The 57,671-nt window shown below is 58.0% G+C and carries 46 protein-coding genes, 6 tRNA genes and 1 pseudogene (2 of these 53 cut by a window edge); 35 read left to right on the forward strand and 18 right to left on the reverse strand.

The window, feature by feature from the left end:
* Window positions 1–863: the 3' portion of an alkaline phosphatase family protein gene (locus ACEE09_RS05325; protein WP_449082747.1), read on the forward strand. It extends 370 nt beyond the left edge of the window; the window shows 863 of its 1,233 coding nt (coding positions 371–1,233); the start codon falls outside the window, past its left edge; it ends in the stop codon at window positions 861–863.
* Between the two features lie 192 nt (window positions 864–1,055).
* Here ACEE09_RS05325 and sepH read toward each other — a convergent pair whose 3' ends face one another.
* A complete protein-coding gene (gene sepH / locus ACEE09_RS05330; RefSeq protein ID WP_449082749.1) occupies window positions 1,056–2,345 on the reverse strand; it encodes a septation protein SepH in 1,290 nt (429 codons plus the stop codon).
* A gap of 424 nt (window positions 2,346–2,769) precedes the next feature.
* On the opposite strand from sepH, the gene ACEE09_RS05335 reads away from it, so the two are divergent.
* Complete coding sequence (locus ACEE09_RS05335; protein ID WP_449082751.1) at window positions 2,770–3,069, forward strand: DUF4193 domain-containing protein; 300 nt, start codon at window positions 2,770–2,772, stop codon at window positions 3,067–3,069.
* A gap of 94 nt (window positions 3,070–3,163) precedes the next feature.
* Here the strand turns inward: ACEE09_RS05335 and ACEE09_RS05340 are convergent, their stop codons facing one another.
* A complete protein-coding gene (locus ACEE09_RS05340; protein ID WP_449082753.1) occupies window positions 3,164–3,631 on the reverse strand; it encodes a DUF3093 domain-containing protein in 468 nt (155 codons plus the stop codon).
* 134 nt (window positions 3,632–3,765) lie between these two features.
* On the opposite strand from ACEE09_RS05340, the gene dut reads away from it, so the two are divergent.
* The 3 genes from dut to ACEE09_RS05355 are packed head-to-tail and all read left to right on the forward strand — an operon-like array spanning window position 3,766 to window position 5,623.
* Entirely contained in the window at window positions 3,766–4,209 is a 444-nt protein-coding gene (gene dut, locus ACEE09_RS05345) for a dUTP diphosphatase (RefSeq protein WP_449082755.1), read from the forward strand.
* A 35-nt stretch (window positions 4,210–4,244) separates the two neighbouring features.
* Window positions 4,245–5,081 (forward strand): DUF3710 domain-containing protein, encoded by an 837-nt coding sequence (locus ACEE09_RS05350; RefSeq protein WP_449082757.1) that lies wholly within the window; start codon window positions 4,245–4,247, stop codon window positions 5,079–5,081.
* A 5-nt stretch (window positions 5,082–5,086) separates the two neighbouring features.
* Window positions 5,087–5,623 carry an asparaginase gene (locus ACEE09_RS05355; protein WP_449082759.1) on the forward strand — a complete coding sequence of 179 codons (537 nt, stop codon included), beginning with the start codon at window positions 5,087–5,089 and terminating at the stop codon, window positions 5,621–5,623.
* Between the two features lie 84 nt (window positions 5,624–5,707).
* Here ACEE09_RS05355 and ACEE09_RS05360 read toward each other — a convergent pair whose 3' ends face one another.
* Window positions 5,708–6,370 carry a potassium channel family protein gene (locus tag ACEE09_RS05360; RefSeq protein ID WP_449082761.1) on the reverse strand — a complete coding sequence of 221 codons (663 nt, stop codon included), beginning with the start codon at window positions 6,368–6,370 and terminating at the stop codon, window positions 5,708–5,710.
* Window positions 6,361–7,053 carry a potassium channel family protein gene (locus ACEE09_RS05365; protein WP_449082763.1) on the reverse strand — a complete coding sequence of 231 codons (693 nt, stop codon included), beginning with the start codon at window positions 7,051–7,053 and terminating at the stop codon, window positions 6,361–6,363. Before ACEE09_RS05365 ends, ACEE09_RS05360 begins: the two co-directional genes overlap by 10 nt.
* Before the next feature lie 197 nt (window positions 7,054–7,250).
* On the opposite strand from ACEE09_RS05365, the gene ACEE09_RS05370 reads away from it, so the two are divergent.
* The 3 genes from ACEE09_RS05370 to ACEE09_RS05380 all read left to right on the forward strand — a co-directional run bounded on the left by ACEE09_RS05370 (window position 7,251) and on the right by ACEE09_RS05380 (window position 11,823).
* Window positions 7,251–9,194, forward strand: a complete 1,944-nt coding sequence (locus ACEE09_RS05370; RefSeq protein WP_449082765.1) for an APC family permease — start codon at window positions 7,251–7,253, stop codon at window positions 9,192–9,194.
* Window positions 9,195–9,234: 40 nt separating this feature from the next.
* Entirely contained in the window at window positions 9,235–10,749 is a 1,515-nt protein-coding gene (locus ACEE09_RS05375) for a class I SAM-dependent RNA methyltransferase (RefSeq protein WP_449082767.1), read from the forward strand.
* Between the two features lie 555 nt (window positions 10,750–11,304).
* Window positions 11,305–11,823, forward strand: coding sequence for a ClbS/DfsB family four-helix bundle protein (locus ACEE09_RS05380; protein ID WP_449082769.1), 519 nt, complete (start codon window positions 11,305–11,307; stop codon window positions 11,821–11,823).
* 843 nt (window positions 11,824–12,666) lie between these two features.
* Here the strand turns inward: ACEE09_RS05380 and ACEE09_RS05385 are convergent.
* The gene (locus tag ACEE09_RS05385) at window positions 12,667–12,864 is read right to left on the reverse strand and encodes a DUF7455 domain-containing protein (RefSeq protein WP_449082771.1); all 198 of its coding nucleotides are present in this window, start codon (window positions 12,862–12,864) and stop codon (window positions 12,667–12,669) included.
* A 200-nt stretch (window positions 12,865–13,064) separates the two neighbouring features.
* Between ACEE09_RS05385 and ACEE09_RS05390 the strand changes: the two genes are divergently transcribed.
* The 4 genes from ACEE09_RS05390 to cydC all read left to right on the forward strand — a co-directional run bounded on the left by ACEE09_RS05390 (window position 13,065) and on the right by cydC (window position 22,184).
* The gene (locus tag ACEE09_RS05390; protein ID WP_449082773.1) at window positions 13,065–15,158 is read left to right on the forward strand and encodes a DNA gyrase/topoisomerase IV subunit B; all 2,094 of its coding nucleotides are present in this window, start codon (window positions 13,065–13,067) and stop codon (window positions 15,156–15,158) included.
* A 467-nt stretch (window positions 15,159–15,625) separates the two neighbouring features.
* A complete protein-coding gene (locus ACEE09_RS05395; RefSeq protein WP_449082775.1) occupies window positions 15,626–17,197 on the forward strand; it encodes a cytochrome ubiquinol oxidase subunit I in 1,572 nt (523 codons plus the stop codon).
* 17 nt (window positions 17,198–17,214) lie between these two features.
* On the forward strand, window positions 17,215–18,294 hold the full coding sequence (cydB, locus tag ACEE09_RS05400) for a cytochrome d ubiquinol oxidase subunit II (protein ID WP_449082777.1): 1,080 nt from the start codon (window positions 17,215–17,217) through the stop codon (window positions 18,292–18,294).
* Between the two features lie 185 nt (window positions 18,295–18,479).
* Complete coding sequence (gene cydC / locus ACEE09_RS05405) at window positions 18,480–22,184, forward strand: thiol reductant ABC exporter subunit CydC (RefSeq protein ID WP_449082779.1); 3,705 nt, start codon at window positions 18,480–18,482, stop codon at window positions 22,182–22,184.
* A gap of 77 nt (window positions 22,185–22,261) precedes the next feature.
* On the opposite strand, the gene ACEE09_RS05410 is transcribed toward cydC, so the two are convergent.
* A complete protein-coding gene (locus ACEE09_RS05410; protein WP_449082781.1) occupies window positions 22,262–24,925 on the reverse strand; it encodes a DNA gyrase/topoisomerase IV subunit A in 2,664 nt (887 codons plus the stop codon).
* A gap of 81 nt (window positions 24,926–25,006) precedes the next feature.
* Window positions 25,007–25,771 carry a hypothetical protein gene (locus ACEE09_RS05415; protein ID WP_449082783.1) on the reverse strand — a complete coding sequence of 255 codons (765 nt, stop codon included), beginning with the start codon at window positions 25,769–25,771 and terminating at the stop codon, window positions 25,007–25,009.
* 299 nt (window positions 25,772–26,070) lie between these two features.
* Here ACEE09_RS05415 and acnA point away from each other — a divergent pair, with 299 nt between their 5' ends.
* Window positions 26,071–28,755 (forward strand): aconitate hydratase AcnA, encoded by a 2,685-nt coding sequence (gene acnA / locus ACEE09_RS05420; protein ID WP_449082785.1) that lies wholly within the window; start codon window positions 26,071–26,073, stop codon window positions 28,753–28,755.
* Between the two features lie 193 nt (window positions 28,756–28,948).
* Here acnA and ACEE09_RS05425 read toward each other — a convergent pair whose 3' ends face one another.
* From ACEE09_RS05425 to ACEE09_RS05435, 3 genes and pseudogenes are all read right to left on the reverse strand, one after another.
* Complete coding sequence (locus ACEE09_RS05425; RefSeq protein ID WP_449082787.1) at window positions 28,949–29,572, reverse strand: mismatch-specific DNA-glycosylase; 624 nt, start codon at window positions 29,570–29,572, stop codon at window positions 28,949–28,951.
* A gap of 81 nt (window positions 29,573–29,653) precedes the next feature.
* Window positions 29,654–31,186 carry an alanine/glycine:cation symporter family protein gene (locus ACEE09_RS05430; RefSeq protein ID WP_449082789.1) on the reverse strand — a complete coding sequence of 511 codons (1,533 nt, stop codon included), beginning with the start codon at window positions 31,184–31,186 and terminating at the stop codon, window positions 29,654–29,656.
* A gap of 232 nt (window positions 31,187–31,418) precedes the next feature.
* Window positions 31,419–31,565: pseudogene (locus ACEE09_RS05435) on the reverse strand (zinc ribbon domain-containing protein); the annotation flags it as partial.
* Window positions 31,566–31,583: 18 nt separating this feature from the next.
* Between ACEE09_RS05435 and ACEE09_RS05440 the strand changes: the two are divergent.
* On the forward strand, window positions 31,584–31,742 hold the full coding sequence (locus ACEE09_RS05440) for a transposase (protein WP_449082852.1): 159 nt from the start codon (window positions 31,584–31,586) through the stop codon (window positions 31,740–31,742).
* Between the two features lie 249 nt (window positions 31,743–31,991).
* Window positions 31,992–33,968: a 1-deoxy-D-xylulose-5-phosphate synthase gene (gene dxs, locus ACEE09_RS05445; RefSeq protein ID WP_449082791.1), complete on the forward strand. Its 1,977-nt coding sequence runs from the start codon at window positions 31,992–31,994 to the stop codon at window positions 33,966–33,968.
* An 89-nt stretch (window positions 33,969–34,057) separates the two neighbouring features.
* Here the strand turns inward: dxs and ACEE09_RS05450 are convergent, their stop codons facing one another.
* From ACEE09_RS05450 to msrB, 3 genes are all read right to left on the reverse strand, one after another.
* Window positions 34,058–34,555: a Rieske (2Fe-2S) protein gene (locus ACEE09_RS05450; protein ID WP_449082793.1), complete on the reverse strand. Its 498-nt coding sequence runs from the start codon at window positions 34,553–34,555 to the stop codon at window positions 34,058–34,060.
* A gap of 9 nt (window positions 34,556–34,564) precedes the next feature.
* The gene (locus ACEE09_RS05455; protein ID WP_449082795.1) at window positions 34,565–35,836 is read right to left on the reverse strand and encodes an HRDC domain-containing protein; all 1,272 of its coding nucleotides are present in this window, start codon (window positions 35,834–35,836) and stop codon (window positions 34,565–34,567) included.
* A gap of 114 nt (window positions 35,837–35,950) precedes the next feature.
* Entirely contained in the window at window positions 35,951–36,373 is a 423-nt protein-coding gene (gene msrB / locus ACEE09_RS05460; protein ID WP_449082797.1) for a peptide-methionine (R)-S-oxide reductase MsrB, read from the reverse strand.
* Window positions 36,374–36,456: 83 nt separating this feature from the next.
* Between msrB and ACEE09_RS05465 the strand changes: the two genes are divergently transcribed.
* Window positions 36,457–37,785, forward strand: coding sequence for an alpha/beta hydrolase family protein (locus ACEE09_RS05465; protein ID WP_449082799.1), 1,329 nt, complete (start codon window positions 36,457–36,459; stop codon window positions 37,783–37,785).
* Here ACEE09_RS05465 and ybaK read toward each other — a convergent pair.
* Window positions 37,723–38,217 carry a Cys-tRNA(Pro) deacylase gene (gene ybaK, locus ACEE09_RS05470; RefSeq protein WP_449082801.1) on the reverse strand — a complete coding sequence of 165 codons (495 nt, stop codon included), beginning with the start codon at window positions 38,215–38,217 and terminating at the stop codon, window positions 37,723–37,725. The two genes, ACEE09_RS05465 and ybaK, sit on opposite strands and share 63 nt — an antisense overlap.
* Before the next feature lie 232 nt (window positions 38,218–38,449).
* Here ybaK and zapE point away from each other — a divergent pair, with 232 nt between their 5' ends.
* The gene (gene zapE, locus ACEE09_RS05475) at window positions 38,450–39,508 is read left to right on the forward strand and encodes a cell division protein ZapE (RefSeq protein WP_449082802.1); all 1,059 of its coding nucleotides are present in this window, start codon (window positions 38,450–38,452) and stop codon (window positions 39,506–39,508) included.
* Here zapE and ACEE09_RS05480 read toward each other — a convergent pair.
* A complete protein-coding gene (locus ACEE09_RS05480; protein WP_449082803.1) occupies window positions 39,505–40,074 on the reverse strand; it encodes a GNAT family N-acetyltransferase in 570 nt (189 codons plus the stop codon). The genes zapE and ACEE09_RS05480 overlap by 4 nt on opposite strands.
* A gap of 233 nt (window positions 40,075–40,307) precedes the next feature.
* On the opposite strand from ACEE09_RS05480, the gene ACEE09_RS05485 reads away from it, so the two are divergent.
* From ACEE09_RS05485 to ACEE09_RS05540, 12 genes are all read left to right on the forward strand, one after another.
* Window positions 40,308–40,380: transfer RNA gene (locus ACEE09_RS05485), tRNA-Gly, on the forward strand.
* Between the two features lie 23 nt (window positions 40,381–40,403).
* Window positions 40,404–40,475, forward strand: a tRNA-Val gene (locus ACEE09_RS05490).
* 33 nt (window positions 40,476–40,508) lie between these two features.
* A tRNA-Gly gene (locus ACEE09_RS05495) sits at window positions 40,509–40,584 on the forward strand.
* 192 nt (window positions 40,585–40,776) lie between these two features.
* The gene (locus ACEE09_RS05500) at window positions 40,777–41,802 is read left to right on the forward strand and encodes a DUF559 domain-containing protein (protein ID WP_321104046.1); all 1,026 of its coding nucleotides are present in this window, start codon (window positions 40,777–40,779) and stop codon (window positions 41,800–41,802) included.
* Between the two features lie 237 nt (window positions 41,803–42,039).
* Window positions 42,040–42,112: transfer RNA gene (locus ACEE09_RS05505), tRNA-Gly, on the forward strand.
* Between the two features lie 49 nt (window positions 42,113–42,161).
* Window positions 42,162–42,235: transfer RNA gene (locus ACEE09_RS05510), tRNA-Cys, on the forward strand.
* 1 nt (window position 42,236) lies between these two features.
* A tRNA-Val gene (locus tag ACEE09_RS05515) sits at window positions 42,237–42,308 on the forward strand.
* Window positions 42,309–42,616: 308 nt separating this feature from the next.
* On the forward strand, window positions 42,617–43,852 hold the full coding sequence (locus ACEE09_RS05520) for a CapA family protein (protein WP_449082804.1): 1,236 nt from the start codon (window positions 42,617–42,619) through the stop codon (window positions 43,850–43,852).
* 125 nt (window positions 43,853–43,977) lie between these two features.
* Window positions 43,978–44,859, forward strand: coding sequence for a cytochrome (locus ACEE09_RS05525; RefSeq protein WP_449082854.1), 882 nt, complete (start codon window positions 43,978–43,980; stop codon window positions 44,857–44,859).
* A gap of 23 nt (window positions 44,860–44,882) precedes the next feature.
* Window positions 44,883–45,533 carry a peptide deformylase gene (def, locus tag ACEE09_RS05530; RefSeq protein ID WP_449082805.1) on the forward strand — a complete coding sequence of 217 codons (651 nt, stop codon included), beginning with the start codon at window positions 44,883–44,885 and terminating at the stop codon, window positions 45,531–45,533.
* A 38-nt stretch (window positions 45,534–45,571) separates the two neighbouring features.
* Window positions 45,572–46,498 carry a methionyl-tRNA formyltransferase gene (locus tag ACEE09_RS05535; protein WP_449082807.1) on the forward strand — a complete coding sequence of 309 codons (927 nt, stop codon included), beginning with the start codon at window positions 45,572–45,574 and terminating at the stop codon, window positions 46,496–46,498.
* Window positions 46,495–48,288 carry a transcription antitermination factor NusB gene (locus tag ACEE09_RS05540; RefSeq protein ID WP_449082809.1) on the forward strand — a complete coding sequence of 598 codons (1,794 nt, stop codon included), beginning with the start codon at window positions 46,495–46,497 and terminating at the stop codon, window positions 48,286–48,288. The genes ACEE09_RS05535 and ACEE09_RS05540 overlap by 4 nt, the downstream gene beginning before the upstream one ends.
* Window positions 48,289–48,445: 157 nt before the next feature.
* Here ACEE09_RS05540 and ACEE09_RS05545 read toward each other — a convergent pair whose 3' ends face one another.
* Window positions 48,446–49,798: a Na+/H+ antiporter family protein gene (locus ACEE09_RS05545; RefSeq protein WP_449082810.1), complete on the reverse strand. Its 1,353-nt coding sequence runs from the start codon at window positions 49,796–49,798 to the stop codon at window positions 48,446–48,448.
* 166 nt (window positions 49,799–49,964) lie between these two features.
* Between ACEE09_RS05545 and rpe the strand changes: the two genes are divergently transcribed.
* Together rpe and ACEE09_RS05555 are read left to right on the forward strand one after the other, a co-directional pair.
* Window positions 49,965–50,630, forward strand: a complete 666-nt coding sequence (rpe, locus tag ACEE09_RS05550) for a ribulose-phosphate 3-epimerase (RefSeq protein WP_449082855.1) — start codon at window positions 49,965–49,967, stop codon at window positions 50,628–50,630.
* Window positions 50,631–50,636: 6 nt separating this feature from the next.
* Complete coding sequence (locus tag ACEE09_RS05555) at window positions 50,637–51,434, forward strand: hypothetical protein (RefSeq protein ID WP_449082812.1); 798 nt, start codon at window positions 50,637–50,639, stop codon at window positions 51,432–51,434.
* Window positions 51,435–51,452: 18 nt separating this feature from the next.
* On the opposite strand, the gene ACEE09_RS05560 is transcribed toward ACEE09_RS05555, so the two are convergent.
* A complete protein-coding gene (locus ACEE09_RS05560) occupies window positions 51,453–51,761 on the reverse strand; it encodes a hypothetical protein (RefSeq protein ID WP_449082814.1) in 309 nt (102 codons plus the stop codon).
* A gap of 124 nt (window positions 51,762–51,885) precedes the next feature.
* Complete coding sequence (locus ACEE09_RS05565) at window positions 51,886–53,256, reverse strand: MFS transporter (RefSeq protein ID WP_449082816.1); 1,371 nt, start codon at window positions 53,254–53,256, stop codon at window positions 51,886–51,888.
* Between the two features lie 221 nt (window positions 53,257–53,477).
* Here ACEE09_RS05565 and bioA point away from each other — a divergent pair, with 221 nt between their 5' ends.
* The 4 genes in view from bioA to bioD are tightly spaced (at most 12 nt apart) and all read left to right on the forward strand, a layout consistent with a single transcriptional unit that may run on beyond the window.
* A complete protein-coding gene (gene bioA / locus ACEE09_RS05570; protein WP_449082818.1) occupies window positions 53,478–54,839 on the forward strand; it encodes an adenosylmethionine--8-amino-7-oxononanoate transaminase in 1,362 nt (453 codons plus the stop codon).
* The gene (locus tag ACEE09_RS05575) at window positions 54,836–55,975 is read left to right on the forward strand and encodes an aminotransferase class I/II-fold pyridoxal phosphate-dependent enzyme (RefSeq protein WP_449082819.1); all 1,140 of its coding nucleotides are present in this window, start codon (window positions 54,836–54,838) and stop codon (window positions 55,973–55,975) included. The genes bioA and ACEE09_RS05575 overlap by 4 nt, the downstream gene beginning before the upstream one ends.
* A 12-nt stretch (window positions 55,976–55,987) precedes the next feature.
* Window positions 55,988–57,154 (forward strand): cytochrome P450, encoded by a 1,167-nt coding sequence (locus tag ACEE09_RS05580; protein ID WP_449082821.1) that lies wholly within the window; start codon window positions 55,988–55,990, stop codon window positions 57,152–57,154.
* A gap of 2 nt (window positions 57,155–57,156) precedes the next feature.
* On the forward strand, window positions 57,157–57,671 hold the 5' portion of the coding sequence (gene bioD, locus ACEE09_RS05585) for a dethiobiotin synthase (protein WP_449082823.1). Its footprint extends 250 nt past the window's final position; only the first 515 of its 765 coding nucleotides appear in the window; its start codon is at window positions 57,157–57,159; its stop codon lies off the right edge, out of view.

Below are 57,671 nucleotides of genomic sequence, written 5' to 3' on the forward strand. Positions count from 1 at the left end.
CAACCGCCCCGGGGTACCACGGCATGGCTGGTTATGAGGTCAAAAACCCAGCAACTGGAACCGTCATGAACCAGCTTTCAGGCTGGGATAAGACGGTAGACCCCCACATCTGGCAGCCCCACCCCACCGTTTTTGAGCGATACCAAAACCACCTAGACGTTGCAACAGTCTCGCTTAGCAAGTACGCGGGTACTGGCTTGAGTGAGGCCGGGCTACGAGGTGGGCGTTTTGTGCACGCAGGCGGGTATGGTGCCCGCACCACCTTGGCTGCTAGCCTGCTGAACTCCCGCAAGCCGTCCTTGGTTTACCTTTATTGGGGAGAAATTGACCAGACCGGCCATAAGTTCGGCACCAGCTCAGACCAATGGCTTGAGCAGCTAGAAGAGCTCAATCTTGCCCTTAAATCGCTAGCGCGTAGACTGCCGTCGCATGTGCTGCTGCTGGTGACTGCCGATCACGGCATGGTAGATGTTGACCCCCAGAACCGTATCGACTACTCAGGTGATGCTGCCCTGCTTGAGAATGTTGAGCTAACAGCCGGTGAACCCCGCATGGTGCAGCTTTACCTGAAGGACTCCAGCCCCGCGGCCCGCCAAGATACTTTGGGACGCTGGGCAGAAGCCTGGGGGGAGCAGGCCTGGATTTTTGATACTGAAAACCTCTGTGAGGCCGGCTATTTTGGCCCGCAGGTTACGGACGAGGCCCGCCGCCGCATTGGAGATATTATCGTAGCTGCCCGCGAACCTATCGCCCTGTACGATATGCGCCATTACAAACCCCATGCCTTGCAGATGGTGGGGCAGCACGGGTCGCTAACGCTTGAGGAAACACAGGTTCCGCTGCTGATGCTACCGACTGGCTAGGGCTAGGCCCACCCTAAGGACGGCCGGAGTGGCCACTTGCTGGGGTAGGTCAAGAAGGAGAGTTTCTTCTGCCTGAGGTGTCTCTGCTCCAAAGGTCGGCTCCAGGTGGGGCGCCGTCTGGCCAAGAGCAAAGGCCCTGTACCTAACCTCAGGGTAGGTACAGGGCTTTAATAGATGATAAACACCCGAAGTCTAACGGCGCTGGTTACCGAAGATAATGTCATCCCAACTGGGCACACTGGTGCGCTTAGTTCGGCTGGACTTAGGGGCAGGGGCCTCATCGTCATGGCCTAGAGGCTCCTCATCAGAAGCTACTGGTTCTTTAGCGCCAGCAACCTCTTCACCAAGATCAGTTTCAAGTGCGTCGGGTTCCTTGATGCTCTCACGGTTTGATTCACGGTCGTTTGATGTAGCCTCGCTGACTTCCTCACCGCCTACTTCAACAGCGTTCGCATCAACAGCATTCGCATCAACAGGGCCCGAGTCCAGGGCAGGCTGTGGCGCTACAGCACCTTCGGCAGAGGTTTCCTCCTGCTCAACAGTCGTTTCAACTACCGGGCTAAAATCTTCACCAGCCTCAGAAACAGACTCAGCCTGCACCCCAGCAGCAGGGCGGGAGCTGCGGCGGGCACGCTCCAACAGATCAGCTAGCTTGCGCTCGCTAGCAGGGTCAAAGGAGCGCACACCGCGGCGGGCTGTCAGCTCATCAAGCAGCTCATTCTGCTCTTTCTGCTCAGGCACACTCACCCGAGTAATGCGAGGCTCAGCAACCTGAACACCGGCGGAGGACGATACCGACTGCGCAGAGGCATCGCTCACCTGCTCGCCCTGTGAGGTCACAGACTGCTTGGAAAGCCCCGGAATCGGTGCATCGTGGGAATGGTCGCGCCCCATCAAGAAGTAGGCAGCCTCATTGGAGGCATAAATGCTCTGGTTGGCAGGGTTGAAGTTCCACCGGGCAGGGAACATGACGCTGCGCGGTAAGTTGGCCTGGGCGTCCGCACCCAAATCTATATCAACCGATACGGTCCACTGGCCAGACTCCTGCTGCCAAGTGCTCCAATCCATCGGGGCCTGGGTAAAGTCATAACGCTCAGATACTGACTCAATATGCTGGTCAAGACTCTGAGCTGCCTCGCCCTGACCGGGGGCAGCAGAGATAACGGCGGTACGGGCCGTTTGAATGATGTTGGCACGCTCAGCGACAATAGGCCACTCATAGCGGCGCACCCGCTCTGGCTCCCAGCCTGATTCTGCAGCAATTTCTTCAACCGTGGCACCCTGACGGAATCGGGTCTGAATATCACGGGGGCCAAAGGCGCCACCAGCGCTACCGCCGCGTAAGGGGCTGATACGGCGGGCACGAGCAATGCTCTGCCGCAGGTTCTGGTCGATGGGCAAGAGGTAGGTTGCGCCGTCAGATGATTCGAGGACGAGGTTCTCACCATCGTCATGAATGCCAGCTAGTCGCAGTTCACGCACTGCTCGGTCTCCTTAGATGGGGCCGGGCACCACCTCCAAGACAAGGCGGTGCTCACTTCAATCTTTACACTTACTTGAAAGACTACCGGCTCAAGCTCTGCCTGAAAGCTAAAGGAGCTGGGGGAGGGGGTGAAGTTTTGAAAATACCCGATTTTTCAAGGAAAATTATCTCAAGCTCAGGAAGAACTTGAAATAAATGTCTTACCCTGCACCAACCCTCACTCAACCTATATGACTCGCTCAGAGAGAACATGAACTCTCCGCTTGCATTCTCGCAAGCAATAGTGAACAATTCTACCCGTCACCTCAACACAATCGGAGGCCCCGGCCAATACAGGGGCAACCGATATCAAGCCGGGGTGCAGGTGCCCCAGACCAGACAGAGGGGGTATCTACCCTTCGCACACCTAATACGGAGAAAACCATGGCAACCGATTACGATGCACCTCGCAAGCAAGATGAAGAGAGCAAAGACCAATCCTTTGAGGAGCTGCGTTCACGCCCCTCAGAAATGCAATCAGGTGCAGTGGACGAGGACGAAAACGCAGCAGCCGAAAGTTTTGAACTACCCGGTGCTGACCTCTCCAACGAAGAACTAAACGTTGTGGTTCTCCCCGCACAGGACGACGAATTCACCTGTGCCTCATGCTTCCTGGTGCGCCACCGCTCCCAGATCGCCCGTGAAGAGGGCGACCTCAAGTACTGCATTGAGTGCGAGAGCTAAAAGATAGAAACTCAACAGACAAGGGCGGGCCCGCGTTGTCATAACGCGGGCCCGCCCTTGGTTCTACTGAAACTTTGAAGAGAACCTACAAGCCCTAGCCTTCTTCAGATAAACCCTCATTAAGGATCGCTGCAATCTTCTCAGGGTGACGGGAGGAAGCAATCCAATAGGGGGTTGGGTCTGCCGGGTCGGTAATGTCTACCCGAATTACTGAGGTAATCCACCCCCGGAAACACATATACGCCCGCCCATCCAGTGCCGGGCCAGTAGCCAGGCGGGCATTCTCCCCACGAAAAGCGTAGGCACGGCCCACATAGTCCCGTTCGATACGGGCCCGACCAAAGCGCACCGTGCTATCAGTAATCTCTAGAGTGGGAGAGCTCCCATAGAGAATCACACCCAGCAGAAGAAAGACCACAACACCGGCAATGACCCCTGCGGTAATGCTGATAGGTGCACCCACCAGATAAGAAGCGAGACCAGCACCTACACAACCGACCCATAAGCCAAGACCCGGGGCTAGTCGTTCACGGTAGAGCACAGTGGGGGCAGTAACAGGCATAGCTTCCTTCGATACAACAAAATTCTGGGCACAGTGCCGGGGGGGCACCCAGCAACACTGCTTCTAGTCTAAGGGGTTTTAGCCCCCGACGTGAGCGGCAGACCGGTGCATAACCCGGTACAGTAAAGAGAGTGATGAACCAGCTTAAGATTGATATCAAGATGCTCGATGAGGGGCTTGAACCCCCCGCTTACGCCCAGCCCGGGGATGCCGGAGCCGACTTGCGCTCGCGCCTGACCTTGACCCTTGCCCCGGGTGAGCGTGCCCTGGTGCCCACTGGTGTGGCAATTGCTCTGCCTGAGGGGTATGTGGGTCTGGTGCACCCGCGTTCGGGTCTGGCCGCTAAGCACGGTATTACTATTGTCAACGCCCCGGGCACCGTTGATTCGGGGTATCGCGGTGAGCTTATGGTTAGCCTGCTCAACACCGACCGTAGCCAGCCCTTTACTATCGAGCGCGGTGACCGTATCGCCCAGCTAGTGATTCAGCGGTTTGAGTCCGCTATTTTTAATGTGGTGGAGAGCTTGAGCGAAACTGAACGTGGGTCTGCCGGGTTTGGTTCCACAGGCGTACAGTAAGAGCAGTAGAGAGGCTAGGCCACTAAGGAGGCACTATGTTTGGTTTTGGTAAGAAAAAGAAGAATGCGGATACCGCCGCTACGCAGCGTGAACAGGGCACTGCAGATGCCCCTGCAGCGGGTGAGAAGAAGGGGCAGGGCAAAAGCGCCACCGAAAAAACAGCCCTAGTAGCTGGTCGTAGCAAAGCTCAGAAGCCTGCCGTAGATGCAGCTCTGCCTGTCTCCTTTGTAGAATTTACCCGTGAGAACGGCCCCTTTGACGTCACCGAGCAACGTACCGGTTCTAGCTATATTGACCTGGGTGGCTTGCTGATTAAGAGTAATCCGGGGCTGAGCCTGCGTCTTGAGGCTGACCAGAAAACTCAGCAAGTTATTGCTGTTACCCTGCAAATCGGTGAAGGCGCCCTTCAAGTGCAGGCTTTTGCGGCTCCTAAGAGCCGAGGGATTTGGGATGATATCCGTAAGGAACTATCTGAAAGTGTGCGCCGTAAGGGAGGCCAGGTCGATATTAATGATGGCCCCTTTGGGCGTCAGCTTATTTCTCGTGTGCCCGCTGAGCTTCCTGACGGCCGTAAGGGCTTCCGTGTCGCCCGTTTCGTGGGTGTTGATGGGCCGCGCTGGTTTGTGCGTGGGGTGTTCTCCGGTAAGGCTGCTTTGCCTGGGGAGAGTGCAACCGCTCTTGAAGAGGTTTTCCGCACTATTGTGGTCAACCGTGGCTCTGAGCCTATGCCTCCGCGTGATTTGCTGCCTATGCGCGTGCCCCAGCAGATTCAGGAGGCTGCTGACGCCCAGGCCGCTGCAGCTGCAGAAGCTCAGAAGAAACCTACTGTCGAGGTGCCCCGCCGCGGCCCTGAGATCACTGAAATCGGTTAGGGCCTATGCCTGAGACTGAGTCGCCCTTCACCCGGCAGCAGGTGGCCGGGCCGGTGACCCGCCTGGAAGAGTACCCGCAGCGGTTCCGTGCACGAGTCGCTGGGCGAGTAGCCAGGGTGCACATTTCGCATGTAGGGGCCACCCCCAAGTTTGAGGTGACCCTGCTGGTCGATAAGTCTAAGCCCCTGCCGCCGGCAAAGACCCACCCCATGACGGGTATGCCCATTGCAGAAACCGGTGAAGACCTGGATGACACTACCGATGTGAGCACCACTGAGGACACCTCAACCGGTCAAATCTCTGTGCTCGATGAGGAAACCGGGTTTACTACTCGCTTTAGCGTCAACCGGGCAGGGCCCCGTGTGCTCTACCCGGAGTTCCCGCCTCTAGCACCGGGTACGGTGCTGACCTTGGTATGGTTGGGTCAGCGCCAGGTGCCGGGTATAGCAGCCGGTGGCTACCTGAGGGTCTCAGGTATGCTCAGCACCCGGGAGAAGCCCCTCATGTATAACCCCCGCTATGAGATAGTTCCAATTTCTTAGCATCTACTCAAAGGACGCTGGCCCCACCTTTACAACACAAGGTGGGGCCAGCGTCCTCTGGTGTAATACTGGGTGCCAGACTAGTTAAACCGGTGAGCTAAAGAGGGCGCGGATGTCGTCCTCACCGGTGGGGGTGGTGATAAAGAAGAGTTCATCGCCGCCTTCAATGACGTCGTCTCCGCTGGGGGTAATCGGTACCCCATCGCGCAAGATGGCGGTCAAGGTGGTCTCGTAGGGCCACTGCACGTTATCTACCGTGTGACCAATGATGGGGTGGTCAGCCGGAACTGTGTATTCCACCAAAGTGGCGCTACCGGTCTTGAGGGTGATCAGGCGCACCACGTCACCGACCTCTACGGCTTCTTCCACTAGGGCTGTCATCAGCCGCGGGGTAGAAACTGCAACATCAACACCCCAGGCCTCATCAAAGAGCCACTCATTTTTGGGGTTGTTCACGCGGGCTACGGTGCGGGGCACCCCAAACTCACTGCGGGCTAAGAGAGATACAACCAGGTTGGTTTTATCGTCACCTGAGGCGGCTACAATGACGTCCGCGTTCTCAGGTTTAGCCTGCCGTAGGACGGACAGCTCACAGGCGTCCCCAATGACCCAATGGGCCCGCTGAATACCGCTGCGAGAAATAGCCTCGGGCTTAATGTCAATAATGGTGACCGTATGGCCGTGGGAGAGTAGCTCCCGGGCGCTTGAAGAGCCTACTGAGCCTGCACCAATAATGATTACTTCCACTCAAGATCCCCCTCATCCTGGCCTGCCGGGGGTGCACCTAGCACCCTGGCAATGTCGTTGATGTCTTCGGTGCGCATCATGGCGTGCACCGTATCACCTTGCTGGTAAGAGGTTTCCTTCGTTGGTAGCATGCCCTCCCCAAAGCGGGTCAGGTAGGCTACCCGCACCCCTGCGGCCTCTTCAATCTCGGTCAGGGCGTGACCAGCCCAACTCTCGTGTAACTGAAGTTCACCGAGCATGAGACGACCTGAGGCTTCACGGAAGTCACCGGCCATGGCCTGCTCAGGCAAAATACGGCGCAGTACCTGATCGGTAGACCACCGCACTGCCGCTACCGTAGGGATACCCAGACGCTGGTAGAACTCGGCACGGTTGGGGTCATAGATACGAGCGACCACATGCTGCACCCCAAAAGTTTCTCGGGCCACACGGGAGGCAATAATATTGGAGTTATCGCCAGAGGAGACAGCCGCAAAGGCATAGGCGTGTTCAACGCCGGCCCGTTTGAGGGTCTCACGGTCAAAGCCCACACCCGTGACCTTCTTGCCCGCAAAATCCTTGCGTAAGCGGCGAAATGACCTCTCATCCTGGTCAATGACAGCAACCGAATGGCCCGCATCTTCTAGGGTGTGAGCCAACATGACGCCCACACGACCGGCACCCATAATCACAAAATGGGGCACTTAGCACCTCACGACAAGACAACGAAAAATAAACACATACCCCGCAGCACAGGGGTACCTCTAGTCTACGCTTGGTGGCCCCACGACCCAACTGAGACGCCCTAGCCGGGTGGGGTACCTTCGCCGCTCACTAAAATGTGGTGTGTATAGCTGTTTTTTCCCCCTTTCAGCGACTACGGTTAGAGCCTGTGAGGAATATGAGGAGCGCGGCCACCCGCCTAATCTTTGGTGCCCCTGTCACCAGCAGGCAGGCTAAAAAAGGCAACCTGCCCAAACGCCGTGCCCTACCCCTGTTTGGGGCTGACGGTTTCTCTTCTGTGGCCTACGCTCCTGATGAAATCCTGCTGACTTTGCTCCTTGCTGGTCACGGGGCCTTAGCTTACTCGCCCCTGGTGGGGTTGGGTATCGCCCTGATTCTGCTGATTGTGGTGGGCACCTACCGGTACAACATTCAGCATGTGGGGGAGCGTGGCGACTTCGCCCTGGTCTACCAGAACCTGGGGGTAACAGCCGCGGTGGTACTGGGTGCGGCTCTCATGGTCGAATTCATGCTCACGGTTGCGGTCTCGCTCTCTTCTGCTGCCCAGTATCTTGAATCGATTACCCCCCTACTTTTGGGGCATCAAAGGCTGATAGCTTGTTCACTGATTGCCCTGGTGACTTTTATCTGCTTGCACGGCCTGAAAGTGATGCTGCGAATCTCTCACCTGCCCTCCTATATTTTTCTGGTGCTGCTGGTTACTACCATCGGGTGCGGTCTTATTGCGGACGCCACCGGCCAGCTTGGGCGCGCAGTCTCGGCTGACTACACGGTGCTGGTGCCAGAGAATACCAGCCAGGTGCTCACAACCCAGCTGGGTGTAACTCTGCTGCTGGTGAGGGCGTTTGCCTCTGGTGCTGTGGCTTTGACCGGGGTGAACACTGTGAGTAATGCGGTCAAGGCCTTCGCCCCGCCGCGCCAGCGCAACGCCGCCACTAGCCTCATGGTAATCGGCGGGATCTCTGCCCTCTCCCTTCTGGGTGTGCTCTACCTGGCCCGGCAAACCGGGGTGGTAACCGTCCTTGACCCGGCCCAGGGGCTACTGGTTGCTGGCCAAATGGTGGGGGAGGACTTCCACCAAATACCCGTTCTTCTCCAACTGACCGACGCTATCTTCCACCAGCCCCTAGCCAGCGTCCTACTCGGTGCAGCGACCATTGGGGTGCTCCTGGTCGCGGCCATGACAGCTTTCACCGGCTTCCCCATGCTGGCTACTGCCATAGCCTCCAAACAGTACCTGCCGGTGCACCTCTCAGCCCGCAGCTCCACGGCCCTCTACGCTAATGGTGTGCTGACCCTGGGGGCCAGTTCTATGCTGCTGGTGGCCATCGTCGGGCCCAACGTGCACACCCTGGTGCAAATGTATATTGTGGGAGTCTTTACCGCTCTCACCCTCACCCAATATGCGGTGCTTCGCAACCGCTGGCGCACCCAACGCATCACCCTCAATACCCAAAAACGGCGCGCCCTCTGGCGTGATATCGGCATCAGCGCAGTCGGCACTGGCGCCTCAATGACCGTGCTCGTGGTGATTGTTCTGACCAAATTCGTTCACGGTGCTTGGGTTACCGTACTGCTCATTCTTCTTCTGACCTGGCTCATGATTAAAACCAACAAACACTACAGCAGCATCGACCGGCAACTAGCCCTCTCCACGGATCCCGACCAACTAGCCGCTGACCGGGCCCTCCCCTCCCGCGTCCATGCCCTTATCTATGTTGAGCGGGTGCGCAAGCCTGTACTGCGGGCCCTGGCCTATGCGCGGGCCTCCCGCCCCTCATCCATTGAGGCTCTGCTAGTGAACGTGGATCAAGCCCGCACCCGCGAAAACATTGACACCTGGCAGGCCCTAGAACTGCCCGTAGACCTGACCGTCTTGGACTCGCCCTACCGCAACCCCGCTGCCAGCCTGCTCGAATATGTGCACCAGATGCGCCAAAAATCTCCCCGCGACGTGCTGGTGGTTTACTTGCCCGAATATGTGGCCTCCCACTGGTGGCATGGTATCTTCCAACGCCGCACCGTCCACAAGCTCAAAGCCCGCCTGCGCCACGAACCAGGTGTCGTGGTGGCCTCCGTGCCCTGGCAAATAGACCGATAAATTAGAAAACCCACCGAGCCACCCTCGAAGCGAGAAACACATGACTGACACCACCACCTCACCTGAACCTGCTATCGGTGACCTGCTAGAACTCACCCCCGAACGCCCAGCCCACGGCGGGGCCCTGGTCGCTAGAGCAGGCGACCGCGTCATCTTTGTCCGCCACGGCATCGTAGGGGAGCAGGCCACCGCCCGCATTACCGGCCGTGGCCCCAAAGGCCGCTTCTTCTTCGCAGATGTGGTCTCCGTCGATACCCCCTCACCGGAGCGCCGCCCCCACCCCTGGGCACCGGCGGACGCGCTGGCGTCTGCTCAGCCCCTGGGCGGTATGGAATACGGGCACCTGACTCTCGCAACCCAGCGGGCCTATAAGCAGCAGATTGTGAAGGAGCAGCTAGTGCGCCTGGGCGGGGTGCCTGAGAACCACCCGCTGCTGGCTAAGCTGCCGGTCCATGCCCTACCCGGTGATGAGCAGGGGCTGCACTGGCGCACCCGAGTACATTTTGCGGTGGAGCGCGAGAGCCAGCAAATCGCTATGTTCCCGCACTCTAGCTCGGTGCCCGTCCCCGTTACGGGCTTCCCCCTGGCCGATGAGCGCATCGAGGCCCTAGAGCTGCACCGGCTCAAACTAGCCGGTATTACCCGGGTTGATGTGGCGATCTCTGCCACCGATATGGTGGCCGTGGTCTTTACCGTATCTGCCCGCACCACGCCTGCGGCGGTCGCCGCGGATATTGAGGCCCAGGCCCGGGCCCTGTGGGGGCCGCTGGAAGAGCGCATGATAACCCTGGTCTTTACCGCTGAGAAAAAGGGCGGACGCCGCCGCGGCACTAAACCCGCTGACGTCATCGCTGGGGCTACCAGCCCTAACCTCCTTGAGGCTGCCACTGTTTACGCCCAGGACTTCTATTGGAACGTGGCCGCTACAGGCTTCTGGCAGATTCACCGGGCTGCCCCTGAGGTGCTGGGTAATGCGGTGCTTGAGGCAGCCGGCCTGAGAAAGGGCATGACGGTCTATGACCTTTACGCCGGTGCCGGTTTCTTCACCGCCCTAGCCGCTGACGCAGTGGGCGACAAGGGCACGGTTTTGTCGATTGAGGGATCTCCGGTGACCAGCCGCAACGCCTCCGAGAACTTTGGTGACGAGGGGCCCTCCCGAACTCACAGGTCTGAGCGGACGCGCGTGCGCGTGGAAAACGGGGACGTGGCCCAGGTGCTGGAGAAAATCAGCGGTGAAGTGGCCGAGGGCCGCTACGCTGCCCCGGATGTGGTAATTTGTGACCCCTCCCGTGAGGGTGCGGGCCGCACCGTCATGGAGCAGATTTCTGCCCTTGCACCCCAGCGGATTATCTACGTGGCCTGTGACCCGGCAGCCTTGGGCCGTGACACCGGCTACCTGCGCGCAGCAGGCTGGCGGCTTGATGCTGTTGAGGCCTTTGACATGTACCCCAACACCCACCATGTGGAGACGGTAGCTCTTTTGTCCAAACTTGATGTCGATAAGCACATAAATGTTGAAATTGAGCTGGATGAGCTTGATGCAACAAGTGATTAAAGCAAGTCTGCTTATGAGTAAATAAAAGAGTATGTACTGAAGAAATTTAGCTTTAAGGTTTCTACACTGCATATCGCACAAATTAAAAAGAAATACGGTATAGAGCTGAGAGGGGGTTATAATAAGTCAAAAAAGAAAAACAAGTTATCCCGCAATTCACACTGGAAAAAGAAGATACTGTTATGGATACCATGAAGGAACTTTAAAATGATGCAATAAAGAGAGAGGGTGTTTATAAGATTGATGATAAAAATAATCTTGTTTCCAATGAGTCTTTTATTCAAGTATCCTAACTGCCTTCTTACATTCATGCTCGGCATAGAAACGGGAATACTATATTTACTGATGATATTTTGTATATTTGGAGCCATAGCATTTTTTACAAAAAGAAGTTAGCATTGGTGTAGAAGCATTAATTATTTGATTTTTAGTTAGTCCTTACGGAATACCGATGGTGGAGTGGGAGCAGCTGTTGTAGTGTTCTTAGAAGGTGTAAATAGGAAAATAAGGTCAATTTAAATCAAAACATTAATGAATTAGAAAGAAGGTTAATTTTTGCGAACATACGAAAATAAAGAACAACTAAAAGCTGAAATAGGTAAAACATTTGAGAAGTATATTTCAGAATTTGATATTATTCCAGAAAATTTAAAAGATAAGAGAGTTGATGGAGCCGATAGAACTCCAGCAGAAAACCTTGCCTATCAGGTTGGCTGGACAAGTTTGGTTCTTAAATGGGAAGAAGATGAAAGAAAGGGGCTTCAAGTAAAAACACCATCGGATGAATTTAAATGGAATCAACTCGGTGAATTATATCAGTCATTCACGGATACCTACGCTCATTTATCTTTGGAAGAGTTGAAAGCAAAATTAAATGAGAATATTAATTCTATTTATATTATGATTGATTCGTTGAGTGAGGAAGAATTATTTGAACCGCATATGAGAAACTGGGCTGATGAAGCGACTAAAACAGCGACTTGGGAAGTGTATAAGTTTATTCATGTAAATACTGTTGCACCTTTTGGAACTTTCAGAACTAAAATCAGAAAATGGAAGAAAATAGTATTATGAGGGTTATTCAAAACCACACCAGAGAAACCGTTGCCCCACAAACCCATAACTACCAGCAACTCACCACCCTACAAGAAGCCCCCAACAACCACCTGACACCGCGAAAAAATCAACAAAAACCCAGGAAACTTACCCTAACCCACCCCTAGAACAAGGCACTCAAAGCACCAGGTTCACTGGTCATCAACAGCACACTGGTACCGGTCTGGAACTGGCGAGGTGAAATAAACTTTTCAGGCAAAGATAAACGTGCTGGCTACAACCACCAGATCATCTGCACCATTGATGGCAGGCTCCTTGTCATTACTGACCGGCTACCTGGTGCTTGGCATGATGTTTATGCCGCCAAGGAGCACGGTCTTACATAAGTATGTGGAGGAGATGACCCTTGTTGATAGGGGCTACCGTCGGGTTGAGGTTGTTGCCCCCCCTGCTCAGTGTAAGCCTGGGGTGAAAACGCTCACTCGAGGCTGTAAAGGAGATAGCAGCCGTATTGTCGATAAGCTGTGAGTGGTGGTGGAACGCGTTATCGTGCAAGTGAAGATTTGGGGTGTTTTGTGTTCGGGTTTTCGGCGGCTGCTTGGGGTGTGTGGGCGGGTTTTTCGGTGGTGAGGGGGTGTGTTTCTTTGTTGTTGGGCACCCCTTATGAAGAACCCTCATAGGTTTGGACAATGATGAACAAGTGGAAACCTTGGCGGTATTTAGCCGGTACGAGGCTTAGCGGTTTCCGGAAAAGACCACCAAAATCAGAGAAACCCACCTAGTTCAAGTTTGGTGGGTTTTCTGATGTAGATGGTACCTACCCCCACTACGGGGCGAGGCGGGTGGGGTAGGAGCCAGGGGTTAGCTCAGGCGGTCGGTCTGGTCGTCCCATTCGGCTGCCATAGGGCGCAGGGCACCTTCCTTAGCGCGAGCATGGTGGCCGCAGAAGAGCAAATCCAGGCCAGAGCTCATCACCACACGCACATAGGCCTGAGCGCCGCAGGCATCGCAACGGTCAGCAGCAGTCAATTCGCGGCGGGTCTCAAGAGTTGCACTCATGGTAGCTCCTTTCAAAAGCTTTCCTTCTACTCTCTATCCAACCACCGGCCCGGCCGCGTCCGCACGTCCTTTCGCCCAGAGCACGAAACCCTTGCCCGCCAACCGGGTAGGGGCCGTGGCCCGTGCCGCCAAAGACCCTGCCACCCGAACACCTGTACTACACTAGATAGGCACACCGTCCACACCTGCAGGAGAGTTTCGTGGCAGCAAACAACTACACCGCCCGCAACCTATCGGTGCTCGAAGGCCTCGAAGCCGTACGCAAACGCCCCGGCATGTACATTGGCTCCACCGACTCACGCGGCCTCATGCACTGCCTCTGGGAAATTATCGACAACTCAGTTGATGAAGCCTTAGCCGGGTACGGGCAGTCCATCCAGGTCATCCTCTATAAGGACGGCTCCGTTGAGGTGCAAGATGACGGCCGCGGCGTGCCCACCGACATTGAACCCCGCACCGGCCTCTCCGGTGTGGAAGTGGTCTATACCAAATTGCACGCTGGTGGTAAATTCGGTGGCGGCTCCTACACTGCCTCAGGTGGTCTGCACGGTGTGGGCGCCTCGGTCGTGAACGCCCTCTCCTCCCGCCTTGATGTGCAGGTAGACCGCGGCGGCAAAACCTACCAGATGAGCTTCCGCCACGGCATTCCCGGTATTTTCGAAGGCACCCGCACCCCCAAACCCGATGCCCCTTTCACCGCCTCCGCCGACGCCCTACAGGTAGTAGGTAAAGCCAAACGCGGAGTCACCGGCACCCGGGTTCGCTACTGGGCTGACCCCATGATTTTCACCCCGGACGCCCGGTTCAGCTACGAAAACCTGGCCGCCCGTGCTCGCCAAACCGCCTTCCTGATCCCTGGGCTGCGTATTGCTGTGCGCGATGAACGCCGCCTGCCTGGCACCCCCGGCGAGTTTGAAACCGTTGAGGAAGTCTTCCAGCATGACGGTGGTATCGCAGAATTTGTGGACTACTTGGCCCATGACCAGGCTGTGACCGATATTTGGCGTTTCACCGGTACCGACACCTTCACTGAGACCGTCCCCGTGCTGGATGCTGAAGGCCACTCCCAGCTCACCGAAGTAGAGCGCGAGTGCGAGGTTGATGTTGCCCTGCGCTGGGGCACTGGTTACGAAACCAAGCTGCGCACCTTCGTCAATATCATCGCTACCCCTAAGGGCGGTACCCACCAGACCGGGTTTGAGCAGGGGCTGCTCAGAACCTTCCGCAAGCACATTGCCGATAATGCGCGTAAATTCAAGGCCGGCACCGACAAAATTGAAAAGGACGACGTGCTGGCAGGTCTGACCGCTGTGCTGACCGTGCGTCTGGCTGAGCCCCAGTTTGAGGGGCAAACTAAGGAGATTCTGGGCACCCCGGCGGTGCGTCAGATTGTTTCTAAGGTGGTAGCCAAGCAACTAGCTGCCAAGTTGAACTCTACAGCCCGGGGCGAGAAAACCCAGGCGGCAGCTGTCTCTGAGAAGGTTGTTGCTGAGATGAAGTCGCGTATTTCGGCGCGAGTTCATAAGGAAACCCAGCGTCGTAAGAACGCCCTGGAAACTTCGTCCATGCCCACCAAGCTCGTAGACTGCCGCTCTACTGATGTTGAGAAGTCTGAACTTTTCATCGTTGAGGGTGACTCGGCCTTGGGCACTGCCCGCCTGGCCCGCTCATCTACCTACCAGGCGCTGCTGCCTATTCGCGGCAAGATTTTGAACGTGCAGAAGGCCTCCCTGACCGACATGCTAGCTAACGCTGAGTGTGCCGCCATTATCCAGGTGATTGGTGCAGGCTCAGGGCGCACCTTTGACCTGGAGAGCAAACGCTACAACAAGATTATTATGATGACAGATGCGGACGTAGACGGTGCCCACATTCGTACCCTACTGCTGACTCTCTTCTACCGTTATATGCGTCCGCTGGTAGAAGCTGGCCATGTCTACGCTGCTGTGCCGCCCCTGCACCGGGTTGAGGTGATCAACCGGGGTAAGGCTAACGAGATGGTCTACACCTACTCCGAGAAGGAACTACACGAGCTGCTGGGCCGTATTGAGGCCGAGGGTAAGAGCTATAAGGAACCTATCCAGCGTTATAAGGGTCTAGGTGAGATGGACGCTGACCAGTTGGCGGAGACCACCATGGACCCCCGCCACCGTATGCTGCGCCGGGTACGGGTTGAGGACGCTGAGGCTGCCGAGCGTGCCTTTACCCTCTTGATGGGTTCTGAGGTGGCCCCGCGTAAGGACTTTATTATCCGTGGTGCCGCCCAGCTTGACCACACTGCGATTGATGCCTAGGGCTTCTTATAGTTAGCAGGGGTGAGGTATTGCTGAGGGCCTGGGGCATGTCATATAACCGCAAATGTGTATGATATTCATCACTCTTTAGGGCCTGTGGATTTGGTTTTAGGGGCTAGCTTTTACCCTCAGGTTGGGTTTTTGAAAAAAGAGGACGGCCCCGCCCGGCTCTACCTGATGGGTTAGGGGAGAGGTGCTTGCCCCGGTGTGACTATGACAAAGTGTCACTAACACCGGTTTGAGAAGATGTGAGCTGTCGTCTTCTACCTAGTCAGAGATAGCCTTAGCGTGAAAGTGACCTTTAGTGAAGCGTCAAATTCTCTGGTGGGGGGAGTCACAAACACCCTAACGACACACTCACAGAAGCCAGCTATCCTAGAGCACAACACACCCGCACCGTTGCCTTGTGTTTATGGCATAGTTGCCAGCCTGCTAACGGTGCACCACTTTAACACTCAAGGAAATCAATGGATCCCCTCGAAATAGCGCGGTGGCAATTCGGTATCACCACCGTCTACCACTTCATGATGGTTCCGCTGACCCTAGGCCTGGGTGCCGTTGTAGCTGGCTTCTACATCGCCTACGTGCGAACCAAGAAGCACGAATACAAGCGCATGACCAAGTTCTGGGGCAAGCTCTACCTCATCAACTTCATCATGGGCGTTGCAACCGGCCTCGTCCAAGAATTCCAGTTTGGCATGGCCTGGAGCGAATACTCCCGCTTCGTGGGCGACGTTTTCGGCGCGCCCCTAGCCATGGAAGGCCTACTAGCCTTCTTCGTAGAGTCCACCTTCTTAGGCCTCTTCATCTTCGGCTGGGACAAACTCTCACCCAAGGTACACGCAGCCTGCCTGGTCATCGCAGTAGCCGCCTCCTGGCTCTCTGCCTACTTCATCATCGTGGCCAACTCCTGGATGCAGCACCCCGTAGGTGTTGAAATGATTGATGGCCGCCCCGTTATGACCGACGTCTTAGCAGTGCTAACCAACAACACCGCCATGGTTGCCTACCCGCACGCCATCTTCGGCTCCCTTCAGGTTGCCGGTGGCTTCCTTGTCGGTATCGCCTGGTACAAGCTCTGGAAGCGTCGCCGCGATGGCATCGACACCATCGGTGACAACGGCAAGGTTATCGTCGGTGAAATCAGCGAAGGCGCCCGCGACCGCGCCGACTTCACCGTCTGGTTCAAGTCCCTACGCATCGGCGCTATCGTCGGTCTGCTGGCCTTTGTTGGCACCGGTATCACCGGCCACCAGCAGGCTCAGCTCATGATTCAGCAGCAGCCCATGAAAATGGCAGCAGCCGAAGCCGCCTGCCACGACGGTACTGGCTTCTCCCTCTTCTCCCTCTCATCTCCCGGTGCGCAGGACTGCGACCAGGTCCAGGCTGTTATCGAAATTCCCGGCCTGCTCTCCTTCCTGGCCTACGACAACTTCACCACCGACGTCCCCGGCATCACCACCTTGCTCCCTCAGTACAAGGAAGCCTACGGCGGCACCATCCCCGATAACCCCGAAATCTACGGTGAACGCGCCGGCACTGAGGTTGATTTCCTGCCCCTGATGGAGGTCACCTACTACGGCTTCCGCGGCATGATCACCCTCGGCGGCATCAGCGCCCTCTCCTTCCTCTACGTCTTGTGGGTAACCCGCAAGAAGGGTGAAGGTACCGTACCTGAAGCCAAATGGATCACTAACCTAGCTATCGTGGGCATCCTGGCACCCTTCGGTGCCAACGCCACCGGCTGGATCTTCACCGAAATGGGCCGCCAGCCCTTCGTCGTTGCCCCCAACCCCGACGGCAACCCCGCCCTGATGATGTTCACCGCAGCAGCCGTCTCACCCGGTGTATCTGGCTACGAGATTCTCTTCTCGCTCATTTCTCTGGGCCTGATTTACGGCATCCTCATGGTCGTGGAAGTCTACCTGCTCGCCAAGTACGTCAAGGCCGGTGTGGTGGCATCTATGCCCGAGCTGGTTGAAGACCCACACACAACTGACGAGAAGAACGACCGCGACGTACTCGCGTTCGCCTACTAAGAAAGGGGCTTACACACATGTTTGAGCTTTTTGCTGACCAGCCTCTTCTGCCGACTCTCTGGTTCGCAGTCATCGGCTTCTTCTGGGTGGGGTACATCATTCTGGACGGCTTCGACCTGGGCGTAGGTATGCTCATGAGCCGCATCTTTGCCAAGAATGAGAAAGAACGCCGCCTCCTACTGAACACCATCGGCCCTGTCTGGGACGGAAACGAAGTGTGGGTTGTTACCGCTGGCGCTGCTACCTTCGCAGCTTTCCCCCTCTGGTACGCCTCCCTCTTCTCAGCCCTCTACATTCCGCTAACCCTTGCCCTGCTAGCCCTGATTTTCCGTGCAGTAGCTATCGAATATCGCGGCAAGAAGGACTCCGAGCAGTGGATTGCAGGCTGGACCGTAGCCATCTCGGTCGGTTCTTTCTTCATCGCCTTCCTGGTCGGTGCCCTGCTGGCACTGACCTCAACCGGTCTGCCCGTCAACGCTAACGGTGACCGCGTAGGCGGTGCCTTCGCCTGGCTGACCCCCGCCGTAGTGATGGGTGGCCTAGCCATGGTCGGTGTTTCCCTGGTCATGGGCCTGGCCTTCATCGCCCTAAAGACTGACGGCGAGGTACGCCACCGTGCAGGTGCGGCCCTCACCAAGCTCTCACCGGTACTGGTACTGCCCGTTGTGGTTTGGGTTCTCTACATGCAGGTGACCACCGGTAACGGTATCTCCTACACCCTCACAGCACTTGCCGTCCTCGCTCTGCTAATCGGCTGGTTCTTTGCCAGCCGCAAGCAGGAGGGCAAGGCCTTCACCGGCTTTGCAGCCTTCATCGGTCTAGGCGTACTAGCTATCTTCTTGGCCCTGTACCCCAACGTCATGCCCTCCACCCTAGATGAGGCATACAACCTCACCATCGCCAACGCGTCAAGCTCCGAGTACACCCTGAGCGTGATGAGCTGGGTTGCTCTCTTCGGCATCCCGATTCTGTTGGTTTACCAGGGCTGGACCTACTGGGTCTTCCGCAAGCGCCTGCGCGTTGAAAGCATCCCTGATGCCCATGACGCCACCGAGCTGGCTACCCGTGCCACTCGCACAAGCGCCCACAAGGCATAGGCCAGAGCCCAAGGCACATCAAAGATAAGGACGCCGGGAGTAGTTCCCGGCGTCCTTTCGCCTACTCAGGGTGGGCAGATGTGCTCATACCCACGGCCCAGCTCATGAACCTGGGTCTACCCGGTTGGAAAGTTACCACTAGAATAGTGAACAAACTGTTCGCGGCACCAAGGACACTATTGAGAATGACTGCTCCCAGAACGAGCAAGCGGCCCCCGCTGGGCCCCCACGCCAAGAGAAACCTCACCGTTTTCGCGGTGCTTACCGCCCTCAAAACACTGGCTCTCATTGTCTTTGCCGCAGTGCTGGGCACTGCCATCACCCTGCTAGCCCGCATGACCTACGCGGTGTTCTACGAGGGCAAAACCTACGAGTCTGCCCACGCCGAGCAGCTTGCCGTCTTCGCCGGAAACGGCCAAGCCCAACTGACCGGCATCTTTTTCGCCACCCCCTTCATGCAACCGGGATTACTTTCGCTGGCAATCACCGGCGCCCTTGCACTTGTGGTTCGTGCGGCAGCTGACTGGTCTTTGAGCTTCTACGCCCAACAGGCAGCAGCGGGGGCTAAAACTACCATCCGCCGCAAACTGATTCGCCGCGTCCTTGCCACCGGTGGTATTGACACCCCCGACGGCACCGGTGCCACCGCCGTGCTTCTTTCCCGTGGTCTTAACGCCCTAGATGACTACTACACCAAAACCCTCACAGCATTTGTCTCAACAGCTGTAGTGCCCACCCTGCTTCTCGTTTTCATTGCCTTCTACGACTGGGTATCAGCCCTGGTCATTCTCTGCACCCTGCCGCTGATTCCCCTCTTCATGGTGCTCATTGGCCGTACCACCGCAGAAGATACCGCCCGCGCCCAGCGCGATTTGCTGCGCCTCTCCGATCACATCGTCGAACTGGTCAAGGGCCTACCTGTACTGGTGGGCCTGGGCCGTTCACGCGCCCAGTCAAAAGCACTAGGGGATCTAGGGGAGCGCTACCGCAAAGCCACCATGTACACCCTACGGTCAGCCTTCCTTTCCTCCCTGGCCTTGGAACTCATCACCACTATCTCGGTGGCCCTGGTTGCTGTGCTCATTGGCCTGCGCCTGGTTGAAGGAAACCTGGGGTTAGACCTTGCTCTCTTCGCCCTACTCCTGGCCCCTGAGTGCTACCAGCCCCTGCGTGATGTGGGAACCGCCTACCACCAGTCTGAGGACGGCGTTGCAGCCCTGCGCCGTGCCGAGACCATCATCAACCAGCCCATCCCACACGCCACTGTCGCCCCCGGCGGTGACCGCCTCTCGGTCCGTCAGCTCTCCGTGGCCTACCCTGGGCGCGAGCGCACCCTCACCGGTGTCAGTTTCACCCTACGACACGGCACCACCACCGCTATCACCGGCCCCTCAGGCTGCGGCAAAACCACCCTGCTCTCCGTCCTCGGCGGGGCCCTGCGCAACGACCTGGTACCCACCGGCACTACCGAACCAGTACACGTCTCTGGCCTCGTATCAGGCACCGGCGCCACCGTCTGGATTAGCCAATCACCCACCTTCATTGCCCCCACCGCCCTGGCTGAGGTTGCCCTCTACGCCACCGTCACCCGCGGCGAAGGCGCTCTAGAAGGCATCAACTATGCCTCAACCCTGCTCGATGATGCAGTCTCTTTCACCGAGGAAGACCGGAACTACTTCACTTCCTTCCTCCGCTCGGTAGGGTTAGCTGACCTCGCTAACCTCCCCCCTGAGGCACTTTCTGCCGGGCAGATGCGCCGCCTAGCTATCGCCCGCGCCCTGGCACGAGTTGCCACCTTACAGGCACAAGAAGAGCGCGTCACTGTGCTCATCGACGAACCCACAGCCCACCTTGACCCAGTCTCAGCAGCCAAGGTAAACGTCGCCCTAGCCGCCCTGCAGGAGACCGGGGCAACCCTCATTATCGTCACTCACGACACCGCCCTTGCTACTGCCACCAACAACCTGCTCCAGGCCACCCCCAAGGCCCACGGCTTCACCTGGGACCTCTCGCCCCAGAACGCAGCCGGCCTGGGCGGCTACGCCCTAGCAACCCTGGCCGATGCTGTAGCCACCGGCGAACTCGAAGATTCAGCCCCTGCGGTAGCTACCAAGCCCCCCACCTCACCTGAGCCAAGAGAGGTCGGTTCTGCGGGCGTCCTTAAAACCCTGCGACACCTGGGGGAGCTCACCGGCATCACCAAACGCGATATGGCCCTGCCGATTCTGCTATCGGTACTCACCGTGGTCTTTGCTGTCAGCCTCACCGCCCTCTCTGGCTGGCTGATTGTGCGCGCTGCTGAGCAGCCAGCCATGATGTACCTGCTGGTGGCTGTGACCGGCGTGCGCTTCTTTGGTCTAGGCCGGGCCACCTCCCGCTATGCCGAGCGCCTGCGCACCCATAACCTGGTGCTAGAGGCAGCTAACACCCTGCGCGTGCGTGCCTGGGACGCCGCTGGCCGCAGTGTACTCTCAGTGCGCTCTTTGCTCCGTGGCGACAAGATCCTTGACCGACTGGTTGGCGATATTGATGAGTTACGCGACGCTATCCCGCGCGTGGTTCTACCCGTTGCCTCCCACCTGATTGTCATGCTGCTGGTGCTGGGTGTGACTGCCTGGGCTACCCCGCAGGCCCTGCTACCGGTGGCAATTGCGGTGGTGGTTTCCACCTGTATTCTCCCGGCAATAGTCTTGCGGGCAGATCAGCGTGCTGATGCCGTCGCCCGCGGCGAAACCTCAGCCATGCTGCGCTTAGGCGTCTCAGCCCTAGATGCTGCTACCGACCTGCACAATAACGGCCTAGACCAGACCGTTGCTCTGGCTGTGTCACGTCAGGACGGCTACGCCCAGTCCTCCTATCTGAGAAGTTCCCGCGCTATCGGTGTGGGCCAGGGTCTAATGGTTGTGACCTGGTGGGGTGCCGCCTTGGCTGTGATTGCCAGTATCTGGCCTGCCGTTGAAGCCGGTAACGTGACTGCCCCGACTGCCGCTATCGTCATTTTGATGATGACCGGCCTCTTTGAGACCACTGCCTCCCACCTAGAAGCTGTACGCGGCTGGCCGGCCTTTGCCACCCTAGTAGCCCGCACCCGGTCTCACTTCGACACTGTCGATACCGCTGCGGCAGATGAGAGCGCGGACGCCGGTGCTGGCGAAATCAGAGACATCCTGGGGGACCCCGGTATTGGGGCTAAGAACCGGGCTGCTCACAGCTCCATCACTCTCGACCTTGAGTCTTTAGCTACCCGCTGGCCCGATATGGATCAGCCTGTCTTTACCGGGCTTTCAGCGTCTGTCTCTTCAGGGCAATGGCTGGGTATCACCGGCCCCTCAGGCTCCGGTAAGACCACTGCTCTTGCTACCCTCTTGGGCTTCCTCCCCGTTGAGCAGGGCCAGATTCGGGTCAACGGCCGCACCTTTGACGCCCAGTCTTTGCGCGGCTACGCGGCCTGGTGCCCCCAATCGGCCTATATCTTTGAATCCACTATCGCCAATAACCTGGCGATTGCCCGTTCAGCCGATGAGCGCCCCACCGATGAGGAAATGTACGAGGTGCTCAACCGGGTAGGCCTCGGCGATTTTGTGCGCTCCTTACCTGCCGGGTTGCAGACCCTAGTGGGAGCTGGTGGTTCTTATGTCTCCGGTGGTCAGCGTCAGCGTATCGCCATTGCCCGCACCCTACTGGTTGATTCGCCCCTGCTACTGATGGACGAGCCGACCGCTCACCTGGACGCCCCAGCCGCCGTGGCCCTCATTAACGAGGTTGCCCGAGGCACCAAGGGCACCCCCGGCCAGAAGGTTTCGGGTAAGACCAAGCTACCTGCGGTCGTCCTGGTCTCACACCGGACCGAAGACATCACCGCCTGCGATACCGTGGTCAAGCTTCGATAGGTACACAGAGAAAAGCCCACCTAGTACAATCCCGTGCAGGGAAAGAACTAGGTGGGCTTTTATGTGGGTCTTACCGGCTAGAAGAGAGCGTTCTCCTCCACCTCGGCCGATATCTCACCCTCTGCCTGAGCCTTACCCTCTGCCTGAGCCTTACCCTCTGCCTGAGCCTTACCCTCTGCCTGAGCCTTACCCTCTGCCTGAGTCTCAGGCTGGTTGGTGGGTTCTTTTGCTGTAACTGATGCCGGAGCCGGGGACGTCAGCTCCTGGTAGTTGGGGCCAATAGCGTCGATGCCCTGGGCTAGTAGCACCCCGGATCCATCACGGGGGCCGAACTCAGTGGGCAGGGTACGGGCAACACCTGCGGCCGAAACTGCCTTAGCCGGGCCAACACCCACCCAGGCCAGGGCTAGGGAAGATTCGCCCTTGAGGAAGCGGTGGGCGCGCATACCACCGGTTGCTCGCCCCTTCTGGGGGAACTCGGTAAGTTCAGTGACCTTGGCGGTAGCTCCTTCCTCGCCGCCGTCAGTGATGGTAACGACCTGGGCGTCCGTACCCGGTGCGGTGACACCAAAAGCAATAACCTTATCGTCCTCGGCTACCTTCATGCCCGCCATGCCGCCACCGGTACGACCCTGGGGGCGCACCTTAGCCGCATCAAAGGTAAGCAGCTTGGCTTGCTCTGTGATGAAGGTAAGGAGCGCATCGTTGGAGTCGCAGACCGCCAGGCCGATCACAGAATCCTTGGGTTTGAGCTTCATAATCTCAAACTCGGTGGCATTGAGCGGGTAATCGGGGTTGACTCGTTTGACCACGCCGCGTTCTGTGGCCAGGGCCAGAATGGAGTTGAGCGGAGCCAAACCTACCAGCTTTTCCCCACGGGCTAGGGTGATGACGTCCGTAGCCTTAACCCCGCTGGCGAGCTGGGGTGCACCTGCTGTTTCTTCAAGAACCGGCAGATCAATGACAGGTACACGAATCAGGCGGCCCGTTGAGGTAACGGCACCAATTTCACCGCGGGCACTGGTAGGCACCAGGGAGAGGTAAGCATCGTGTTTGATACGTTTACCTGGGTCAAGCAGGGGCTGGCGCTGGCCTTTAACCCCCTTAGTGCGCCCCAGCTGCCCTGATGTGGAGAGCAGAACCCAGCAGGGATCGTCCGCAATTTCCAGGGAGAGGCCGGCCTCCTTCTTGGCCTTGGAGGCGGAGGCTGAGAGGGCGGCAACCGCGTCGGCTAGCTCGTCCTTGGTCACAATCTTGGTGCGGCGGTCGGTGCCGTACTGGTCGGCAACCTGCTGCAGTTCCTCTGAGACCAGGGCGCGGAGCTTAGCGTCAGAGCCAAGAATCTCTTCAAGGGACGCAATTTCAGCTAACAGGTCATCACGCTCAGCCTCAAGTTCGATGCGGGAATACTTGGTGAGCTGGCGCAGGCGCAGCTCCAGAATGTGGTTGGCTTGCACCTCACTCAAATCGTAGATTTGCATGAGGCGCTCACGGGCCTGGGCGGTTTCATCTGATGAGCGAATAATCTGGATAACCTCGTCAATATCGACAATGGCCACCAGCAGGCCTTCAACCAGGTGCAGGCGGTCGCGGCGCTTGCCCAGGCGGTAGTTGGTGCGGCGGCGCACGACATCCAGGCGGTGATTGACGTAGACGTGCAGCAGATCGAGCAGGCCCAGAGTCTGGGGCTGGCCCTCAACCAGGGCCACGTTATTAATGCCGAAAGAATCTTCCAGCGGGGTGTGCTTGTAGAGGGCAGCCAGCACGGCCTTGGGGTTGAAGCCGTTCTTGATTTCAATGACCATGCGTAGACCGTTTTTGCGGTCGGTTAGGTCTACAACGTCAGAGATGCCCTGTAGTTTTTTGGAGTTGACGCCGTCCTTGATTTTTTCAATGACCTTCTCAGGGCCAACCAGGTAGGGCAGCTCGGTCACCACAATGCCTTGTTTGCGGGCGGTGACCTGTTCGATGGAGACCTTGGCGCGGGTCTTGAAGATGCCGCGGCCCTTTTCGTAGGCGTCTTTAATGCCGGTGGTGCCCACAATGGTGCCGCCGGAGGGAAGGTCTGGGCCGGGCACCAGCTTCATGATGTCTTTGAGGGTGGCATCGGGGTGATCGAGCAGGTGGCGGGCTGCCGCAATGACCTCGCGCAGGTTGTGTGGGGCCATGTTGGTGGCCATACCCACGGCAATACCGGCTGAGCCATTGACCAGCAGGTTGGGGTAGGCAGCAGGCAGGACGGCCGGTTGCATGAACTGGTTGTCGTAGTTGGGTACGAAGTCCACGACATCTTCATCCAGGTTGGCGGTCATAGCCAGGGCTGCCGGGGCCATGCGAACCTCGGTGTAGCGGGAGGCCGCCGGGCCATCGTCCAGGGAGCCGAAGTTGCCGTGCCCATCGACCACTGGTAGGCGCATAGAGAAGGGTTGGGCCAGTCGCACCATAGCATCGTAGATGGCGCCGTCACCGTGGGGGTGCAGCTTACCCATGACTTCGCCGATCACGCGGGCACTCTTGACGTGGCCCTTCTCTGGGCGCAAGCCCATCTGCTGCATCATGTAGAGGATGCGGCGCTGCACGGGCTTGAGGCCATCGCGGGCGTCGGGCAGAGCACGGGAGTAGATGACCGAGTAGGAGTATTCCAGGAAGCTGGTTTCCATCTCGCTGGTCACGTCGATATCGACGATATTTTCCACGACGTCGGTGGGGTAGTCATCGTGCGCGGTGGTGCGGCGAGCCATCGAGACCTCTTCCTTGGAATTCGAACATAGGTTCGTTTATTCTACCGTGAAAGGGGCCTGCTGGCAGGTTAGCTAGTGGCTTTAGCAGGTGCGAGCAGGCACAAAGAGCCCGTAGACGCCCAGCACCCCGAGACCTAGGACGGCCACACCGAATGGAACAGCTGTAGGGGAGTGGTCAGCACCGCTGGTCATAAAGGTATCAGCCAGGCCCATGCCCATATGCCAGCCCCAACCCAGGGAGAGCAGGAAGCAAGCGGCAGCTACAGCAAGAGAGCAGAAGCCGATAGCTCGCTTTGTGCTGTAAGAGGCCATGCCCCGCAACCACTCGTGCACGTTCGGCAGAGCTGCTAAAAGCAACGCAGCCATAAGGCCCCACACCATCACGACAGCGAGGTTAAACTCTTGAGACTCCTTCAGCAGGCTGTAAATCTCGCTGAGGGTGTAGCCCGGAGCCCTTGCCATTGGGTCCCACCAGAAAACATGTAGGCCGTAGTAGATAGCTAGTACCAGCCCGAGCACGCAAAAGGTAAGAGACAGGCGGACGCCCGGGGTCGGCTTTGCCTCTAGCATCTGAGGGCTGCTCGTAGGGGCGCTCTGACTGCGGAATATCTCTGTGATACCAACACCCAGCAGAGAAACCAGGCCCATGCAGAAAGAAAGGACAACAGTCCAGGTCAGCGGGGAAGCAAAGCTGTTGAATACCGATTCGGGTAGAACCCAGGCTACTGAGAGCGATAGAGCAAAGAGTACGGCAACGCCAATGGTAAGCCACCGAAAAATTACGTTCAGGGAGGCGGCTACCCGGTGGGGCTGGGCTGGCTGGTGGGATTGGGGGCGTACTGTCATAATCTCTATCCTATTTCTCTGGTGTCGGGTGCAATATATTAACGGCATATTTTCCTTGCCGAAGCCGAAAAATCGCGCCTCAGGTGGGGCGGGCGTCCGCGCCTATAAAGAAGTAAACGAAACATTTGCTTACGACCCGTCCTCAAAATATGTGAACAACGTGATACCCGGTACACTGAAAAGCAATGGCCTCGTACCCACCGGATCAGCAATAAGCACCACCCACCCGCACTATAAACGCGGCGGTACCAGCCGGTGCACGAGCCAATCGCAAGACAGTGTCGAGAGGAGTCCCACACATGAGCACTGTGGATAGCTTCGGTTCAAAAGACGTACTTTCCGTCAACGGAACCGACTATGAAATTTTCCGTCTAAAGGCAGTAGAAGGCTCACAGAAGCTGCCCTACTCCCTGAAGGTTCTCCTTGAAAACCTTCTGCGCACCGAAGACGGTGCCAACATCACCGAAGGCCACATTAAGGCCCTAGCCAACTGGGATCCTTCTGCGGAACCCGATACCGAAATCCAGTTCACCCCCGCCCGCGTCATCATGCAGGACTTCACCGGCGTCCCTTGCATCGTTGACCTTGCCACCATGCGCGAAGCCGTCAAAGAACTAGGCGGCAACCCCTCAAAGATTAACCCCCTGGCCCCTGCCGAACTGGTCATTGACCACTCCGTGCAAATCGATACCTTCGGCACCGCCGACGCTATCACCCGCAACATGGACATCGAATACCAGCGCAACGGTGAACGCTACAAGTTCCTGCGCTGGGGCCAGACCGCCTTCGACGACTTCAAGGTCGTCCCCCCTGGCATGGGTATCGTGCACCAGGTCAACATCGAATACCTGGCCCGCACCATCATGGCCCGCGAAGTAGAGGGCGTACTGCGCGCCTACCCCGACACCGTCGTAGGCACCGACTCCCACACCACCATGGTCAACGGCCTGGGCGTCCTCGGCTGGGGTGTTGGCGGTATCGAAGCTGAAGCAGCAATGCTCGGCCAGCCCGTCTCCATGCTGATTCCCCGCGTCGTCGGCTTCAAACTCACCGGCTCCATCCCCTCCGGCGCCACCGCAACCGACGTCGTCCTTACCATCACCGAGATGCTGCGCGAACACGGCGTTGTGGGCAAATTCGTTGAATTTTACGGTGAAGGCGTAGGCCAGGTGCCCCTAGCCAACCGTGCAACCATCGGTAACATGAGCCCCGAATTCGGTTCGACCGCCGCCATGTTCCCCATCGACGAGAAAACCCTCGAATACCTGCGCCTAACCGGCCGCAGCGAAGAGCAAGTCGCTCTGGTTGAGGCCTACACCAAGGAACAGGGCCTCTGGCACGACCCTGCCGCTGACGTCGAATACTCCGAGTACCTGGAACTGGACCTCTCCACCGTGGTCCCCTCCATCGCAGGGCCCAAGCGCCCCCAGGACCGCATCCTGCTCTCAGAGGCCAAGAACCAGTACGCATCAGACATCAAGAACTACGCCAAGGACGGGGAAACCGACAAGTCTGTTGAGGTCTCCATGGCCGATGGCCGCGAGTTTGAGCTCAAGAACGGCGCGGTCTCCATCGCCTCGATTACTTCTTGCACCAACACCTCCAACCCTTCTGTCATGATGGCTGCAGGTGTGCTGGCCCGCAACGCCGCCGCCAAGGGCCTGACCGCTAAGCCCTGGGTCAAGACCTCTATTGCCCCCGGCTCCAAGGTCGTCACCGACTACTACGAAAAGGCAGGGCTGCTACCTGACCTTGAGAAGCTCGGCTTCTACGTAGTCGGCTACGGTTGCACCACCTGTATCGGTAACTCCGGCCCCCTGGAACCTGAAATCTCAGAGGCTATCCAGGGCGAAGACCTCTCCGTCACCGCCGTACTCTCCGGTAACCGTAACTTCGAAGGCCGTATTTCACCAGATGTGAAGATGAACTACCTGGCCTCACCGCCGCTGGTCATTGCCTACGCCCTGGCCGGAACCATGGACTTCGACTTTGAGAAGGACGCCCTCGGCATCGACGCTGACGGTAAGGACGTCTACCTCAAGGACATCTGGCCCGACCCCGAAGAAGTACAGAAAATCATCGACGAATCAGTCGATACCGAGATGTACACCAAGGAATACAGCACCATCTTTGACGGTGACGAGCGCTGGCAGTCCCTAGACACCCCCACCGGCTCCACCTTCGAGTGGGATGAAAAGTCCACCTACGTGCGTAAGCCCCCATACTTTGAGGGGATGACCATGGATATCGCCCCCGTTGAGGATATTAAGGGCGCTCGCGTGCTGCTTAAGCTGGGCGACTCGGTCACCACCGACCACATTTCACCGGCTGGTTCCTTCACAGCAGATACCCCTGCTGGTCAGTACCTGCTGGAGAACGGTGTTGAGCGTAAGGACTTCAACTCCTATGGTTCTCGCCGTGGTAACCATGAGGTCATGATTCGTGGTACTTTCGCTAACATTCGCATCAAGAACCAGCTTCTTGATGGTGTTGAAGGCGGCTACACCCGCGACTTCACCCAGGGCGGCGAACAGTCCACCGTCTACGATGCTGCTATGAACTACCAGGACGCCGGTATCCCGCTGGTTGTTCTGGGCGGTAAGGAATACGGCACCGGCTCATCTCGTGACTGGGCTGCTAAGGGCACCACCTTGCTGGGTGTGAAGGCAGTTATTGCTGAGTCCTTTGAGCGTATCCACCGTTCAAACCTGATTGGTATGGGCGTTGTGCCCCTACAGTTCCCCGCTGGTGAGTCTCACGAGTCACTGGGCCTGACCGGTACCGAAACTTTCGATATTACTGGTCTGACCGAACTGAATGAGGGCACTACCCCTAAGACCCTTAAGGTCACTGCCACTGCAGAGGACGGCAAGGTCACCGAGTTCGATGCTGTTGTTCGTATCGATACCCCCGGTGAAGCTGACTACTACCGTAACGGCGGTATTTTGCAGTACGTTCTGCGTAACCTGGTGCGCGGCTCCTAAGTTCTAGAGCGCTAGCAGGTTGACAGTCTGTGGCCCCCACTTTTCAGTGGGGGCCACAGACTTTTTTGTGTGGTGTCTATGAGTTAGGACCAGGTGACTACTTGAAGTATGGCAAGGCATGAAGGATTTTGGGAGTAATCTGGTCCCTTTCTAAGACAAAGGACGGTCGGGGGTGAAAGATAGGGGGGGAGTGCTAGGTGAGTGGCTGGGTGGAGTCCCAGACTTGCCGCCATTTATCGGCTAGAGAATCAATGTTTTCGTGGGCGTTCAAACCGCTGGGCTGAGGGACCACCCAGAGCTGGCTCGCCGGGTTCCACCCTTCAAGGTGGGTTGTGTCTTGCTGCCCCAGTTGAGCTTTCTTGTCACCAAAGGCTGTGCGGTAGGCGGTGATGCCCGCAATGGCAACAGCCTGAGGCATGTAGAGGTGGGTGAGTTCAATCAGGCGGGGCAGGGCCTGCTGCAATTCCTGGGCGGTGAGCTGGTCAGCCCGGGCTGTGGCCCGGTCTACCAGGTTGGTGATACCGATACCCAGGTGAGCTAGCTGCTCCTCTACTTCATCGCTTAAGCCGCGTGAGGCGTCCACCCTGGGGCTCACGATCTTGGCCCTATCGAGAGAGGGCCAGAAGCGGTTGCCGGGAAAAGCGAAAGGGGCATTCACAGCGGAGGTCCACAAGCCCGGATTGATGCCTACGATGAGAAGCCGCAAGGGGGTGCCTGGGGTGGGGAGCCTATCGTCTAGGGTGCCATTGACGAAGTCGTGAAGTTGCTCCCTGGTGGGGCGTTGGCCGCCTAGAGGAGAGGGATGAAGAGTGCTCATGCCCCCACCCTACACGCACTAGCGCCCCACACAACCGAGGGTTGTGCAGGGCGCCTGTCAAGCTAAAACCTTACCGGGTGCTTACTTGGTGTTTTGGATCGGGATAGCGCCGGTCTTTACGTCATAGTAGGTCTCCCAGAAGTCAGCGTTCTTAATGCCCAGAGGGCGGGGGTCGAACAAGGGGTCAAGGCCCTGCTTCTGCTGCTGTTCGTAGTCCTTGAGGACCTTCAGAGCAGGCTTCTGGACCACCAAAATACCTACAATATTCAGCCAGGCCATCAGACCTACACCAATGTCGCCCAGGGTCCAGGCGGCACCGGCAGTATTGACGCAGCCAATGACAGTTGCGCTAAGAACCATGAGCTGCAGCAGACGCAGCAGAACATCTGCCAGGGTCTTGTTGTGCAGTTTGCGGGTGAGGTAGCGCAGGTTGGTTTCTGCCATGTAGTAGTAGGCCACGATTGTGGTGAAGGCGAAGAAGCCCAGCGATACTGCGATAAAGATGGGGCCTGCACCGGGGATGAAGGTGTCAAATGCTGACTGGGCGAAAGCCGGGCCAACGGTGACGCCCTCGGCCAGGTTGCCGGAGCCTTCAGCCAAGATGGGGGTATCTGAGGCCCCTCCTTCATAGACGCGGTACATGCCGGTTGAAAGGATCAAGAAGGCGGTAGCGGAGCAAACGAAGAGGGTGTCGATGTAGACGGCCATGGCCTGGACGAAGCCCTGGGCGCCGGGGTGGCGAACTTCGGCTGCTGCTGCTGAGTGGGGGCCGGTGCCCTGACCTGCTTCGTTGGAGTAGATACCGCGCTTGACGCCCCATTCAACAGCGGAGCCGATGATAGCGCCGAAGGTTGCGTGAAGACCAAAAGCGGAGGAGAAAATCAGGTTGATAACCTCACCGAGCATGTGAATGTTCATGAAGGCTACGATCATGGAGAGCACAATGTAGATGATGGCCATGAAGGGTACTACTACAGAGGCGAAGGTGGCGATGCGCTTGACTCCGCCGATGACGATGAAGGCCAGCAGAATGGTGATACCGGTGGCAGTCATCCAGGGGTGGACCTCCGGTACAGCACCCTGTATGGAAGCTGCAATACCGTTAGCTTGCACACCGGGGAGGAAGAAACCACAGGCTAGGACGGTAGCGAAGGCAAAGATGGAGGCGTAGACCTTAAAAAGGCCGGCGTATTTGGTGTGACGGTAGGCTTTTTCGAAGTAGTAGGCGGGGCCACCACGGTATTCGCCGGTGACCTTATCGCGTTCCTTATAAATCTGGCCGAGGGCACATTCGATGAATGAGGTAGATGAGCCCAGGAAGGCTACGGTCCACATCCAAAAGACAGCGCCGGGGCCACCGAAAGCGATTGCTGTAGCAACACCGGCGATGTTACCTGTACCGACTCGCCCGGCCAATGACATGGTCAGGGCCTGGAAAGACGATACGCCATCGGGGGAGGGCTCGCCCTTGAAGGTTGCCCGAATCATGGTGGGAATTTGACGGATCTGGAGCAGGCGGGTGCGGATGGTGAAATACACGCCAGCAGCCAGACAGAGATATACCAGCACAGGTGACCAGATAATACTGTTCACCCATTCAATTGCTGCGGTCATAGAAGAAATCCATTCATGCGGGGCTAGTTGAGGGAACTAGCATGGTAATGATTCAGCTCGCTGTGACCGTCTTTCTTGTGTCGGTGCACGCGTGAGCTGCTGGACACTGATAATAGCGGCTCATAAATATATGTCAATTGCTACGCCCACAAGAGGCGCAGCTTGGACATAGGCACCACTCTACGAGCAGCACACCTATCCATACAGGTGATTGACGAACACCCTGCTCTACCTACAGGGTAGAGAGAAGATATTTGTCCCTGATATTAATCGCAGCGTTCATATCAGCGTTAGCGACAAACCCGCATAAGCGGCAGATGAACATACCTTTGGAACGGTTGTTCTTTGCGGTATGTCCGCAGGTTGAGCATCGCCGGGAGGTATAAGACTCAAAAGCATCTCAGCTGTCCATATTTTCACAGCCTTCCCCCAACTCAAGGGGAGAAAATTCTGGGGGTCAGGTCTCTGGTCGCCGTCTACTTACTACGGGTCGGTGGGGCATGTGAGCGAACAGACCGTGCGTCGATATATTCAGGATCAGAAGAAGCGGGGGTAAAGGTCGGGTTTCTTCCCTGCCCACGGGGGGCGGGGAATCCATCCTCAAACAATCTTGAAAAACGCCACGCGTGAGAAAACCAAACTGAAACACAAGCGCCACGCCCCTGTTCATAGTGTGAATCGCTAAACCTGCACTGAAAGGGGTAAAGTTATTTAATTGCAACACAAGAGACTTTTAACCGGTGAGCGTGGCCCACAGCTACAAGGACGTTGGGGCGCAACTAGCCGGTGAACGGGGGGAGTAATCGTGGGACTACTAGAAACTATCGGTGAGCCAAGTGATCTGAACGCTCTAGATTCTGAGCAGCTCACCGAGCTTGCCCAAGAGATTCGTGAGTTCCTCGTTAATAATGTCTCTCGCACCGGCGGGCACCTAGGCCCTAACCTGGGTGTTGTGGAGCTGACCATGGGTATCCACCGGGTTTTTAACTCCCCTCACGATTCCATTGTTTTTGATACTGGCCACCAGTCCTATGTGCACAAGCTGGTCACTGGCCGCCACCATTTTGGGACTCTCCGCCAAAAGGGCGGTATCGCTGGCTACCCTGAACGCGCAGAATCTGAACACGATATTGTGGAGTCCTCTCACGCGTCCTCCTCTCTTTCTTGGGTAGACGGTATTTCTCGCGCCTACCAGCTCACCGGCCAAAAAGACCGCTACACGGTGGCCCTCATTGGCGACGGTGCCCTCACCGGCGGCATGGCCTGGGAGGCTATTAACAACATCGCGGCAGATAAGAACCGTAAGGTCATTATTGTGGTCAACGATAACGGCCGCTCTTATGCCCCTACCGTCGGTGGCTTCGCCAACCAGCTAGCTGCCCTGCAACACGAATTGCAGAACCGCCTGGATAAGGTGCGCCTAGATTCGCGCTATGAGCGCACCCTGGCGGCTGCCCGTACCAAGCTACAAAAGGGTGGCTCAGTGGGGCAGATGATTTACCGCGGCCTGCACGGTATGAAAGCCGGAATTAAGGACGTCATGGTCCCCGGCGGCATCTTTGAAGATCTTGGCATGAAGTATGTGGGCCCCATTGACGGGCACGATATAGAGGCTGTAGAAACAGCCCTCGAATCAGCCAAAAAATTTGGTGGCCCCGTTATCGTGCACGCCATTACTGAAAAGGGGCACGGCTACGCCCCCGCAGTCAGCAATAAGGACGACATGTTCCACGCGGTGGGTGTGATTGACCCTGGCACCGGCCAGGCCCTGGCTCAGTCCTCCGGAACCTCCTGGACCAGTGTCTTTGCCCAAGAAATTAAAGATATCGCTGATGAACGTGAGGATATTGTTGGCATTACCGGCGCCATGCTCATCCCTGTTGGGCTTAACCTTATGGCCGCAGCCCACCCTGAGCGCGTCATTGACGTAGGCATTGCCGAGCAGCATGCGGTGGCTATGAGCGCCGGTCTAGCCTACGGGGGCCAGCACCCTGTCATTGCTCTTTACGCCACCTTCCTTAACCGCGGCTTTGACCAGCTACTCATGGACGTTGCCCTGCACAAGGCTGGGGTTACTATCGTGCTGGATCGCTCCGGTATCACCGGCCCCGATGGGGCCTCCCACCATGGCATGTGGGATCTGGCCATGCTCCAGTTTATCCCTGGCCTGCACCTAGCTGCCCCCCGCGATGCTGCAACCCTACGCGAAGAACTGCGTGAAGCTGTGTCAATGTGCCAGGCCCCCACCGTGGTGCGCTACCCCAAGGGTTCAGTGGGCACCGACATCCCTGCCCTGGAACGTCTAACTGACGGTACGGACGTCCTAGCCCGCCAGGGCGAACCCAATGCAGAGAGCGGCCAACGTGATGTGCTCCTGATCGGCGTGGGTGCCTTCGCCCGCCTAGCTCTTGATACCGCAGCCCTGCTTACCGAGCAGGGAGTCAGCGTCACCGTCATTGACCCCCGCTGGGTTATGCCCGTCCCTGCCAGCGTCCTCACCCTTGCCGGTGAACACCGCATCGTTGTTTCCCTAGAGGACGGGGTGCGGGCAGGTGGGGTAGGTTCGCGCATCCGCCAAGAAATGCGAGCAGCGGGCATTGACACCGCCCTCAACGAACTTGGCCTGCCAGCTGAGTTCATTAAGCACGCCGAACGAGAAGAAATCCTCGAAGAGGTTGGGCTGACCCCTGAAAAAATCAGTGCCGATATTCTGGCTCAGCTTGCTGGGAACATGGTTCCTTTTGCCCGCACCGAAGGGGAAAAACCTAAGCACATCAGCTAGGTGACAATGAAGGCACCGTAAGGTATGTCTAGAACGGGATTGGCAGGCTCACAGCGAGCGTGAGGCTGCCAATCCCGTAACTTTTTATCCTAGGAAACCCAGATCCGGCCGTCCTTGATATCAACTGTGAACTCAGGCAGGGCAGTTTCAGCCGGGCCGCCTTGCACCGAACCGTCCTCTAAAGAGAATAAGGACGTGTGGCAGGGGCAGACCATAGTTTTTTCCTGCTGGGCGTTGAGCTGGCAGCCCTGGTGGGTGCATACCGATGAGAAGGCGTGGAAGGTGCCCGCAGTCGGCTGGGTAATCATCACGGTCACCCCGTCATTATTCGCCTGAATAACGCCCCCGACCGGGACATCCTCAACAGCAGCCATATCGGTGGGCTTGGGCGGGCGGCCATCGCTAGCGGTCAAACTCTCAGACTCACCCGAACCACCGCAGGCAGTCAGCAGCGCAGCACCGGCACCTAGCCCCGCCGTGCCAGCAACAGCCTGGCGGCGAGTTAGCCCGCGCTCACCGGCCCCAGCCTGTTCCGCCGGTGTGGGGGCGTCCTTCTTTTCCTTCTGACAACCACAGTTAGTGCACATAATCCAACCTTATTTCTTCGATACATTTCTGACCCGAGCAAAAATATCAGCCAGGTCAGAGGCCATGAGTTCAATCTGCCACTGGCGCGCCCCCAGGTCAAGCAGGGCTCCCTTTATTTCCTCCAGAGACGACCCAGCAGGCGGATCCCAACACAACCGGCGTAAGACATCGGGGGCTAAAACATTTTCCTGCGGTATATTCAAGCGCTCACCCACAGCAAGCACCGCAGGCTTAGCCTCAGCAATCAAAAGGGCAGACTCAGGGCGCTTAACCTCCCAAGCCTTGAGCGGCGGAGGGCCAGAGGCAGGGGTGGTAAAAGGTACCGGATCAGCCTCCTTCTTAGCCTCAGCCAGGGCCTTCAACCACCGAGGGGCCTCCCGTTTCAAAGCCCGCGTCTGAAAACCAGGGATCTGCAAAATAGCAGGAACAGTACGCGGCATCAGCCGGGCCGCAGTAATCAAAGAGGCATCAGGTAGCAGCCGTTTAGGGGCAAGATCCTTCTTCTGTGCCAGGTGCTCACGCTCATACCAGAGGTTGCGCAGGGCAGTGAGCTGGCGGCGGGTCCTCACATCACGAATACCCTTAGTTTTACGCCAGGGGTCGGGTTTCTCTTCCCGCTCCGGGTGCTCACAGACATACCGGAACTCTTCAAGAGCATAGGACAGCTTGCCCTGGGCGCGCAGCTCTTCTTCCACCGCATCGCGCAAATCAAGCAGAACATCAACATCTAAAGCCGCATAATTTAGCCAGGCAGTAGGCAAAGGGCGGTGGGACCAGTCCACCGCAGAATGCTCCTTAGCCAACTTATAGCCCAGCAGGTTCTCCACCATATAGCCCAGCCCCACGCGCTCAAACCCCGCCAGGCGTCCGCCCAGCTCAGTATCAAAGAGCGCATCAGGGTACATACCAATCTCAGCTAAACAGGGTAAATCCTGGGTGGCAGCATGAAGCACCCACTCAGCCCCAGCCAGGGCCTCATTAATGGGGGTAAGATCATCAAAGCTTTCGGGGTCAATCAGAATCACCCCAGAATTCCCGCGCTTGAGCTGCACCAAAAAAGCGCGCTGACCATAGCGAATACCAGAAGCTCGCTCAGTATCAACCGCAACCGGGCCGCTCTCGGCCGCCAAAATATCGGCAACACGCCGCAGGCCACGCTCAGTATTAATGACGCTGGGGGTCCCGCCCTCAGGCTCGTCCAGATAGACCAGCTCAGGAATAGTTACCCCTTCGGGTAAAACAAAATGAGCACCTGTTCCCCCTTCAGGTTGCGCCACCATAAAACTCCCTTCCGGTGGAAAAACTACCTCCCCATTATGCCAGCTTTACCCAGCCACATGGGGCTACACAGGCACCTAACCCCTCAGGAGCTAGGAGAGTGCGCAAGTTTTACCTTACGATTCCACAGGCTTTTCGTGGAGCCTGAGGCTAATGGAATTAATGCAGTAGCGCAGGTCAGTGGGGGTATCGTACCCCTCACCCTCAAACACATGCCCCAGGTGCGAATCACAGGCAGCGCAGCGCACCTCACGGCGCACCATCCCCATAGACCGGTCCACAACATAGCGCACCCGGTCAGCAGCTAGCGGCTCAAAGAAAGAAGGCCAACCACAGTGGCTCTCAAACTTCTCCGTAGAACGAAAAAGCTCAGCACCGCAGGCCCTACACGCATACACACCCTCAGTTTTCGTATCCCAATACTGGCCGGTAAAAGCCCGCTCCGTACCACCTTGACGCAGCACAGCGTACTCATCTGGGTTCAGTACCTCCTTCCAATTCTTAGTGACAGCACCAAGACCAGGCAGAGAATCACTCATGGTTTGCTCGCTTTCATCACAGCGGTATCTGTTCACCAGTATAAGCAGGCACAAGAGGCACTTATTCCCGTACACTGGGCACTATGGCTATTGAGCACGCAGCACGTAAGACCTCTGCCCGCACCCTCACCTTGGCCACCGTCGCTGGTGCCGCCGGCGCCGCCGGGGCGACCCTGGCCTGCACAGCGGCCCTAGGCGCAGCAGGGGTCGCCACCCACTTCGCCCGAAAAGTTGTGGTTCCCCCCAAAGCCCCAGTTGAGGACGTCCGCGTCCACTCCCTGGGCTATAAGAGCGCCGATATAGACCAAGACCAGCAGCCCACCAGCATCCGCATCGACGCCACCGACTACACCCTAGCCCCAGGGCACTACGGCTTCTACTTCTCAGGAGGGGCAGGCTTCGCCCTTTTAGGGGAACTAACCTCCTACCTACCAGGGGACAAAACCGTGGTGCGAAGCATCGAAAAAATCTACCGGGGCGACATCACCGACATTAAGCGCGGACGCCTGACCGGAGTAGTCGCCACAGGCCCGGCCATGGCCGGCTACCAGGCAGAGGACATTGAGCTTTCCCTACCGGTAGGCCCAGCCCCTGCCTGGGTGATCCACCCCGCCGCCAGACTAAACGAAGAATCAAGCGAAGAAAAAAGCGAAGAAAACCAGGGCACACAACCGAGTGAAACCTGGGCCATCATGGTCCACGGCATGGGCGCAACCCGCGCCGAAACCCTCCGCGCACTCCACGCCACCCAGGCACTAGGTCTCACCAGCCTACACATGAGCTACCGCAACGACCGCGAAGCACCCGCCAGCGAAGACGGCCGCTACGGGCTAGGCTTCACCGAATGGCGAGACGTCGAAATAGCCATCGACTACGCCCTCACCCACGGCGCTCGCAGCGTGGTGCTCTTTGGGTGGTCCATGGGCGGGTCCATCTGCATGCAGACCGCCGATTTAGCCCGCAACCGCTGGGCTATTGAAGCCCTGGTACTCGATGGCCCTGCCCTGGACTGGCTTGAGCTCATCCAGTACCACACCCACCTGAACAAGATTCCTCTGCGCATCGGCCAGCTGGGGGTGCAGATGATTACCCACCCTGCCCTCAGCACCCTCACCGGGCTGAAAGAACCCATCAGCCTGCAACAGATTTCCTGGCCCCACCGGGCAGACGACATCACCGTGCCCACCCTAATCATGCACTCGGTCGATGACACCTACGTACCCCACCAGCCCTCCCAGGCCCTAGCAGAGCTCTCAGCCCTGGTGGACTTCGTGCCCTTTGACAAGGCCCCTCACACCCGCGAATGGAACGTAGACCCCCAACGCTGGTTCGAGACCGTCACCAACTGGCTAAGCAGCCGCAATATCGGCGTAAGCCCCCTGCGTCAGGGCGACCAAATCGTCGGCAGCTAGCTCAACATCTAGCCCACGGCGACCACCAGAGACCAAAATCGTGTCAAATAACTGGGCCGTCTCATCCACCAAAGTAGGGTGAGCCGTCTTCTGCCCCAAGGGCGAAATCCCACCAACCACATAGCCGGTGCGTTTCTCTGCAACATCTGGGGCAGCCATCTTCGCTGACTTCCAACCCAAAGCCGCCGCCGCAGCCTTCACATTCAGCTTGCCACCGACCGGCACCACACAAATCGCAAAATCCTTCTCATGAGTAATCATGAGAGTCTTAAAAACCTGCTCAGGTGAGCGGCCCAGCTTCTGTGCAGCCTCCAACCCAAAGTTCGTCTCACCATCAACATGCTCATACTCGCGCACCTCAAAAGCGGTGCCCGACTGCTGCAACAGCGCCAGGGCAGCAGTAGCTGCCCCCTTCTTCTTTGCCTTAGCCATCAGCTCTCATCCTTTCACTCAATGACCGGTCTGCACCTACCAGCTTAAAACGAGAAGCCGCCCACCGGCGTCCGCCCACCGCCTGATAAAGCAATCTGTGAACAAGCCAACCGGCTTAAAGTCAGTCAGCCACTAAGACCTGTCGCAAGATTGGGTAACCCTCCCCGCCAGCTACTAGACTGTGGGTGTACCCAGCACCAGCGCACCGCCGCGCCCAAGTGAAAGACCGCCCGTGGCAACCTATACCCACCTCACCGACCGCACCCCCCACGTCTCAGCCGACGAACTACTCTCAGGGTTCCGGCCCTCAGAACGATTCGGTGAAGTGTCTTTCAATACCTACCACCCCGACCCCGCCCAGCCCACCCAACAAGCAGCCGTGGACGCCCTGCGCGTCTTCGGTGAAACCATCAACCGTAGCGGGTCAGCCAGCGGGGGAGGGTTCTTCTCGAAACTCTTTGGCAGCGGCAAGAAAAAGGACGCCACCAAGGCAGGGCTCTACCTAGACGGCGGCTTCGGCGTGGGTAAAACCCACCTGCTGGCCTCCCTCTGGCACATGGTGGAAGGCCCTAAAGCCTTCGGCACCTTCGTCGAATACACCAACCTGGTCGGCGCCCTCACCTTCCGCAAAACCCTTGAAGCGCTCTCCCACTACAAGCTGGTCTGCATCGACGAATTTGAACTCGATGACCCCGGTGACACCGTCCTGATGTCCCGCCTCATGCGCGAACTAGCCGAAGCCGGTGTAAAAATTGTTGCCACCTCCAACACCCTGCCCGGCGCCCTAGGTGAAGGCCGCTTCGCAGCTGCCGACTTCAAACGCGAAATCCAGGTGCTGGCCGACCAGTTTGATGTTCTCCGCGTCGATGGGGAAGACTTCCGCCACCGCGGCCTACCAGCTGCACCTGCACCCGTAGCAGACACCGACCTAGAAAACCTTGTTGAGGAACGCTTCGGGACTCTAGGAACTGTCGCCATCGACGACTTTGAAACCCTCATCGACCATCTCTCCCGCGTACACCCCTCCCGCTACCGCCAACTCATCGACGGTATCGACGCCATCGCCTGGCACAAGGTCACCACCATCACCCAACAGGCAGTAGCCCTACGCTTCGTCGTACTCGCTGACCGCCTCTACGACAAGGACCTGCCCATCATCGCCTCCGGGGTGCCCTTTGACCAGGTCTTTGCCGAAGAGATGATGGCCGGCGGCTACCAAAAGAAATACTTCCGCGCGATTTCACGCCTGACCGCCCTAGCCCGCCAAGGGACGCTCAGCGAGGCAGCCTAGCCGGGGAACCCCAACTCAGCCCAACGATCCCGGGTCAGCTCCGCAGCCCGAACATCGAGCAGGGGGACAGAGCCGTCCTCTAAGGGGCGGCCTGGTTCACTCTTCAGAAGAGTACGAAAATCAGTAAAACCAACCCTGCGCACCACCTGCTCAGAAGAACCGTTCTCCACCAAGGCCTTCCAAATCAGCCGGTCAAGACCAAGCCCCTGAGGGTCCAGCGCAAACCCCGCAACCATTCCCAGGGCTTCAGTTATCAGCCCCTGCCCGCGACTACCTGGCGCTAACCAGTACCCCACCTCCGCAGCAGAATCTGTGACGTTAAAGAGGCTCACCACGCCAGCCAATACACCGCTGGCATCAATACCCCACACCAGCTCATGCCCACTCTCACCGGCCTGATGCGTATAAGCAATAAAATCGCGGGCTGTTTGCTCTGTGTAATTGAGCGGAACAGACAGGCAAAAACGCTGAATATCCGGGTCTTGGCAGGCCTGGTTGATTGCTATTGCGTCAGCCTCCCGTAAAGGGCGCAAGGTAAAGCGTTCGGTTAATAGCTGGGGGTGCATACCAACTCCACATTCGATAGAAAACTTTCTGCCCAGTCTACGCACCCCAGGATAATGTGGTGCAAGGCATAAAAGAAAAATTTTGGGTCAAACCCAGAACTTGCGGCAAAAACCCCGAAAATACGCGGTAAAAAAGGGTTTACAAGAAGGTGCTGCCCGATTTGGCAGAGCCTCAAAAAGTGTGTAAAGTATTTTCTCGTTGGTTCGGTTCCCCAAAGGAACTGAAACACAATGCGGTTGTAGCTCAGTTGGTAGAGCACCACCTTGCCAAGGTGGATGTCGCGAGTTCAAGTCTCGTCAACCGCTCGCAACACTCTCACGAGTGTTATGCGCGATTGGCGCAGCGGTAGCGCACTTCCTTGACATGGAAGGGGTCACTGGTTCGATCCCAGTATCGCGCACTGGATGAAAATCCACTGCAAATAATTGCATCTGCGGTTGTAGCTCAGTTGGTAGAGCACCACCTTGCCAAGGTGGATGTCGCGAGTTCAAGTCTCGTCAACCGCTCCAGGCAAGCCCCGGTTCACTGAACCGGGGCTTTTCTCTTGCCCTCTCCAAGTAGGCGCTGCCCAGAATCCCGAGTATTTGACTGAAAACGGGGGTTCACCCTGCGAGCGTGCGTCATATCGCCCAGCGTGCACTTGCCTGCCGCACGCTGGGCGATATGACGCACGCTCGCTAAGAAGAGGTAGCCATCAGAGTGTGGAAAACTTTGGTTTCAGCCCAAGACTTTTCAGAAAAATACAGGGGTTATCCACAGTGTCGCTGAAATGTTTAGAAATAAACCATACCTGCTGCATCAGGTTTCACAATAGCGCTATGGAAGAACTAAACAAGAGGGTCAAAACCTCACAAGAACTTGCCGCACAAGGTATCTCGCACACACGCGTCCGCACCTACTGTGCACAAGGCACCTACACCAAAATCGCCCCCAACAGCTACTGCTTAACCCAAGAATGGGCCACCCTGAACCCAGAACAAAAACTAAAAGTTCGCCACTATGCCTTTAGCAAAAACCACCCAGGCTATGTGCTGAGCCATTCATCAGCGGCACTCTTTTGGGGCGCGCCCTTGCTCAACCTGCCCGGGCAGATCTGGGCTAGTGTGCCATCGGCACATATCAGGTCAAGGGTGCCCCACCATAAGATTTTTTCTAACCGGCCAGCAGAATGCGGCAGTGCGCTACTTCATCACGGGGTTTATCTGACTGACCCAGCCCAGACGGCGGTGGACTGTGCCCGTTCTCTACCTCTGATTGAAGCATTGTGCATCGTTGACTACCTGCTTCACAGCAAACTTTGCTCATCAGCAGCACTCCAGCAGGCACTCACCCAGGTGACAGGGCGCGGGGCTGCTCGAGCACGTTGCGTTGCACAACGAATGAGTAGACATGCTGCTTCTCCTGCTGAAACCATCGCTAGAAATCACATAATTGATTGGAATTTTCCCCGGCCGAAAGAACAGGCTGCATGTGTAGTGAAAGGCAGGGTCTATCGGCCAGATTTCCTGTGGGAGGAGCTGATGCTCATCTTAGAAGTTGATGGCGCTGTGAAATATGACGGAACCTACGGTGAGCCAGTTGAAGTAATACAGCAGGAGCATCTGCGGCAAAGGGAACTTGAACAACTTGGCTACACTGTGGTGCGTGTGAGGTGGAGTGACCTCACTCGGCACCCTGAGGTTCTTAAGGATTTGCTCATGCGCCATGGCTTGAAGCCTGTTTCTTAGAATCAAGCTCAAGAGCTTTACCGAGCGTGCGTCATATCGCCCAGCGTGCACTTGCCTGCCGCACGCTGGGCGATATGACGCACGCTCACGAGTTAACAAGCCTGGGGAACGGGCCGCCGGGTGCGAGGCCGTCTGGTGCGAGGCCGTCTGGTGCGAGAGCGTTGCTGCTGAGGCGGGTGGTCTGGGGAAGGGATCTGGTTGAAAGTTCATTCAACACCGTGTATAGTAATGCGAGTTGCGGTTGTAGCTCAGTTGGTAGAGCACCACCTTGCCAAGGTGGATGTCGCGAGTTCAAGTCTCGTCAACCGCTCTCACGAAAACAACTCGTTTTCGCATCTCAGGCTTAGGTCTGAGCGTGTGGTGAGGTGGTCGAGTGGTTAGGCAACGGTCTGCAAAACCGTGTACGCGGGTTCGAGTCCCGTCCTCACCTCCACGCGCGATTGGCGCAGCGGTAGCGCACTTCCTTGACATGGAAGGGGTCACTGGTTCGATCCCAGTATCGCGCACGCATGGTATGCGGGCATTGTGGCCACTGGTTCTCACCAGTGACCACTCCAGGAAATTTTTATTTCCTCGCCAGCTCGGAAAATTTCCTTCCGTCTAGTTCGATCCCAGTATCGCGCACACAGAAAAGCTCCCTAGCTCTACGCTGGGGGGCTTTTTCGTGCACCCGCAGAATCTGGCGGGGGAGGGGGAGAGAAGCAGGGACCAGGTTCTTCAAGCCCCTACAGCTCACCATCAAGTAATAAACGCCTGCCCCAGGGGGCTTTTAGGTAGACTGAGCTGATAAATCCCCCAACTAAAGGACCCCACCATGCGCCGACACCTGCTCTCATTTCTCTGCCTATCTGCCCTAGCCCTAGCAGGGTGCGGGGCGCAGGAAGGCAACCCCCAGGTGCCAGGGCAGGGCGGGGCGGACGCAACCACCCAGCAGGGCGCACAGACCCAGGTGACCACAGACGAGGGTGCACAGGCCAGCCGTGCAGGGGCCCTAACCGCCTCAGCAGCCGGTGGTGCCTGCGGTGAGAACGACTGTGTTTCCCTGCTCTTTACCGGGGACTTCCTCATGCACAATATGCTCTGGGCTCAGGCTAAAGCCGATGCGGCCGCCCAAGGTAAAGACGGTATGGACTTTGGCCCCCTCATGGCAGAACAAAAAGCCTATATTGAACGGGCTGATCTTGCTGTTTGTCAGATGGAAACCCCCGTCAGCGCCCCCGATGAGCAGCCTTCTGGCTACCCGGCTTTTAACGTGCCCCCGCAGATTCTCACGGCCGCCGCTGAGGCTGGCTGGGATGTCTGCATGACCGCCTCTAACCACTCCATTGATAGGGGAACTGCTGGGTTGGAGCGAACCTACCGGGCTGTTGAGGCCGCCGGTATGGGCGTCACCGGCACCAACCTCACTGAAGAAGAGGCAAGCCAGCCCGATATTTTTACTACCGAAAACGGGGCTAAGGTTGCTATTATCACCGGAACTTATGGTCTCAACGGCAACCTGCCAGAGGCTGACTGGCAGGTCGATATGCTCGACACTGAGACCATGATTGCCAAGGCAACCCGTGCCCGCCAGCAGGGTGCTGACCTGGTAATTGCTAATATCCACGCCGGTGATGAGTATGTGCATGAGCCTAACGCCCAGCAGGTAGAGGTGGCCCATGCACTGGTTGATTCAGGTGAATTTGACATGATTGTGGGCCAGCACGCCCACGCTGTGCAGCCTATCGAAAACTATCAGGGCACCTGGATTGTTTACGGCATGGGGAATAACCTCACCGAGCTTTCACCCACCTATGTGGCTAATAATGAGGGCATCATGGTTAACCCCATTTTTGAGCGGGACGCGGACGGCAACTGGCAGGTGCGCGATTTGCGGTGGGTTTCTAGCACTATCGTTGATACCCCGGCCTACCGTTACTGCGTTACCTCCCCCAGCCGTCCTGAGAGTAACTGCCTTGATGAGGGTTACGCCCAGCAGTCTAATGCCCGGGTTCAGCAGATTGTTGAGTCTATGGGGGCTGCTGAGGCTGGGGCCCGCCAGTGGGACTAGGGTAAGCGGTCTAACCCCTTGGGCCTCTCGTGCGATAGGGGCCTGGTGCGTATAATCGATAGAGCGCCCGGTAAGCTGTGAAGGCTTGGCGCTTTTCGATTTTCCCCCGACGTCAGGACGAGCGCGTGACCACACCCATGCTAGCGTCAGCAACCGACCACGGTCGCATGTACGCGCGCACACTGGGTGGGGAGCTACTTGTTCCTTCTATTACCACGGTGATTGGGCAGCAGGCTCATGACCTTTCAGGCTGGCACGGCTATATGGCTGCTAGGGCTGCCCTTGAAGATCAGCGTTCCTACCGGGCCTCTAGCTCAGCGGGGCTTAAATTTGCGGTCATTCGGGACGCTGCTGCCGCCTCAGAACGCTACCGTGATGCAGCGGCGGCGCGGGGCGATCGCGTCCATAACTATGCTGAGCAGGTGGCCCTGCGCGCTATGGGCCAGCCCCACGAAGTAGAAGGGCACCGGGAGAATCTCATTGCCCATGGGGAACAGGCCTATGCTGACCGGTTTGATGAGTGGTGGGACCTCTACCGGCCCCAACCGTTGGCTACTGAGGTCACGATCTGGAACGAGACTGTTGGCTACGCTGGCACCCTCGATTTAGTGGCTGATATTGCCGGGCACACCTGCATTATCGACTACAAGACTAAGGGCACCGACCGTAAAGGCAGGGTTAAACCCCTTGACGATAAGGTTGTGATGCAACTGGTGGCCGGGGTCAAGGCAGAAGAAGCCCTCATTGATGCTGAACATGGCAGCTGGGAGCCCTGGAAGCATGGGGGTGCCAGTATTCTGATGGGCGTTGCCCTGGGAGAAACTCAGGTGGTGCCGCAACAGGCCAACCCTCAGGTGCTTGAACGTAACTGGTACAAGTTTTGTGCCCTCAAACGGGTCTGGGATCTTAACCGTGACCTCTCAGAAACCCCTGAAGATTCCCTGATGCCGGTGGTGCCGCCCCCGCTAGCTGCCGGTACAGATGTTCCTGACGCGGCGGCGTCCTAACCTCACTGACGAGAAAGAGAAGCATGACTATTTTGCCCATTCGCACCGTAGGCGACCCTGTGCTGCGTACCAAGTGCGACGACATCACCGTATTCGATGCTGACCTTGAAAAACTGGTGGCTGACATGCTTGAAACCATGCATGACGTTGAGGGTGTTGGTCTTGCCGGGCCCCAGGTGGGTATTTCTAAGCGAATCTTTACTTTCGGCAATATTGATGGCCGGGAGGGGCACATCATTAACCCCGTGCTTGAGGTGGGGGAAGAACCCCAGGAGGGCGGTGAAGGCTGCCTGTCTGTGCCGGGCTTATCTGCTGCTACTCCGCGTAAGAAGTGGGCCCGTGTGACCGGGGTGAACTGTAAGGGTGAGCCTGTGGTCTATGAGGGTGAGGGGCTTTTTGCTCGTATGCTTCAGCACGAAACTGACCACCTTGAGGGCATGATGTATATCGACCGGGTTGAGGGTGAAGATAAGAAGAATATTTGGCGTAAGATCCGTCAGGCGGACTATAACCAGGTAGCTGCTGCGGTGCAGGGGGAGCGCGCTGCAAAGACTTCCTCTGGTTTTGGTGCCTTGGGTGGTTCCTTCGGTGCGGTAGGCACCCAGCCGGGCGGGGCTCAGCAGACTGCCGCTCAAAAACGTACCGCTCAAAAGCCTGGTGCTTTTGGTATCTAAACCTGCTGGTTTGTTGACGTGTAATGGAAAGGCGAAGCATGAAGGTTCTCTACGCTGGCACCCCTGAGGTTGCCGTGGCACCCCTGAACGGTTTACTAGAGGCAGGCTATGAGGTGGTGGGGGTTCTGACCCGTGAGGACGCTCCCGTCGGGCGTAAGCGGGTGCTTACTGCCTCCCCGGTGGCAGCCCGTGCCCAGGAGCTGGGTCTGCCTATTATCAAGGCTAACCGCTGGTCTGATGAGGTTGCGGACGCTGTCGCCTACCTGGGTGCCGATATTGCGGCGGTGGTGGCTTTTGGCGTCCTTTTGCCGCAAAGTGCCCTGGATTTGCTGCCCTTAGGGTGGATTAACCTGCATTTTTCTCAGCTTCCTGCTTGGCGTGGGGCTGCACCTGTGCAGCGGGCCCTGATGGCAGGGGAGAAGGAGATTTTCTCTAACACTTTCCGCATTGATGCCGGGTTAGATACTGGCCCGGTCTTCCGCTCAGAATCAGCTGTGGTGGGGGAGCTGGACACTGCCGGGGATATGCTGCACCGCCTGGCTTCAACCGGTGGGGCTCTGCTGGCTGCAACCTTTGACGATATTGCGGCCGGGGCTACCGGTACTGTACAAACCGGCCCAGCTAGCCATGCCGCTAAGCTCACTATTGCTGACGGTAAGGTTGATTTCGCTCGCCCTGCTGCTGATATTATCGCCCAGTTGCGCGGGGTGACTCCTGAGCCTGGTGCCTGGGCAGAACTTGATGGTGCCCGCTTCAAACTGGGTATGGTCAAGGCCCTGGATGCTGAGCCTGTGGGGGAGCCTGGCACTCTCTTTTGGGCTGGTAAGAAAGTGGCTGTCACCTGCGCTGATGGTGCCCTCGAACTGACCCAGGTGCAACCTGCGGGTAAGAAAATGATGAATGCCGCCGACTGGGCGCGCGGTCAGGGTGCGGCCCTGGCAGAACAGAAAGTGGTGCTGGTATGAGCATGAATGCAGGCGGACACGGCACAGGCGGGCGCCCTCACGGCGGTAAGGGCCGTGCCGGGGCGAATAAATCTGGTGCTAACCGGGCTGGCCAAGGCCGAAGTGGGGCCCGTAAGCGTGATGACCGCCCCCAGCAGGGGCAGGGCGGGGGAACCCCCAATCCCCGCGGTTCACGTGGGAACCGCAACCCCGGTGGTGAGCCTGAGGCTAAGCGCGGCGGTGGGGGAGAGACCCGCCGTAACGCCAAGGGGCATGAGCGTAACCGCAAATCGGTCAAAGATAGGGCTTTTTCGGCTTCTGCTCCTTCCCAGCGTGCCCGCACCGCAGATAGTGCCCGTGCTGTTGCCTTTGAGGTGCTGAGTGCTGTTGCCTTAGAGGACTCCTACGCTAACCTGGTGCTCCCCAAGGCTATTCGTGCTGCCCGGCTTGATGCCCGCGACGCTGGTTTTGCCACTGAGCTCACCTACGGCACCTTGCGGAACCAGGGCACCTATGATGCGATTTTGGCTCATTGTGTGGACCGCCCGGTAGAGAAGATTGGTACCAAGATTCTGCTGGTGCTACGCCTGGGCGTGCACCAGCTGCTGGCCATGCGGGTGCCTGACCATGCGGCACTCAACCAGACGGTTGCTCTGGCTCGTGCCGCTATTGGAACTGGCCCGGCTAACTTTGTGAACGCTGTGTTGCGCAGGGTTTCTGAGCACACCCCGGAGAGCTGGTATGCCCTCATCGCTGAAGAGGCCCCCGACGAGCTGACCCGCCTGGCTTTGGAGAAGTCTCACCCTGCTTGGGTGGTTCGTTCTTTCCGCCAGGCCCTGGCAGCGCACGGGCGTACCCCCGGTGAGGTTGAGGCTCTGCTGGATGCTGATAATCTCTCGCCCGTGGTGAACCTGGTGGCTCTACCCGGTGTGGGTAACCTGGATGAGGCTTACGCCGCAGGTGCTAAGGACGGCCCGCTGGTAGAAGGCTCAGCTCTCTACTCGGCAGGAGATTTGGCCCGGCTCGAATCGGTGCGTGATGGTGTGGTTCGTGCCCAGGACGCCGGCTCCCAGCTGGTTGCCCGGGCTCTGGCTGCTGCTCCGCTTGAGGGCAGCGACAGCAACTGGCTTGACCTGTGTGCTGGCCCCGGTGGTAAGGCTGCCCTGCTGGGTGCCCTGGGTGTACAGCGCGGTGCCCGCCTGCTGGCTAATGAGGCTGCTGAGCACCGGGCCGAACTGGTACGCCGCTCCTTGGCCCCGCTACCGGCGGGCTCTTACTCGGTGGTCGCTGGGGACGGGCGCCAGATTGCCCGCACCCTGGCTGAGGGGAAGAACCTGCCTGAGAGCATGCCTGCTGGTGTGCTCTTTGACCGTGTGATGGTTGATGTTCCTTGCTCTGGCCTGGGCGCATTACGCCGCCGCCCTGAGGCCCGCTGGCGCAAGAGCCCCCGCGATATTGCTGAGTTGCTGCCTCTACAGCTTGAGCTCTTTACAGCTGCTGCTTCGGTCACCCGCCCCGGCGGCCTGATTGCCTATGTGACTTGTTCACCGCACACGGCAGAAACCCAGAGCATTGTGCACGATATTCTCCGGAAGGTCGATGTGACCTTGTTGGATTCCGGGGCCGCCTTACGGGCAGTTGCCCGGGTCGATGAGTTGGGTGCCTCCGTCCTGGCCGGTGACCGTGACCCGGCCTTCACCCCGGAAGCCCCTAAGGGGGTAACCCTAGCTGATGGGGCGAGTACCGCTCAGCTTTGGCCGCATGTTCACGGCACTGATGCCATGTTCTTCGCCCTTTTCCGTAAGAACTAGCTATCGCGAAGCCTAGCTAGAACAGCGGGCATTGGGCTTGAGCTAATAGAGCCTGAAAAAAGAAACGGTGTGCCCCAAGAAAAGGGGCACACCGTTTTATTGTGTCGAGCGCTCAACTGGTGCACTCAACTGGTGGCCAGTGGTAGGGCTGGGCTGATTAGAGAACCATAGCCGCTACCCACCCAGCAATCAGCAGGGGGATGTTGTAGTGGATGAAGGTGGGAATCACTGAATCACGGATGTGATCGTGCTGCCCATCAACATTCAAACCAGCGGTGGGGCCCAGGGTAGAATCTGAGGCCGGTGAACCGGCATCACCCAGGGCACCAGCGGTACCGATGATAGAAACAGTGGCCAGGGGTGAGAACCCTAGGGCCAGGCAGAGGGGCACATAGATGGTGGTGATAATGGGCAGGGTTGAGAAGGAAGAACCAATACCCATGGTCACCAGAAGACCAACAACGAGCATGGCCATAGCTGCAACGGACTGGTTACCAGCAAAGAGGTCTGAGACGGTGGTGACCAATGGGTCAACGTCCCCGGTGGCGTCCATAACAGCGGCAAAACCCTGGGCTGAAATCATGATGAAACCAATCAGCGCCATCATGCGCATACCGGCGGTAAAAACGTCGTCTGCTTCTCTCCACTTGACGGCACCGGTCACCATGAAAATGGTCAGACCCACCAGGGCACCTACGAGTAGGGAATTAGCTTCGGTGCCTATGGTTTGCATAATGACCTGCACCAGGAAGGTGGCGATGATAGCAACAATAGCGACGATAATCTTAAACCGGCTGACCTGGGTAGGTGCAATTTCTGCGGGGGTGATTTCGAACCCCTGGTAGGTGCGGGGCTTGCGGTAGCTAAAGAAGACAGCAATGAGCAAACCTGCAACCATGCCCAGGGCAGGGATGCCCATGGCCTGCATGACGTCGATGTTGCTGGTGTCCATTCCGGCGCGCTCAATATTGCCCAGCAGAATGTCGTTCAGGAAGATGGCACCGAAGCCTACAGGAACGTACATGTAGGTGGTGACCAGACCGAAGGTGAGCACACAGGCGATCAGGCGTCGATCCAGTTTGAAGCGGTTGAAGACAGCTAGCAGGGGCGGAATGATGAGCGGGATGAAGGCAATGTGAACCGGGATGAGGTTCTGGGACATAACCGACATCGCTAGAATTCCAGCTAGCAGCACCCATTTGACGGTAAATTCGATGCGCTGGTTGGCCGCCGTGCTTTCTGAGCCAACCTTGTTAATGATGCCATTGGCGATGAGCTGGGGCAGGCCCGAGCTTGAAACTGCCATGGCGAAGGCGCCGAGCAGGGCGTAGGAGAGCGCTAGCATAGCACCGCCAGAGAGGCCCTCCTGGTAGGCGACCATGGTGCCATCCAGCCCCAGCCCGCCTACAAGACCACCTACGAGAGCTCCAATAAAGAGTGCGAGGACGACGTGTACGCGTGCTGCGGAGAGGATGAGCATGACCAGGACCGCAAGCAGAACCGAGTTCATAATTTTCCTAACCTTTGAATAAATATGAGTAAATTCTAGCTTTTGAGACCTTTTCTCAGCTTGCTGAGGCTCGGATATTAAGGTGTGATAGCCCTTATGCTCTAACCGCTTTTCCGGTGGGAGTCAGTGTAAGGTGGTGGGGGAGTTGACTATGAACGGAGCGCCTATGACCTGCCTAATTAACCCTTCCATTTTGAGTGCCGATTTTTCTCGGCTGGGGGAGGAACTGGCCGCTATCTCAACTGCTGATGCCGCCCATATTGACGTGATGGACGGCCATTTTGTGCCCAACCTGACCTGGGGCTTACCGGTGGTCAAGCGTTTGAAAGAGGTCTCGCCCATTCCCTTTGATGTGCACCTGATGATTGAGGACGCTGACCGCTGGGCCCCTGCCTACGCTGAGGTGGGCTGCGAGTCGGTAACCTTCCACGCCGAGGCCGCTATCGCCCCTATTAAGCTGGCTCGTACCTTGCGTGAGAGTGGTGCTAAGGCTGGTATGGCCTTGCGCCCGGCTACCGGTGTTGAGCCTTACCTGGATATGCTCAGCGAGATTGATATGTTGCTTTTAATGACCGTTGAGCCGGGCTTTGGCGGTCAGTCCTTCCTTGATGTTACTGTGCCGAAGATTAGGCGGGCTGCTGCCGCTCTTGAGGGCTCCGGGGCTGATGTGATTTTGCAGGTCGATGGTGGTATCACTGAAGAAACTATTGTGCGTGCAGCTGAGGCTGGGGCTACTTGTTTTGTGGCTGGCTCTTCTGTCTATGGGGCCGATGATGTTGAAGCTGCTATTGCGGGCCTGCGCCGGGCTGCTGCGTCCACCCACCACCATTAGGAAGATATGACTGAGAAACTTACACCCCTTGAAGAGGCCGACCGTGAACTTGCTCGCGCCCAGGAACTGATTGCTGCCGGGCAGCTTGCTGATGCCTTACCTGCCCTTGAAACTGCTGCGGGCGGTTTTGAGAGTGCCCAGGAGATTTTTGGGCAGATTTTGGCCCTGAAAATTCTCAGTGAGGTCAAGCGGGATATGGGCCATGCTGGCCCTGCCTTGGAAGATGTGCTCCGTGCCCATGCCCTGCTAGCTGATGCTAAGCCTGATGCTGAGCAGCTACCAGATTTTGCGACTGAGGTGGGTTCTCTTCACGCTGAGCTCGGCGACTTTGAGCGCTCTAAAACCTGGTATGATCGGGGTTTGCGCGGCTATGAGGCCCAAGGCAATGCTGAGGGGCAGGCTCATAACCTGGTGGCTCTGGCAGGTCTTGCCCGGCAGGCCCCAGATGAGGCTGCGGCCCAAACCTACCTTGCCCAGGCCTATGAGCTGTATGCGTCCGGTGGGCATAAGGTTCAGCTGATGCATGTGCGTAATGCTCAGGCTCAGGGGCTGCTGGCTACCGGTGATACGGACGCTGCCCGCCCGCTCCTGACGGAGGCCCTTGATCTGGCCCAGGAGCTTGAGGATCATGCTTTCTTGGGTGAGACTTACCAGCTTCTGGCCTTGGTGACAGCCCAGGAAGGGGACGCGGACGCCGCGCAGGGCTATTTGGTGCGTTCTGCTGAGCACTATGCCGCTGCAGGGGATGCTGATAATGAGGCTTTTGTGAAGGAGTTGCTTCAGCGACTTACTGGCCGTAGTTAGCCGTAGAGCTAGCTGTAGTTAGCCTTCGGTGAGCTGCTCTTGGGCTCGTTCTGCTGCCTGCTCGTTACCCATGGAACGGTGGATGGTTGCCAGCATAGTGTAGTAGAGGGTTGCGTCCTCTGAACCTGCCACCAGGACGGGCTTGGTGAGGGTGAGTACGTTCAGAGCTTGTTTGCTCTGGCCTTCTTCTAGGAGTTTCTGGGCGCCTTTGACAGCGCGGGTGACAGCCTGCTGGGGCTTGCGTTTGACGAGGTGGGCTACGGCGCCGTGTTCCTGTTTGAAGGTGGTGTCACGTTTTTGAATGTTGGCGGGTTTTAGCTCGGTCATAGCGTTCTTTCGTGGTGCCAGGGCAGTGTGATGCCAGGGGTATTAATAGGGGTTCCACCCTAGTCTAGCGACTTTGGGTGGAACCCCTGTTTGCTTTTCTGCTCTTGTTGGGCTGGTGGCTCTTTTAGGTGAGCTCTCTGCCGCGGGTTTCAGGTAGGAGCAGGGTGGCTGCTGCGGCGGTGATGAAGGCTGCGGCGAAGACTCCAAAGAGGCCGGGGATGCCGATGTGGGGCATGAGGAAGGGCACCAGCAGCGGGGCGATGATGGAGGCTAGGCGGCCAAAACCGGCTGCGGAGCCTGTGCCTGAGCCGCGCAGGTGCACGGGGTAGAGTTCGGGGCCTACCGCGTAGAGGGCACCCCAGGCACCCAGGTTGAAGAAGGAGAGTAGGCAGCCACTGATAATGAGCATGGTGGTTTCATGGGAGGCCCCGTAGAGGGCTGCGGCTAGGGCGGAGCCGGTGAGGAAGATAGCTAGGGTGCTGCGTCGGCCCCATCGTTCAATCAGCCAGGCGCTGGCTGCGTAGCCAGGTAGCTGGGCGCAGGTCATGATTAGGGTGAAGGTGAAGGAGGTGATGAGGCTAAAGCCCTGCTGGACGAGCAGGGAGGGGATCCAGATGAAGGCACCGTAGTAGGAGAGGTTGATGCAGAACCAGATGGCCCAGAAGGCGGCGGTGCGGCGGCGTAGGGCCGGTGACCAGAGGGAAGTGGCCTTTGCTTCTGCCGTCAGCTGGCCGGTGGTTGCCGGTGGGTTTGCAGGCTGGGGGCGAGTTTTTTCTTTCAGGGCTAGGGGCTTAGAGGCTGCGAAAGAGTTGATGACTTCTTGGGCTTCTGCGGTGCGGTTTTTGCTGATGAGGTAGCGCACTGATTCTGGTAGGCCCAGGCGCACGACCAGGGCGTAGAGGGCGGGGATGCAACCGATGGCAAGGGCCCAGCGCCAGCCGTTTTCTGAGTCGCGCACAATGTAGGTTCCGATGAGTGCTGCCAGGATCCAGCCGATGGCCCAGAAGGCTTCTAGGAGAACGACCATGCGCCCGCGCACGCGCCGGGGTGAGAATTCTGCGATGTAGGTTGAGGCTACGGGCAGTTCAGCACCCAGGCCTAGGCCGATGAGGAAGCGCAGAGCCAGGAGGGCTGTGAAGGTGGTGGCCAGGGCTGAGAGGCCGGTGGCTACACCGTAGATGAGTAGGGTGATGGCGAAGATGTGGCGGCGGCCAAAGGTGTCTGAGAGTTTGCCGCCGACGGTTGCCCCGATGGCCATGCCGATGAAGCCGATGGAGGCGAGGAGGGAGGCGTCCTGGTTGGAGAGCTGCCAGTGGACGCCCAGTGCGGCGATGACGAAGGAGAGCAGGCCAACGTCCATGGCATCGAGTGACCAGCCGATTCCGGTGATGCCGAGGAGTTTGGCGTGTTTGCCGGTGAGGGGCATCTGGTCGAGTTCTTGGGTGAGCTGGTGCTCTGGGGTGGGTGTGGCTGTTGGGGGCCGGTGGGTGGGCATGGGTACCTCGGGTGCGTTTGGTCGGTGATGATAGCTGGTTATGAGGGGCCCAGCCTGTGGGTTGGGCTGACTCTAACCCCTGTTCGACTTTAGCGTGCGTGCTTCTTCTCTGGTGGGCTATGGGGTCTCTTGTCTGGTTTGTGTCAGAAAATGACTCGCCCATGAGGTGCTGAAATTCTCAGATGTGGCAAAAGTGGCTCAAAGTATGCAATATTTGAACAGTGTTCAAAAATGATATTCTTCCAGGTCAAAACCTAGTAACCCGCGACAGAAACCTCCTCTGGCACCCCTACGCCCCCCTCAACACCCGCCCCCTCTACGCCGTCACCGCCGCCCACCGCAGCACCCTCACCCTCCAAGACGAACACGGCAAAACCTACCAGGGGCTAGATGCCATGAGCTCCTGGTGGTGCCAAGTACACGGCTACACCAACCCCCACTTAGACAAGGCCCTCACCCAACAAATCCAACGATTCTCCCACGTCATGTTCGGCGGGCTAACCCACCAACCAGCCATCACCCTAGCCGAAAAACTACGCGACCTCACCCCCGCAGGGCTAGACCACATCTTCCTAGCAGACTCCGGCTCCGTCTCAGTCGAAGTAGCCCTCAAACTAGCCATCCAATACCAAAACGCCCTAGGACGCCCCCACAAAGGCCGCTTCATCGCCCTACGCGGCGGCTACCACGGCGACACCATCGGAGCCATGGGAGTCTCCGACCCCCAAGGGAGCATGCACCAAGACTTCACCCACATCGTCCAAAGCCAATACTTCCTGCCCAAACCCCCAGCAGCCACCTACAACCCCACCACCGACACCTGGTCCGTAGACCAAACCCAACAAACCGCCTGGGACCAAGCCGCCGAAGAATACATCGCCACCCAAGCCCACAAGTGCGCCGCCATCATCGTCGAACCCATCGTCCAAGGAGCCGGAGGCATGCACTTCTACCACCCCCAATGCCTCACCCGCCTCAAAACCTGGGCCGAAGAACACCAACTTCTGCTCATCTTCGACGAAATCGCAACCGGCTTCGGACGCACCGGCAAACTCTTCGCCGCCAACTGGGCCAACGTCACCCCCCACGTGATGACCGTCGGTAAAGCCATGACCGGCGGCTACATGACCCAAGGCGCCGTGATCGTCCACACCGATGTCGCCCACGTCATTAGCACCTCCAGCTACAAGGCCCTCATGCACGGGCCCACCTTCATGGGCAACCCCCTAGCAAGCGCCGTCTCATCAGCCTCCCTCGACCTACTCACCGCAGCCGTACCCACCGAAAGCCACTGGGAAACAAACGTCCCCAGGCTCTCCCAAGCCCTAGCCACCGGCCTAGAACCAGCCCGCCAACTCGAACCCGTCCACGATGTACGCACCCTCGGGGGCATCGGCGTCATCGAACTCAAAAAACCAGTCAAGACAGGAGCAATCATCCAAGCTGCCCTCGAACGCGGAGTCTGGGTCAGGCCCTTCCGCAACCTGGTCTACACCATGCCCACCTACATCAGCACCACAGAAGAACTCGCGCACCTCACCGGCGGGCTGGTAGAAGCCATCAAGGAGGTCTACCCACAATGAACCAGCCTCACGCCCTGAGCCCCCTCCTCACCCAGGCAGCCCGGGTGCGCTCGCGCAGGGGCATAGAACGTACTGCTCACCCTACTGGCCCTCTCTGGTGCGATTTGGCCTCCAACGACTACCTGGGATTATCCAAAGACCCCCGGGTCATTGAAGCTGCCCACTGCGCCCTGGGCACGTGGGGAACCTCAGCCCGCGCCTCCCGCGTCGTCACAGGCACAACCACCGCCCACCAGCAAGCAGAGGACGCCCTGGCGCAGCTTACCGGAACAGAAAGCGGGCTAGTTTTCTCTGCCGGTTACACCGCCAACTTAGCTGTCTTAGCAGCCCTTGGCCGCCCCGGAACCAGCCTGCTCATGGACGAGCATGTGCACGCCTCCTTACACGATGGGGCCCGGCTCTCGGCAGCCTCAGTGACCTTCTTTGAGCACAATAAGCTGGTGCACCTGCGCAACCTCTTAGAAGAACAGGGCGAAAAGCCCAGCATCATTGTGACTGAGGGCATTTTCTCTGTTCTCGGTGATAGCGCCCCGGTGAGGGAGCTACTAGCCCTAGCCACCGAATACCGGGCTGTGCTGGTAGTTGATGAGTCCCATTCCCTCGGTGTTCTAGGGGCAGGTGCAGGTATCTGCCGCCAGGAAGGAATCTCCGGGGCCAATAACCTGCTGATTACCAGCTCTTTAGGCAAGGCTCTAGGCTCTATGGGCGGGGTGCTACTGGGGCCCACCGAGTTCCGGGACTACTTCGTCAATACCGCCCGAACCTTCATCTTCGACACAGCCCTAGCCCCAGCCAACGCCGCCGCAGCCTACCAGGCTGCCCGCATTATCCAGGCTGAAGGCACCGACCTGACCCACCAGCTTTTCACCAAGGCCCACAAGATTAGCTCCGCCTTGAACCTGCAACAAAGCAGCGGGGCCGTGCAATCTCTACCCCTCACCGCAGGCTCACAGCAGGCAGCAAAACTAGCTGGCCAACTCGCCGCTGCCGGAGTATCGGTAGGGTGCTTCCGCCCACCGGCAGTACCCGATGGCATCAGCCGCCTACGCTTTACCGCCTGCGCTGATACAGAACAGACCACTCTGAACAAGGCTCTCGCCCTTGTGACCGAGCTTTTAGAAACCACCACCCTGTAAGGAAAATACGCAATGACAACACAACCTACCTGCCCCTTCCACCAGCTCAAAGACGACTACGGTCTCACCCAGGCCAGCACACCCCTCACCCTGGTCTCTGACCCCGAAGACGTCAAAGAAATTCTAGGGGCACCAGATACCTTCATCCCCGCCAACGCCCTGACCGCAGCAGTAGACCTGAGCCCAGCGTCCTTACGTATCTTGTTGAGCTACAAGTTTGAGCTACCACCCGTTCTGGCCAGCGCCAGTGGCAGCGCCCACCGGCAGGTGCGCTCTACCGTAGCCTCCTTCTTCTCACCGGCGCGCGTGCGGGCACAAGAAGGGGCAGTACGCTGCGCCGTCGCCCGCCGCCTTGCTACCACCAGCACAGAGCCCCAACAGATCACCCGCGCCTTTCACGAACTCTCCCACCAGGTGCCCACCATGCTCATGTGGGAACTCACCGGCGTTAAACCCGAAGTACGCCACAGCATCAACCTCGATGACCAGACCCTATGGGTGCACTCGCTAGATGCCCTCGAACTCTTCTGGGGCTGGCCTGATAGCGAGCGCCAAAAAGAACTAGCCCACAGCGTCGGACAACTCCACCGCACCCTCCGCCAGATGGTCACCCACTGCCAGGGCGACACCAGCTCCCTCTACGGCAAGCTCTTTGACCTAGGAAAAAGTGAGGCCGAGGTAGTTTCCCTGGCCTTCTTCCTAACCGTTGCCGGGCAATTTACCACCACCTTGCTCATCAACAGCATCATGTACTACGCACTGACCGGGCAAAAAGACATCACCCTCACCCAATGCGCAGATGCCGAAGAGGCTAACCTGCTGGTGCGCCGCGTCCTTGAAACCCAGTCCTCGGTTCCCACCTGGCGGCGCGTGGTCGCAGAAGAAACAACCGTAGGGGAGCACACCTACCCGGCCGACTCAGAAATACTGGTCCAACTCTCTGGACGCCCCGCTCACCCCGATAAGCCAGATACCTCCCTCTCCTTCGGGTGGGGGCTGCACCGCTGCCTCGGTGCCCTGCTGGCAGAATCTGAATCGACCTGGCTGATCAACGAGTGGGGCCGGTGGGCCCAAGAAAAGGGCCTCACCTTGCACCATGAGGGTGAACCGCAGTGGATTGACCTGCTCTCCTTCCGCTCAGCCTACGAGCTGAGCATCGGCACCGGTGAAGGGAAATAAGAATGAGCGCCGGAAAAATTATCCATATTGTTGGCACTGATACTGATGTTGGTAAGACCGTAGCAACTGCGGCCCTGGCTGCTACCCTCATCAACCAAGGTAAGACGGTTGCCCTCTATAAGCCCGCCCAAACCGGGGTGCGCCCCCAGGAGATAGGTGATGTGCAGTACGCTGCCGCACTCTCAGGGGCCACACCCTATGAGGGTGCCCGCATGCTCCACCCCATGGCACCGGTTGCTGCAGCGGCACGCGAAGGGAAAACCTTACCGCCTTTGCAAGAGCACCGGGCAAAGGTTGAAGAGCTAGCTGACCAGTACGACTATGTGCTGGTAGAGGGTGCTGGGGGAGTGACCGTAGACCTGGCTGAACCCCTAGAGACAGGGGCAGGCTATGCCAGCCAAAACCAGGCTGATTTGATAGAACTTCTACCCCCGCAGGCGCACACCTTTATCATCGCCAGGGCAGGGCTAGGAACCCTCAACCATACCGCCCTCACCCAGTCCTACCTGTACCAGCG

The sequence above is a fragment of the Rothia sp. 88186D007BW genome (genome assembly GCF_053544215.1).

Excerpts from the sequence above, each read along its gene's own strand:
- ACEE09_RS05580 (WP_449082821.1), top strand. The coding sequence starts at position 55,988 with ATGACAACACAACCTACCTGCCCCTTCCACCAGCTCAAAGACGACTAC.
- ACEE09_RS05565 (WP_449082816.1), bottom strand. The coding sequence starts at position 53,256 with ATGCCCACCCACCGGCCCCCAACAGCCACACCCACCCCAGAGCACCAG.
- cydB (WP_449082777.1), top strand. The coding sequence starts at position 17,215 with ATGTTTGAGCTTTTTGCTGACCAGCCTCTTCTGCCGACTCTCTGGTTC.
- ACEE09_RS05340 (WP_449082753.1), bottom strand. The coding sequence starts at position 3,631 with ATGCCTGTTACTGCCCCCACTGTGCTCTACCGTGAACGACTAGCCCCG.
- msrB (WP_449082797.1), bottom strand. The coding sequence starts at position 36,373 with ATGAGTGATTCTCTGCCTGGTCTTGGTGCTGTCACTAAGAATTGGAAG.
- ACEE09_RS05575 (WP_449082819.1), top strand. The coding sequence starts at position 54,836 with ATGAACCAGCCTCACGCCCTGAGCCCCCTCCTCACCCAGGCAGCCCGG.
- ACEE09_RS05455 (WP_449082795.1), bottom strand. The coding sequence starts at position 35,836 with ATGGTGGCGCAACCTGAAGGGGGAACAGGTGCTCATTTTGTTTTACCC.
- dut (WP_449082755.1), top strand. The coding sequence starts at position 3,766 with ATGAACCAGCTTAAGATTGATATCAAGATGCTCGATGAGGGGCTTGAA.
- ACEE09_RS05425 (WP_449082787.1), bottom strand. The coding sequence starts at position 29,572 with ATGAGCACTCTTCATCCCTCTCCTCTAGGCGGCCAACGCCCCACCAGG.
- ACEE09_RS05450 (WP_449082793.1), bottom strand. The coding sequence starts at position 34,555 with ATGTGCACTAACTGTGGTTGTCAGAAGGAAAAGAAGGACGCCCCCACA.
- ACEE09_RS05545 (WP_449082810.1), bottom strand. The coding sequence starts at position 49,798 with ATGAACTCGGTTCTGCTTGCGGTCCTGGTCATGCTCATCCTCTCCGCA.
- ybaK (WP_449082801.1), bottom strand. The coding sequence starts at position 38,217 with ATGGCTAAGGCAAAGAAGAAGGGGGCAGCTACTGCTGCCCTGGCGCTG.
- ACEE09_RS05370 (WP_449082765.1), top strand. The coding sequence starts at position 7,251 with ATGAGGAGCGCGGCCACCCGCCTAATCTTTGGTGCCCCTGTCACCAGC.
- ACEE09_RS05465 (WP_449082799.1), top strand. The coding sequence starts at position 36,457 with ATGGCTATTGAGCACGCAGCACGTAAGACCTCTGCCCGCACCCTCACC.
- ACEE09_RS05395 (WP_449082775.1), top strand. The coding sequence starts at position 15,626 with ATGGATCCCCTCGAAATAGCGCGGTGGCAATTCGGTATCACCACCGTC.
- ACEE09_RS05560 (WP_449082814.1), bottom strand. The coding sequence starts at position 51,761 with ATGACCGAGCTAAAACCCGCCAACATTCAAAAACGTGACACCACCTTC.
- ACEE09_RS05555 (WP_449082812.1), top strand. The coding sequence starts at position 50,637 with ATGACTGAGAAACTTACACCCCTTGAAGAGGCCGACCGTGAACTTGCT.
- ACEE09_RS05535 (WP_449082807.1), top strand. The coding sequence starts at position 45,572 with ATGAAGGTTCTCTACGCTGGCACCCCTGAGGTTGCCGTGGCACCCCTG.
- ACEE09_RS05350 (WP_449082757.1), top strand. The coding sequence starts at position 4,245 with ATGTTTGGTTTTGGTAAGAAAAAGAAGAATGCGGATACCGCCGCTACG.
- ACEE09_RS05375 (WP_449082767.1), top strand. The coding sequence starts at position 9,235 with ATGACTGACACCACCACCTCACCTGAACCTGCTATCGGTGACCTGCTA.
- ACEE09_RS05415 (WP_449082783.1), bottom strand. The coding sequence starts at position 25,771 with ATGACAGTACGCCCCCAATCCCACCAGCCAGCCCAGCCCCACCGGGTA.
- acnA (WP_449082785.1), top strand. The coding sequence starts at position 26,071 with ATGAGCACTGTGGATAGCTTCGGTTCAAAAGACGTACTTTCCGTCAAC.
- ACEE09_RS05540 (WP_449082809.1), top strand. The coding sequence starts at position 46,495 with ATGAGCATGAATGCAGGCGGACACGGCACAGGCGGGCGCCCTCACGGC.
- rpe (WP_449082855.1), top strand. The coding sequence starts at position 49,965 with ATGACCTGCCTAATTAACCCTTCCATTTTGAGTGCCGATTTTTCTCGG.
- ACEE09_RS05430 (WP_449082789.1), bottom strand. The coding sequence starts at position 31,186 with ATGACCGCAGCAATTGAATGGGTGAACAGTATTATCTGGTCACCTGTG.
- ACEE09_RS05335 (WP_449082751.1), top strand. The coding sequence starts at position 2,770 with ATGGCAACCGATTACGATGCACCTCGCAAGCAAGATGAAGAGAGCAAA.
- cydC (WP_449082779.1), top strand. The coding sequence starts at position 18,480 with ATGACTGCTCCCAGAACGAGCAAGCGGCCCCCGCTGGGCCCCCACGCC.
- def (WP_449082805.1), top strand. The coding sequence starts at position 44,883 with ATGACTATTTTGCCCATTCGCACCGTAGGCGACCCTGTGCTGCGTACC.
- ACEE09_RS05385 (WP_449082771.1), bottom strand. The coding sequence starts at position 12,864 with ATGAGTGCAACTCTTGAGACCCGCCGCGAATTGACTGCTGCTGACCGT.
- ACEE09_RS05520 (WP_449082804.1), top strand. The coding sequence starts at position 42,617 with ATGCGCCGACACCTGCTCTCATTTCTCTGCCTATCTGCCCTAGCCCTA.
- ACEE09_RS05410 (WP_449082781.1), bottom strand. The coding sequence starts at position 24,925 with ATGGCTCGCCGCACCACCGCGCACGATGACTACCCCACCGACGTCGTG.
- ACEE09_RS05355 (WP_449082759.1), top strand. The coding sequence starts at position 5,087 with ATGCCTGAGACTGAGTCGCCCTTCACCCGGCAGCAGGTGGCCGGGCCG.
- ACEE09_RS05480 (WP_449082803.1), bottom strand. The coding sequence starts at position 40,074 with ATGCACCCCCAGCTATTAACCGAACGCTTTACCTTGCGCCCTTTACGG.